This is a genomic window from Comamonas sp. MYb396 (assembly GCF_037479555.1).
Lineage (GTDB): Bacteria > Pseudomonadota > Gammaproteobacteria > Burkholderiales > Burkholderiaceae_C > Comamonas.
Window position 1 is genome coordinate 515,864 of the sequence record NZ_JBBGYU010000003.1, and the last position, 50,614, is coordinate 566,477.

Annotated in this window: 45 protein-coding genes (1 of these 45 only partly in view); 29 read left to right on the plus strand and 16 right to left on the minus strand. The window is 63.6% G+C overall.

What is annotated here, in order from left to right; translation table 11 throughout:
* The 7 genes from WH265_RS10035 to WH265_RS10065 all read left to right on the plus strand — a co-directional run.
* Positions 1 to 273, plus strand: the end of a protein-coding gene (locus WH265_RS10035; protein ID WP_021027991.1) for an ABC transporter permease. Its footprint begins 546 nt before the window's first position; only the last 273 of its 819 coding nucleotides appear in the window; the start codon falls outside the window, past its left edge; it ends in the stop codon at positions 271 to 273.
* Positions 270 to 1,946: an ABC transporter ATP-binding protein gene (locus WH265_RS10040; RefSeq protein WP_339558177.1), complete on the plus strand. Its 1,677-nt coding sequence runs from the start codon at positions 270 to 272 to the stop codon at positions 1,944 to 1,946. Before WH265_RS10035 ends, WH265_RS10040 begins: the two co-directional genes overlap by 4 nt.
* A 28-nt stretch (positions 1,947 to 1,974) precedes the next feature.
* Positions 1,975 to 2,838 carry an alpha/beta hydrolase gene (locus tag WH265_RS10045; protein ID WP_339558178.1) on the plus strand — a complete coding sequence of 288 codons (864 nt, stop codon included), beginning with the start codon at positions 1,975 to 1,977 and terminating at the stop codon, positions 2,836 to 2,838.
* A 38-nt stretch (positions 2,839 to 2,876) separates the two neighbouring features.
* Positions 2,877 to 4,439: an ABC transporter substrate-binding protein gene (locus WH265_RS10050; protein ID WP_339558179.1), complete on the plus strand. Its 1,563-nt coding sequence runs from the start codon at positions 2,877 to 2,879 to the stop codon at positions 4,437 to 4,439.
* Positions 4,440 to 4,528: 89 nt separating this feature from the next.
* Entirely contained in the window at positions 4,529 to 5,965 is a 1,437-nt protein-coding gene (locus tag WH265_RS10055; protein WP_339558180.1) for an amidase, read from the plus strand.
* Positions 5,966 to 5,977: 12 nt separating this feature from the next.
* Positions 5,978 to 6,613, plus strand: coding sequence for an FMN-binding negative transcriptional regulator (locus WH265_RS10060; RefSeq protein ID WP_339558181.1), 636 nt, complete (start codon positions 5,978 to 5,980; stop codon positions 6,611 to 6,613).
* Positions 6,610 to 7,416, plus strand: a complete 807-nt coding sequence (locus tag WH265_RS10065; protein ID WP_339558182.1) for a peptidoglycan DD-metalloendopeptidase family protein — start codon at positions 6,610 to 6,612, stop codon at positions 7,414 to 7,416. Before WH265_RS10060 ends, WH265_RS10065 begins: the two co-directional genes overlap by 4 nt.
* Positions 7,417 to 7,425: 9 nt before the next feature.
* Here WH265_RS10065 and WH265_RS10070 read toward each other — a convergent pair whose 3' ends face one another.
* Both WH265_RS10070 and WH265_RS10075 read right to left on the minus strand, forming a co-directional pair.
* Positions 7,426 to 7,725 carry a hypothetical protein gene (locus WH265_RS10070; RefSeq protein WP_339558183.1) on the minus strand — a complete coding sequence of 100 codons (300 nt, stop codon included), beginning with the start codon at positions 7,723 to 7,725 and terminating at the stop codon, positions 7,426 to 7,428.
* 68 nt (positions 7,726 to 7,793) lie between these two features.
* Positions 7,794 to 8,054 (minus strand): DUF2061 domain-containing protein, encoded by a 261-nt coding sequence (locus tag WH265_RS10075; protein WP_339558184.1) that lies wholly within the window; start codon positions 8,052 to 8,054, stop codon positions 7,794 to 7,796.
* 339 nt (positions 8,055 to 8,393) lie between these two features.
* On the opposite strand from WH265_RS10075, the gene WH265_RS10080 reads away from it, so the two are divergent.
* From WH265_RS10080 to WH265_RS10095, 4 genes are all read left to right on the plus strand, one after another.
* Positions 8,394 to 9,953 carry a DUF4178 domain-containing protein gene (locus tag WH265_RS10080; RefSeq protein WP_021027984.1) on the plus strand — a complete coding sequence of 520 codons (1,560 nt, stop codon included), beginning with the start codon at positions 8,394 to 8,396 and terminating at the stop codon, positions 9,951 to 9,953.
* A gap of 68 nt (positions 9,954 to 10,021) precedes the next feature.
* Entirely contained in the window at positions 10,022 to 10,240 is a 219-nt protein-coding gene (locus WH265_RS10085; RefSeq protein WP_021027983.1) for a DUF350 domain-containing protein, read from the plus strand.
* A 353-nt stretch (positions 10,241 to 10,593) separates the two neighbouring features.
* Positions 10,594 to 12,081 (plus strand): polyamine aminopropyltransferase, encoded by a 1,488-nt coding sequence (locus WH265_RS10090; protein WP_339558209.1) that lies wholly within the window; start codon positions 10,594 to 10,596, stop codon positions 12,079 to 12,081.
* Between the two features lie 45 nt (positions 12,082 to 12,126).
* Entirely contained in the window at positions 12,127 to 13,842 is a 1,716-nt protein-coding gene (locus tag WH265_RS10095; RefSeq protein WP_339558185.1) for an FAD-dependent oxidoreductase, read from the plus strand.
* 125 nt (positions 13,843 to 13,967) lie between these two features.
* On the opposite strand, the gene WH265_RS10100 is transcribed toward WH265_RS10095, so the two are convergent.
* Positions 13,968 to 14,570: a hypothetical protein gene (locus WH265_RS10100; protein ID WP_339558186.1), complete on the minus strand. Its 603-nt coding sequence runs from the start codon at positions 14,568 to 14,570 to the stop codon at positions 13,968 to 13,970.
* Positions 14,571 to 14,817: 247 nt separating this feature from the next.
* Between WH265_RS10100 and WH265_RS10105 the strand changes: the two genes are divergently transcribed.
* Positions 14,818 to 15,660 (plus strand): siderophore-interacting protein, encoded by an 843-nt coding sequence (locus WH265_RS10105; protein WP_339516977.1) that lies wholly within the window; start codon positions 14,818 to 14,820, stop codon positions 15,658 to 15,660.
* Positions 15,661 to 15,673: 13 nt separating this feature from the next.
* Here WH265_RS10105 and WH265_RS10110 read toward each other — a convergent pair whose 3' ends face one another.
* From WH265_RS10110 to WH265_RS10120, 3 genes are all read right to left on the minus strand, one after another.
* Positions 15,674 to 16,147: a lysozyme inhibitor LprI family protein gene (locus WH265_RS10110; protein ID WP_339558187.1), complete on the minus strand. Its 474-nt coding sequence runs from the start codon at positions 16,145 to 16,147 to the stop codon at positions 15,674 to 15,676.
* A 41-nt stretch (positions 16,148 to 16,188) separates the two neighbouring features.
* Entirely contained in the window at positions 16,189 to 18,864 is a 2,676-nt protein-coding gene (locus tag WH265_RS10115; RefSeq protein ID WP_445228514.1) for a transglycosylase domain-containing protein, read from the minus strand.
* A gap of 309 nt (positions 18,865 to 19,173) precedes the next feature.
* Entirely contained in the window at positions 19,174 to 19,962 is a 789-nt protein-coding gene (locus tag WH265_RS10120) for a 3-hydroxybutyrate dehydrogenase (protein WP_339558189.1), read from the minus strand.
* A 199-nt stretch (positions 19,963 to 20,161) separates the two neighbouring features.
* Here WH265_RS10120 and WH265_RS10125 point away from each other — a divergent pair, with 199 nt between their 5' ends.
* The 4 genes from WH265_RS10125 (at position 20,162) to WH265_RS10140 (ending at position 24,842) form a co-directional block, all read left to right on the plus strand.
* On the plus strand, positions 20,162 to 20,632 hold the full coding sequence (locus tag WH265_RS10125) for an FKBP-type peptidyl-prolyl cis-trans isomerase (protein WP_021027176.1): 471 nt from the start codon (positions 20,162 to 20,164) through the stop codon (positions 20,630 to 20,632).
* A gap of 115 nt (positions 20,633 to 20,747) precedes the next feature.
* Entirely contained in the window at positions 20,748 to 21,308 is a 561-nt protein-coding gene (locus WH265_RS10130; RefSeq protein WP_339558190.1) for a GNAT family N-acetyltransferase, read from the plus strand.
* Between the two features lie 278 nt (positions 21,309 to 21,586).
* Positions 21,587 to 21,949 carry an HPF/RaiA family ribosome-associated protein gene (locus WH265_RS10135; RefSeq protein WP_021027174.1) on the plus strand — a complete coding sequence of 121 codons (363 nt, stop codon included), beginning with the start codon at positions 21,587 to 21,589 and terminating at the stop codon, positions 21,947 to 21,949.
* Positions 21,950 to 24,368: 2,419 nt separating this feature from the next.
* A complete protein-coding gene (locus WH265_RS10140; RefSeq protein ID WP_339558191.1) occupies positions 24,369 to 24,842 on the plus strand; it encodes a hypothetical protein in 474 nt (157 codons plus the stop codon).
* Between the two features lie 541 nt (positions 24,843 to 25,383).
* On the opposite strand, the gene WH265_RS10145 is transcribed toward WH265_RS10140, so the two are convergent.
* Positions 25,384 to 25,914: an acyloxyacyl hydrolase gene (locus WH265_RS10145; protein WP_312987206.1), complete on the minus strand. Its 531-nt coding sequence runs from the start codon at positions 25,912 to 25,914 to the stop codon at positions 25,384 to 25,386.
* Positions 25,915 to 26,121: 207 nt separating this feature from the next.
* Complete coding sequence (locus WH265_RS10150; RefSeq protein ID WP_339536703.1) at positions 26,122 to 26,676, minus strand: Spy/CpxP family protein refolding chaperone; 555 nt, start codon at positions 26,674 to 26,676, stop codon at positions 26,122 to 26,124.
* 300 nt (positions 26,677 to 26,976) lie between these two features.
* On the opposite strand from WH265_RS10150, the gene WH265_RS10155 reads away from it, so the two are divergent.
* Entirely contained in the window at positions 26,977 to 28,035 is a 1,059-nt protein-coding gene (locus WH265_RS10155) for a recombination-associated protein RdgC (RefSeq protein ID WP_339558192.1), read from the plus strand.
* Positions 28,036 to 28,110: 75 nt separating this feature from the next.
* Here WH265_RS10155 and cueR read toward each other — a convergent pair whose 3' ends face one another.
* The 3 genes from cueR to gstA form a co-directional block, all read right to left on the minus strand.
* Positions 28,111 to 28,587, minus strand: a complete 477-nt coding sequence (gene cueR, locus WH265_RS10160; protein WP_339558193.1) for a Cu(I)-responsive transcriptional regulator — start codon at positions 28,585 to 28,587, stop codon at positions 28,111 to 28,113.
* Positions 28,588 to 28,589: 2 nt separating this feature from the next.
* Positions 28,590 to 28,784 carry a heavy-metal-associated domain-containing protein gene (locus WH265_RS10165; RefSeq protein ID WP_021027169.1) on the minus strand — a complete coding sequence of 65 codons (195 nt, stop codon included), beginning with the start codon at positions 28,782 to 28,784 and terminating at the stop codon, positions 28,590 to 28,592.
* Between the two features lie 154 nt (positions 28,785 to 28,938).
* Positions 28,939 to 29,541: a glutathione transferase GstA gene (gstA, locus tag WH265_RS10170; protein ID WP_339516962.1), complete on the minus strand. Its 603-nt coding sequence runs from the start codon at positions 29,539 to 29,541 to the stop codon at positions 28,939 to 28,941.
* 220 nt (positions 29,542 to 29,761) lie between these two features.
* Here gstA and mnmG point away from each other — a divergent pair, with 220 nt between their 5' ends.
* From mnmG to WH265_RS10205, 7 genes are all read left to right on the plus strand, one after another.
* Positions 29,762 to 31,741, plus strand: a complete 1,980-nt coding sequence (gene mnmG, locus WH265_RS10175) for a tRNA uridine-5-carboxymethylaminomethyl(34) synthesis enzyme MnmG (RefSeq protein ID WP_339516960.1) — start codon at positions 29,762 to 29,764, stop codon at positions 31,739 to 31,741.
* Entirely contained in the window at positions 31,738 to 32,394 is a 657-nt protein-coding gene (rsmG, locus tag WH265_RS10180) for a 16S rRNA (guanine(527)-N(7))-methyltransferase RsmG (protein WP_339558194.1), read from the plus strand. Before mnmG ends, rsmG begins: the two co-directional genes overlap by 4 nt.
* Positions 32,395 to 32,552: 158 nt before the next feature.
* Entirely contained in the window at positions 32,553 to 33,167 is a 615-nt protein-coding gene (locus WH265_RS10185) for a LysE family translocator (protein WP_021027165.1), read from the plus strand.
* Between the two features lie 22 nt (positions 33,168 to 33,189).
* A complete protein-coding gene (locus WH265_RS10190) occupies positions 33,190 to 33,963 on the plus strand; it encodes a ParA family protein (RefSeq protein ID WP_021027164.1) in 774 nt (257 codons plus the stop codon).
* Positions 33,964 to 34,138: 175 nt separating this feature from the next.
* The gene (locus tag WH265_RS10195; protein WP_339558195.1) at positions 34,139 to 34,702 is read left to right on the plus strand and encodes an RBBP9/YdeN family alpha/beta hydrolase; all 564 of its coding nucleotides are present in this window, start codon (positions 34,139 to 34,141) and stop codon (positions 34,700 to 34,702) included.
* Between the two features lie 3 nt (positions 34,703 to 34,705).
* Positions 34,706 to 35,623, plus strand: coding sequence for a ParB/RepB/Spo0J family partition protein (locus tag WH265_RS10200; protein WP_021027162.1), 918 nt, complete (start codon positions 34,706 to 34,708; stop codon positions 35,621 to 35,623).
* Positions 35,624 to 35,832: 209 nt separating this feature from the next.
* Positions 35,833 to 36,873 (plus strand): peptidoglycan-binding protein, encoded by a 1,041-nt coding sequence (locus tag WH265_RS10205; protein WP_021027161.1) that lies wholly within the window; start codon positions 35,833 to 35,835, stop codon positions 36,871 to 36,873.
* Positions 36,874 to 36,948: 75 nt separating this feature from the next.
* On the opposite strand, the gene WH265_RS10210 is transcribed toward WH265_RS10205, so the two are convergent.
* The 3 genes from WH265_RS10210 to WH265_RS10220 all read right to left on the minus strand — a co-directional run bounded on the left by WH265_RS10210 (position 36,949) and on the right by WH265_RS10220 (position 41,289).
* Complete coding sequence (locus WH265_RS10210) at positions 36,949 to 39,024, minus strand: ATP-binding response regulator (RefSeq protein ID WP_312987195.1); 2,076 nt, start codon at positions 39,022 to 39,024, stop codon at positions 36,949 to 36,951.
* A gap of 17 nt (positions 39,025 to 39,041) precedes the next feature.
* Positions 39,042 to 40,550, minus strand: coding sequence for an ABC transporter substrate-binding protein (locus tag WH265_RS10215; RefSeq protein ID WP_339558196.1), 1,509 nt, complete (start codon positions 40,548 to 40,550; stop codon positions 39,042 to 39,044).
* A gap of 85 nt (positions 40,551 to 40,635) precedes the next feature.
* Complete coding sequence (locus tag WH265_RS10220; RefSeq protein ID WP_021027159.1) at positions 40,636 to 41,289, minus strand: response regulator transcription factor; 654 nt, start codon at positions 41,287 to 41,289, stop codon at positions 40,636 to 40,638.
* Between the two features lie 368 nt (positions 41,290 to 41,657).
* On the opposite strand from WH265_RS10220, the gene WH265_RS10225 reads away from it, so the two are divergent.
* The 4 genes from WH265_RS10225 (at position 41,658) to WH265_RS10240 (ending at position 47,501) form a co-directional block, all read left to right on the plus strand.
* The gene (locus tag WH265_RS10225) at positions 41,658 to 42,233 is read left to right on the plus strand and encodes a hypothetical protein (protein WP_021027158.1); all 576 of its coding nucleotides are present in this window, start codon (positions 41,658 to 41,660) and stop codon (positions 42,231 to 42,233) included.
* Between the two features lie 19 nt (positions 42,234 to 42,252).
* Entirely contained in the window at positions 42,253 to 43,629 is a 1,377-nt protein-coding gene (locus tag WH265_RS10230; protein WP_339558197.1) for a CsgG/HfaB family protein, read from the plus strand.
* A gap of 118 nt (positions 43,630 to 43,747) precedes the next feature.
* Positions 43,748 to 46,726, plus strand: coding sequence for a beta strand repeat-containing protein (locus WH265_RS10235; RefSeq protein WP_339558198.1), 2,979 nt, complete (start codon positions 43,748 to 43,750; stop codon positions 46,724 to 46,726).
* 145 nt (positions 46,727 to 46,871) lie between these two features.
* Entirely contained in the window at positions 46,872 to 47,501 is a 630-nt protein-coding gene (locus WH265_RS10240) for a hypothetical protein (RefSeq protein WP_021027155.1), read from the plus strand.
* Positions 47,502 to 47,516: 15 nt separating this feature from the next.
* Here WH265_RS10240 and WH265_RS10245 read toward each other — a convergent pair whose 3' ends face one another.
* Positions 47,517 to 48,131 carry a flavin reductase family protein gene (locus tag WH265_RS10245; RefSeq protein ID WP_182344297.1) on the minus strand — a complete coding sequence of 205 codons (615 nt, stop codon included), beginning with the start codon at positions 48,129 to 48,131 and terminating at the stop codon, positions 47,517 to 47,519.
* A 55-nt stretch (positions 48,132 to 48,186) separates the two neighbouring features.
* Positions 48,187 to 49,098 carry an AraC family transcriptional regulator gene (locus WH265_RS10250; protein ID WP_339558199.1) on the minus strand — a complete coding sequence of 304 codons (912 nt, stop codon included), beginning with the start codon at positions 49,096 to 49,098 and terminating at the stop codon, positions 48,187 to 48,189.
* Between the two features lie 125 nt (positions 49,099 to 49,223).
* Between WH265_RS10250 and WH265_RS10255 the strand changes: the two genes are divergently transcribed.
* Complete coding sequence (locus tag WH265_RS10255; protein ID WP_339558200.1) at positions 49,224 to 50,537, plus strand: MFS transporter; 1,314 nt, start codon at positions 49,224 to 49,226, stop codon at positions 50,535 to 50,537.
* Positions 50,538 to 50,614: the final 77 nt, after the last annotated feature.

Here is a 50,614-nt window from a genome sequence, read left to right on the forward strand (position 1 = left end):
CCCAATTGCATTGCACCGGTGATCGTCATGGCCACCTCGATGTGCGGCTGGATCATCCTGGCCGAGAGCTCGCTGAGCTTTCTGGGCCTGGGCGTGGCGCCCCCCGCACCCACCTGGGGCAACATGCTGGCGGGCAGCCGCTCCTATGTCAGCCAGGCGGCCTGGCTGGCGATTTTCCCGGGGCTGGCGATCTCGCTGGCACTGCTGGGCATCAACCTGCTCGGTGACGCGCTGCGCGACCGGCTCGACCCACGCATGCGGAGGCGCGTATGACCACATCCCCTGCCTTGCTGCAGATCCAGAACCTGAGCCTCTCGGCCGGCGCCGGCAAACTGGTGGTGCGCGATGCATCCTTGCAGCTGGCCGCTGGCGAGATTGTTGGCATCGTCGGCGAATCGGGCTCGGGCAAGACCATGCTCAGCCGCGCCGTGATGCGGCTCACGCCCCATGCCATCAGCCGCAGTGGCGGCGACATCCTGCTCGACGGCCAGTCGCTCTACGCGATGAACGAGCGCCAGCTGCGCGCTGTGCGTGGCCCGCGCGTGGCCATGGTGTTCCAGGAGCCGATGACCTCGCTCACCCCCACCCTGAGCATTGGCGAGCAGCTGCTCGAAGGCCTGCGCATGCACCTGCCCCAGGCGCGCGATGAGCACATGCCGCGCATCCACGCGATGCTGGAGCGCGTCGGCCTGCGTGACACCCAGCGCATCCTGAGCGCGTTTCCGCATGAGTTCTCGGGCGGCATGCGCCAGCGCATCATGATCGCCTCGGCCATGCTGCTGCGCCCGGCGCTGCTGATTGCCGACGAGCCCACCACGGCGCTGGATGCGGTGGTGCAGCGCGAGGTGATGGAGATGATGCTGGAGCTGACGCGCGAGAACGGCACCGCCGTGCTGCTGATCAGCCATGACCTGCCGATGGTGGCCCGCTACGCCGACCGCATGGTGGTGATGAAGCAGGGCGACATTGTGGAAACCGGCCCCACTGCCCAGGTGCTGGCCGCCCCCGCGCATGACTACACGCGCCAGCTGCTGCGCACCCTGCCCCAGCGCCGCGCACCGCGCCAGATCGACCGCAGGGCGCCGCTGATGTCGGCCCGCGACCTGGTGCTGGAGTTTGGCGGCCGCCAGCGCTGGTTCCGCAAGGGGGCACCAGCGCGTGTGCTCAAGGGCATCAGCCTGGATATCTTCCCCGGCGAGGTGGTGGCCGTGGTCGGCGAATCGGGCTCGGGCAAGACCACCCTGGGCATGATCCTGTCGGGCCTGCTGCAGCCCACCAGCGGCAGCCTGCGCTACAAGGGCCAGCCCTTGCTGCCGGGCAGCCCGGGCTTCAAGGACTACCGCTACAACTGCCAGATGGTCTTCCAGGACCCCTACTCCTCACTCGACCCGCGCATGACGGTGCAGGCCCTGGTGGCCGAGGCGCTGCGCATGGCAGAGGGCCTGAGCGCCAGCGACAAGCGCGAGCGCGTGCAGCAAGCGCTGGCCGATGTGGGGCTGGGCGGCGATTTTGCGATGCGCTACCCGCATGAGCTCTCGGGCGGCCAGCGCCAGCGCGTGGCCATTGCCCGCGTGCTGGTGCGGCGCCCGGCACTGATGATTGCCGACGAGGCGGTCTCTGCGCTCGATGTGACGGTGCGCGCCCAGGTGCTGGACCTGCTGGCCGAGCTGCAGCAGCGCTATGGCTTCTCGTGCCTTTTCATCAGCCACGACCTGGGCGTGGTCGAGCAGATTGCCGACCGGGTCATCGTCGTGCAGGGCGGCCTGATTGCCGAGCAGGGCACGCGCGACGCCGTGTTTGACCAGCCGCAGAACCCCTATACGCGCCAGCTGCTCGATGCCATCCCGATGCTGCAGGCGACGCCCGATGGCGGCGTGCATCTGCGCTGGCGCCATGCCGAAGGCCGGGCCAACGCCTCTGCGGACGGCGCTGCCTGCCCTGCCTAAAAATTAAGCAACCTTTCAGGAGTCTTCTATGTCATCCCCTCCCGCCCGCCAGGGCCACGGTATCAAGCTCAGCTATTACGACTTTGGCGCCACCACCTTTTTTGCCAGCCAGTTCGACCAGCGCTTCAGCTACTGCCTCTATGTGCCCAAAAACTACAGCGAGAGCGAGGACAAGCGCTATGACCTGGCAGTGATCGTGCACGGCACGGGCCGCACCGCCAGCCAGTACCGCGACCGCTTTGCCGACTTTGCCGACCGCAATGACTGCATCGTGCTGGCGCCGCTCTTCCCCGCCGGCATTGGCGTGGCGGGCGACCTGGCCAACTACAAGCGCATTCTTTTCCATGGCATCCGCTATGACCAGGTGTTGCTGTCCATGGTCGACGAGGTGGCGGCCAAGTACCGCCTGCGCAGCCAGCGCTTTTTGATGTATGGCTTCTCGGGTGGCGGCCAGTTCTGCCAGCGCTTTTTCCTGCTGCACCCCGAGCGCCTGCAGGCCGTCTCGATCGGCGCGCCGGGCGTGGTCACCCTGCTCAACACCGACTACGACTGGTGGGTGGGCGTGCGCGACATCGAGCAGCGCTTTGGCCGCAGCCTCAACCTGGCCGCGATGCGCGAGGTAGCCGTGCAGACCATCATCGGCACGGCCGACACCGCCACCTGGGAGATCACCATTCCGCGCGACAGCGCGCTGTGGATGGATGGTGCCCAGCTGCAGGGCGACAACCGCATCGAGCGCATCACCGCGCTGGCCGACAGCTTTGCCGCGCATGGCATCCGCGTGCAGCGCGACACCGTGCCCGGCATTGCGCACGAGCCCTTCAGGGTCATCGAGCCGGTCGAGGCCTTCTTGCAGCAGTGCCTGCGCGCGCCGCAGGCCGCCCCGGTTTAAGCCCCCACGCCAACGTCCCCACCACCACAAGGAAGACCATGCCCACCAGCCGCTCTCTTTGGTCGCCCGCGCTGCTCGCCGCAGCCTGCGCGCTCAGTGCCCACAGCCAGGCCGCCGGCGCCCCCGATATGCTGCGCGTGGCGCTGCATGCCGATATCGCCAGCGTCAACCCCGGTGTCAACCGCGACGCCAACTCCGACATGGTGATGGCCCATGTGGTCGAGGGCCTGGTGGCCTATGGCGAGGACCTGAGCATCAAGCCCATGCTGGCCAGCAGCTGGAAGGCGAACGACGACAGCACCAGCTACGACTTCAAGCTGCGCCCGAATGTGCGTTTTCACAATGGCAAGACCTTGTCGGCCGCCGATGTAGTGTGGAACTTCAAGCGCTACCTCGATCCCAAGACCAACTTCCAGTGCATCAACCGCTACAACGGCAAGATCGGCCCGGCGCTGCAGGAGGTGAAGGCGGTCGACGCACAGACCGTGCGCTTTAGCTTCTCGGCGCCTGCGCCCAACTTCTTGATGACCCTGGCCACCATCCAGTGCACGCCCTGGATCATCCACCCCGACTCCGTGGCCGCCAACGGCAGCGTCAGCCAGGTGATCGGCACCGGCCCCTACAGCTTTGCCGAAAAGCAGACCGGCCGCTACACCGAGCTCAAGCGCTTTGCCGACTACAGCGCGCTGCCCGGCGCGCGCGATGGCTATGCCGGCAACAAGCAGGCCAGCATTGCCACCCTGCGCTTTGTGACCGTGCCCGATGCCAGCACCCGCTCCAACGGCGTGCTCTCGCGCGATCTCGATGTCATTGACGATGTGGATCCCGACACCATCAAGGTGCTCAAGGACAAGGGCGTACAGGTGGAAGTACAGCCCACGCCAAGCTGGGTGGTGCTGCAGCTGCAGACCGAGGCGCCCGCGCTCAAGGATGTGCGCATGCGCCAGGCGATTGCCAAGGCGCTGAGCCTGCCCGATGTGGCCGAGGCCGCCGGCAAGGGCTTGTTTACCGCCAACCCCTCGGTGATATCGCCGCTCAGCCCCTACTACGATCAGCGCAGCAAGGCCTGGCCCGGCTATGACCCGGTGGGCGCCAGCGCGCTGGCCAAGCAGGCGGGCTACAAGGGCCAGCCCATCAGCCTGCTGGTGGCCAACCGCCAGGAGCGCGTGCAGCTGGCCACCATCCTGCAGGCGCTGCTGGGCTCGGCCGGCATCAATATCGACATCAAGGTGCGCGACTGGGCCTCGCAGCTCGATCTGTACGGCAAGGGCCAGTACGAGCTGGCCATCTTTGCCTACTCGGCGCGGCTCGATCCCTTGCTGATGTACGAGTCGCTGATCGGCGACAAAAAGGCCGAGCCCACCCGCCAGTGGGACGATGCACAGGCCTCGGCCTTGCTCAAGCAGGTGGCGATGGAGCGCGACCCGGCCCGCCGCAAGGACCTGTTCAACCAGCTCCATGCGCTGATGGCCAAGGAGGTGCCCATCATCGGCCTGTACAACCTGCCCGTCGTCACCGCGATGGCGCCCAGCATCAAGGGCTACAAGGGCTGGCCCGCCGGCACGCACCGCTTCTGGGGCGTGACCCGCGCCGCGCCCTAAAGCAACCTCTGCGCGTGGCCAGAACGCTCTGGTTCGGCCACGCGCGCACCTCTTTCCCCGCATTCCGCTCTCCGCGTTTCACATCCTGTATGTCTTTTTCTGCAACCGACTACCGCCTGGCCGATGCCACGGCACTGGCCCAGGCCATCCGCGCTGGTGCGCTCACGCCCCAGGCGGCGGTGGACCATGCCTTTGACGCCATCGAACGCTGCAACCCCCAGCTCAATGCCGTGATCCTGACCATGCGCGCGCAGGCAGAAGAACAACTGCGCCAGCTGCCGGCCGACGCGCCGCTGCGCGGCGTGCCGGTGCTGCTCAAGGACGACTGCCCCAGCTATGCCGGCGCGGCGATGTCCTATGGCTCGCGCGCGGCGCTGGGCCATGTCTCGACCACCGACCACACCCTCGTGCGCCGCTACCAGCAGGCGGGCATGGTCATCGTCGGCAAGACCAATCTGCCCGAGTTCTCGGCCAATGTGGCGACCGCGCCCAGCCTGCATGGCCGCGCCCTGAACCCCTGGAGTGCTGCGCACAATGTCGGCGGCTCCTCGGGGGGCTCGGCCGCAGCAGTGGCCGCCCGCATGGTGCCGCTGGCCTATGGCAATGATGGCGCGGGCTCCATCCGCATACCGGCGGCCTGCACGGGGCTGTTTGGCCTGCGCCCCTCGCGCGGCCGTGTGGCCTGCGGCCCCGTCTCGAGCGAGAACTGGGGCGGTCTGGTGAGCCACCATGTGCTCACGCGCAGCGTGCGCGATTCGGCGCTGATGCTGGACCTCACTGATGCGCTCGAGCCCGGCTCGCTCTATGCCGCGCCCGCCAAGGCGGAAGCCTTCAGCCAGGCGCTGCTGCGCCCGCCCGGGCGGCTGCGCATTGGCGTGCTGCAGGATGCAGACCCGGCCCAGCCGCTGGATGGCAGCATCCTGCAAGGCCTGCAGGACACGCGCCGCCTGCTGCAGGAGCTAGGCCATGCGACCGAAGAGGCGCACTGGAACTTCTCGCACAGCGATCTGGCCGCTGCCTTCAGCCGCATCATTGCCGCCTATACCGCGCTGGAGGTGGATGACCTGGTGCGCAGCACCGGCAAGCCAGCGACGGCAGAGTTTTTTGAACCGGTGAACCTGGGCTTGGCCGAGCAAGGCCGGCGCCTGGGCGCTGTCGAGCTATTGGCCGCGCGCAATACCTGCAACAGCATCGCCCGGCGCCTGGGCGAGATGTTTGGCCGCTATGACCTGCTGCTCTGCCCGGTGATGCCCAGCTTGCCCCAGGGCCTGCAGGCGCTCGATGTGCGCCAGCACGATGCGCAGCGCTTTATGCAGGAGTTCATGGATGCAACGGTGTTCACCCGCCCGGCCAATGCGGCCGGCGTGCCCGCGATGAGCGTGCCGCTGTGGCAAAGCGCCAGCGGCCTGCCCATGGGCATGCAGTTCATCGCCCCCTATGGTGCAGAAAGCCGGCTGCTGCAGCTGGCCGCGCAGCTGGAGCAGGCCCTGCCCTGGGACCAGCGCCTGCCCCCCGTCCACGCTTGATTCCAGACCCCTATGCTCTACACCAAACCCTATTACCAACCCCAGCAGCCCGCACAGATCAAAGAGCTGGTCGACCGCGTAGTGCTGGGCACCTTGATTACCCCGCACAGCGAAGGCGTGGCGCTGTCCCACCCGGTGTTCCGGCTCGACACCACGCGTGGCGCGTTGGGTACCCTGGTGTCCCATGTGGCATCGGCCAGCGACCATGTGCGCTTTCTGCGCCAAGGGCTGCCGAGCATCGCCATCCTGATGGACCCGGGCAGCTATATCTCGCCGTCCTGGTACCCCAACTACCCGCATCGCGACAGCGCGCCGACCTGGGGCTTTCAGGTGGTGCACCTGCATGGCACGCCGCGCATGCTCGAAGAAGATGAACTGGTAGCCCACCTGCAGGACCTGGTGGGCCATATGGAGCGCGGCCGCCGCTGCCCCTGGGACAGCGGCGAGCTGGGCCCCGGCGGCATGGAACGGCGCCTGCCCGGCATTGTGGGTTATGAGATGCCGGTGGCGCGCTGTGAAGCCAAGTTCAAGCTGGGCCAGGACGAGCGCCCGGCCGATATGCGCGGCGCTGTCGAGCGCCTGCGCGAGCAGAACCAGCATGCGCTGGCCGATACCATAGAGCAGCACTGCCAACTCCAACAACCATGACCACCGCCCCCACCTTTAGCTCCAGCGCCGCACAGACCGACCCCATCGCCGAGGCCATTGCGCGCCACCACAGGGGCCTCAGCGCCGTGCCGGAGGCTGCCGCCTTCCATGCCTGGGTGGCGCAGCAGCGCGGCAGCTGGAGTGGTGTGATGCCGGGCCTGGCGCAAGCGCGCATGGGTCATATCGACTTTCGCAGCCCGGATATGCCCGTGGCCGCCGCCAGCGCCCGCATGGACCGCGAAGGCGCCACCCGCGCCTATGAGGCTCTGCAGCACAGCCAGGGGTTTGACATGGGTGTGGGCCACTGGATGGAGCAGCGCTGCGTCTACCAAAGCAGCAACTACGCATCCACCCGGCTGGAAGGCGCGATGCGCGACTGCCACCTGGGCCTGGACCTGTTTGCGCCCGCAGGCACCGCGCTGCGGCTGCCGCTGGCCGCGGAGGTGGTGGTGGCTGAAGTGCGTGATATCCGGCTGGACTATGGCGGCATGCTGGTGCTGCGCCACCAGGGCCCTGCGCACCCAGAGTTTTTCAGCATCTGGGGGCATCTGAGCCATGCATCGGCCCGGCGCTGGCAGCCGGGCGATCAGATTGCCGCAGGTACCGAGTTTGCCCAGCTGGGCGACTTTGCAGAAAACGGCTGGTGGCTGCCCCATCTGCACTTGCAGCTGTGCCTGCTGGCGTTGCCCGATTTCAGCGACGCACCCGGTGTCGGCGAGCAGGTATTTGCGCCGGTCTGGCAGGACATCTTCCCCAACCCGGCGCCGCTGCTGCGGGCCGATGATGAGGCGCTGCGCAGCTGAGGGCCGAACTTATTGACCAGCCGGGTCGCAGCGCACCTGGTTCATATAGATCGAGCAGTTGTACTTATTGCCCTGAAAGCTCGCCTGGTAGCGCGTCGATTCGCGCTGGCGGTCAAAGCCAAAGACCTGGACATGGGCCTCGGTGCTGCTGAAATAGTTGGCGGTTTTTTCGGCGATCACCTGGTCCGACAGCACTGCATTGCTGCCAATGGGCGCCACCACATCGCAGCCCTGCACGGCCAGCACGGCGACACAGAGGGCGGGCCAGACAGCGAAGGAAAAGCGCTTGCGCGAGATGGAGGGGGTCATCAGTGCATCCTGTGGGTAGCGGCAATGCGCTACTGTCGCACATCCGGCCGCGGCTGTCAGGGGGCCTGTCAGCTGCCTTGCACGGCCACAGGCACGGTCGCCACAGCGGCAGCCGAGCGCGCATTCCAGCGCTGCCAGGCCTTTTCATGGAAGAAGAAGGCAAAGGCCTGCACCGTGGGTTCGAGCAAGCTCAGCGTGAGCGAGGCGATCAGGTTGCCGGTGACGGCGTACGCCACCATTGCGGCCACCGTGATGTGGATCAGGTAGTAGCTGGCGGTCTTTTTGAGGGTTTGGCGGTTGTTCTGCAGGCTGCGGCGGATAGAGGACATGGCGGGTTCTTTCTTGCAATGAGGGCCACTAACACAACCCTTGATACGTCGTTGCCAAGCCTTGCCGTACTACTGTACTGTCTGCGGCTTGGCGCCTAGTCTCAACCGCAAACCTTTGGTTTGCTGGGTCGTGTTAGCGGCCCGAAATCAATGACAGTTCTGTAAATGATATTTATTAGCAATGACAAAGGCCAATGAATCCTCACTAAAAAAACCATAGGCTTGGCTAATACCGCCAGTCACAGGCTGGCGGCCCGCCCACCAAGCCCTGCGCTATGATGCGGTGCGGTTGCCGACCGGGCGCCAACAAAAACATCTTCATAACAAGCCAGACGACCTATGACGACGGACCAGCAACGCAGCTATACGGCACCCTGCCCGGGTTGCGGTGCGCCTGTGGAATTTGCCAGCGCCCAGTCCGCCTTCGCCGTCTGCCCGTATTGCCAAAGCGCCATCGTCCGCAATGGCGATATCTTGAAGCGCATCGGCAAGATGGCCGAGGTCTTCAACGACTACAGCCCGCTCAAGCTGAACCAGACCGGGCAGTTTGCCAAGGGCAGCCAGGGCAAGCCGGAGGGCTTTCGCCTGGTGGGCCGGCTGCAGTACAAGGGGGAGACCGGCAGCTGGAACGAGTGGCTGGCCCTGGGCGACAGCGGTGAGACCGCCGTCATCAGCGAGGACAACGGCCAGTTTGTGCTGAGCCGCGCGAGCCAGGCCCCCGCCAAGAACCTGCCCCCCGCCGACCGCTGGCAGCCGGGCCAGCGCATTGCAATCAGCGGCGTGCAGTACAGCGTGACCAGCGTGGTGCTGGCCCAGCTGATGGCGGCCGAGGGCGAGATGCCGCACCAGCCCGAGCTGGGCAAGCCCTTTACCGTGGTGGAGCTGCGCACCGAAGACGACAAGGTGCTGTCCATCGACTACAGCGAGCAGCCCCCTGCCGTCTACCTGGGCGCGCCGGTGCAATTGGGCGCGCTGAAAATCGCCGGGCTGCGGCCCACGTCCACCAAAAAGGACCAGGGCCGGCACTTCAACTGCCCGCGCTGCGCGGCGCGCGTCGATATCAAGCTAGACACGACCCAGAGCCTGACCTGCCCGAGCTGCGGCTCGCTCATCGATGTATCGCAAGGCATTGGCGGCGAGCTGCGCGCGGCGATGCAGAAAGACCCCGTCAAGCCCCTGGTGCCGCTGGGCAAGATAGCGACGCTGGCCGGCAGCAAATGGCAGCTGGTGGGCTTTCAGCACCGCATGGGGATCGAACCCGATGACGACGAATACTTTGGCTGGGACGAATACCTGCTCTACCACAGCCAGCAGGGCTTCCAGTTCCTGGTCAACAGCAGCGAAGGCTGGAGCCTGGTCAAGACGCTGACCGGCGCGCCCGACTACCGCGCAGGCCGCAACACGGCGACCTGGAAGCAGCAGACCTACCAGCTGCAATCGCGCTACCGCGCCGAGACCACCTATGTGCTGGGCGAGTTCTACTGGCCGGTGGCCCGGGGCGACAAGACCGACAATGTGGACTTTGCCCGAGGCAAGGATGGCGCGCAGCTGCTGAACCTGGAGCAAAGCGCACGCGAGCTGAGCTGGTCGCTGGGGCGCAAGATGACGCCCGAGTCGGTCGCAGCCGCCTTTGGCATGAGCGACCAGCTCGCGCTGTTCAAGCCCGAGACCAGCAGCTTTTCGGTGCCCAAGCTGGGCTGCATGCCCATCATCATCGGCCTGTTCCTGCTGTTCTTTTTGCTGATCTGGTTGTGGCCCAAGGGCTGCGATACTGCGCTGGAGCGGCGCAAACTGGCCGCCGACCCGACCTATGTGAGCAAGTGCAGCAGCAGCACAGGCAGCGGCCGGTCATCGAGCGGTTCCTGGGGTGGCTACAGCTCCGGCGGCAGCCACAAATAAACAATGGCTGGCAACAGCACTGCGCAGAGCCCAACCCGGGCGCGCATTTGACGAAGGAGAGAGTTGTGATGGATTTGGAATGGTTCCGCCCCGCGGCGTTTTTTGGCTCCATCCTGTTCGCCATGGTGGGCGTGGTGGTCTTCTGGCTGTGCTTTCTGATCATCGACAAGATCACCCCCGTGGACATGTGGGCCGAGATTGTGGAAAAGCAGAACCTCGCGCTGGGCGTGGTGGTGGCGGCGATGAGCCTGGGCATCAGCATCATCGTGGCAGCAGCCATCGGCTAGCACCCGTTCGTGCCACGCCAGCTGCTGCGGCTGGCATGGCCACTACCGCTGTCGCCCGTTGATGACCGCTGTTGGCCACGGATGGCCGCTGCTGCAGCGCCTGGCATCTGCGCGGGCGATTGGCCCTTTTTCCCTGTTAGCCCACGCTGCTGGTGCCCGCGCGCCTGGCACCGTCCCTGCACTGTTCGCCCGTGTCGACCTCCAGCCCTGACAACCCCTCTGCCAACGCTTCCCCCCCAGCATCGCCCAGCCCGCGCCCCGAAGGCGCTTTAGGCCGCGATGACGCGCTGGAGTTTGGCCACGCCGCCCTGCCGGAAAGCGGCGTGCGGCGCGCCAGCCCGCTGGAAGTGGCGATGCTGTTCAGCGTCTTTGTGGTGGCGGCCTGTGGCCTCTTGTACGAGCTGGCCGCAGCGGCGCTCGCGTCCTACCTGCTGGGCGATTCGGTGCTGCAGTTCTCCACCATCATCGGCACCTATCTGTTTGCGATGGGCATCGGCTCCTGGCTGTCGCGCTACCTGGTGCGCGAGCTGCCGGCGCATTTTCTGCGCATCGAGCTGATGGTGGCGCTGGTGGGCGGGGCCTTGCCTGCCGTGCTGTCCATCATCAACGCCTATGTGCCCAGCGCCTTCCACTGGATGCTGTATGGCACGGTGCTGGTGGTGGGCACGCTGGTGGGGCTGGAGATACCGCTGGTGATGCGCATCCTCAAGCGCAATGTGGTGCTGCGCGATCTGGTCTCCAAGGTGCTGACCTTTGACTACCTGGGCGCGCTGGCGGTGTCGCTGGCCTTCCCGCTGCTGCTGGTGCCGCACCTGGGCCTTATCCGCACCGGGCTGGTCTTTGGCCTGCTGAATGCCTTGGTGGCGGTGTGGGCGCTGTTTCTCTTCAAGGAAGAGCTGCGCCGCTTTGGCAGCCATGTGCTGGCCTGCGGCCTGGTGATTGCCGCCTTGCTGGGCGGCCTGGTGGGTGCCGAGCGGCTCACATCGCTGACCGAGGACCACTTCTACCAGGAGCCCATTGTGCTGACCCGCACGACGCCCTACCAGCGCATTGTGGTGACCCAGGGCAAGCGCGGCGCGCGCCTGTACCTGAACGGCAACCTGCAGTTTGCCCAGAGCGATGAATACCGCTACCACGAGGCCCTGGTACACCCGGTGATGAGCCGCTTTGGCGCACCGCGCAAGGTGGCGGTGTTTGGCGGTGGCGACGGCATGGCCGTGCGCGAGGTGCTCAAGTACCCCTCAGTCGAATCGGTGACTTTGGTGGAGCTGGACCCGCAGATGACCGATCTGTTCAAAAACGTGCCGAGCATGCAGGCGCTCAACAGCAATGCCTTGAACGACCCCAAGGTGCGCATCATCAATGCCGATGCCTTCCAGTGGCTGCAGAAGGCCGATGAGGTGTTCGATGTGATCATCGTGGACTTTCCCGATCCGACCAATTTTGCGGTGGGCAAGCTGTTCACCAACAGCTTTTACGCGATGCTGAGCCAGCACCTGGCCGCCAGCGGTTTTGCGGTGATCCAGACCACCTCGCCGCTGATTGCGCGCCAGAGTTTCTGGACCGTGGTGACCACCGTCGAATCGGTGGGCATGCAGGCCACGCCCTACCACGCCCATGTGCCCAGCTTTGGCGAATGGGGCTTTGTGATAGCCAGCCGCCGCCCTTGGAGCCTGCCGAGCACCTTGCCCGACGGCATGCGCTTTTTGAGCCTGCCCAGCCTGCCGCTGTTGTTTGACTTCCCGCCCGACATGGCGCGGGTGCCGACCGAGGTAAACCGCCTGTCCAACCAGGTGCTGGTGCACACCTATGAGCGCGAATGGGGCAAGGTGGCGCACTGATATGACGGCCTTCTTCCACCCCAGCCCCCTGCGAGCCACCCAGCCATGCAGCGCCGTTACGTCCTGAAGGGCGCCGCGGCGCTGGCAGGCAGCAGCGCGCTGGCCGGCTGCAAGCCGGCACCGCCCAGCACCAGCACCGCCCATATCCAAGGCGGCTTCATAGGCCAGGCCTGGGAGCGCGGCCATGCGATGCGCGACCGCCTGGCGCAAGGCCTGCCGCTGCCCGCGCCCAGCCGAACCCACCGCGTGCAGGTGCTGATTGCCGGCGGCGGCATTGCCGCGCTGTCGGCCGCCCGCGCGTTGCGCCTGGCAGGCGCCAGCGATGTGGCCTTGCTGGAGATGGAAGACCTGGCCGGCGGCAACAGCCGTGGCGGCACCGTGCAGGGCCTGCGCTGCCCCTTGGGCGCCCACTACCTGCCGGTGCCAGGCGACCAGGCGCCCGAGGTGCAGGACCTGCTTGAAGAACTGGGCGTGCGCCAGCGCATGGCCGGCCGCTGGCAGTACAAGGACGAGTACCTGTGCTTTAGCCCGCAGGAGCGCCTTTTTATCCATGGCGAATGGCAGGAAGGCCTGCTGCCCACGCAGGACGTGGCCGCCAGCACCATCGCCCAGTACCAGCGCTTTGCCCAGCTGGTGGACCAGGCCATGCGCGAGCAGCCCTTCAGCATGCCAACCATGCGCAGCTGGCAGGCCCAAGGCGGCCTGGCGCCCGCCCACCAGGCGCTGGATGCCATCCGTTTTGACACCTGGCTGGCCCAGCAGCAGCTGGACGACCCGCACCTGCGCTGGTACCTGGACTACACCTGCCAGGACGACTTTGGTGCCGGCTGCGCCCAGGTATCGGCCTGGGCCGGCCTGCACTACTTTGCCAGCCGCCATGGCTTTCAGGCGCCAGGCATGCCGGACGACGCGCATGACAGCGTGCTGACCTGGCCGCAGGGCAATGGCTGGCTCAGCGAGCAGCTCACGGCCCCGGTGCAGGCCGCCGGCTGGCTGCACAGCGGCCACACGGTGATGCGCATTGCCGAGACGCGCCAGGGCGTGGAGATCGACAGCTTCAACCACGCCAGCCAAAGCATGGAGCGCTGGCAGGCCGCGCATTGCATCGTGGCACTGCCGACCTTTATCGCGGCCCATGTGGTGCAAAACCCGCCCGACTTTTTGCGCGCCGCCGTGCAGGCGCTGGATTGGGCGCCTTGGCAGGTGACCAACGTCCACATTCGCGCACCGCTGCGCGACCGCCCCGGCGCCGAACTGGCCTGGGACAATGTGCTGTACGACGATGTGGCCCACGGCGGCCTGGGCTACGTCAACGCCGGCCACCAGCGCCTCAATGCCATGCAGCAACTGCCCACCGTGCTGACCTGCTACCGCGCGCTAGGCGGCAACGCGCCTGGCGCCAGCGCCCGCACCGCCCGCCAGCAACTGCTGGCCCAAACTTGGGAAACCGCCCGCGACCAAGCCCTGGCGACGCTCGCCCGCGCACACGCCGACATCTACGAAAAAACCACCCAGGTCGAGGTCATGCGCTATGGCCACGCCATGGCCATCCCCCGCCCCGGCACCCAGACCGTGCTGAGCCGCATCGGCCAACCCGCCACCAACACCAAGCGCCCAGCGCTGATCAACGGCGAGCGCCTCCAAGCCCTGCCCACCCCAAGCACCGGCCGACTGCATTTTGCGCACAGCGATTGGTCGGGGTACTCGGTGTTTGAGGAGGCGTTTACGCGGGGGTTGTATGCGGGGGTGGGAGTGGGGTGATGGGTGCTGCGCGGCACTCAGCCCTAAACTTGCAAGTGAAGCGGATGGCTGATCTGCTGTAATCTTTGAATGGTACATATCGGCCAGAAGCAGTCATCTAGATTTGCCCCAAACCGCAGCGCGGATCAAATCGAGGAGGACGTTGTCCCTCTTGGAACGCACACAAATTTGTCCCAATTAAACCGGACAAAACCAATATGGATAGCTCTTCCATTGTTTGGAAGAATGTAGTTTTCATCTCCTCCTGGCGTATGAGCAATTTCCAGGTGATGCCATTGAAGAGTAACTAACGTTCCCCAGCCGAACTTCACGACCTTGACTGCTTGGCTGTTCCTTGCAACGTCCTTGTTGGAGACTTCAGAGATGGCCGTAGTTGCGGCGTAGGTCACCAACTCTGGCACTGAAAAAATGGGGGGATTCATCTCAAAACATAGACTCGACTCCAAATAATTGGCCCAACGAGTCCTGCCCGTAATTAGCACGGAATCCTGTTGCTGGATAAGTTCTACTTGCTGTGGAGCATCGACCCAGTTTTCGCACATCCAGTCCCAGTCAGAACCATCCTCAGGGACAGATATCAATGCATGGTCAAATTCAATCCGGTAGGTTGGCAAGTAGATAGTCGGCATGTGATTTGTAAACTCAACAGCGTATTGATCACTATGACACGTTATGCCTAAGATCCGAGACTGGCTGTTAAATGTCCGTTCAGGGTCGTTTGCAGTCATCCCTTTTCCAGGATCAAGCCATTGACACCGTGAATTCACGGTGCATGTACAGGCCAGACGGTCGAACCCTTCTGTAAACCGTCCCATCACAGCCGGTGCGCTCCGCTCTTTGCGCACACCCTCCCCCATTTGACAACCCCACCCCGCCAAAGCCACACCCCAACCAGGGATTGCCACCCCGCCCTAGCCGCAGGAATGGTTCTCATTTAAGATGAAAGATATATCTTAGACACGGATTGAACACACCATGCCCTTGCAACTGAGCCTTCCCACTTCCCCTTCCCCCGAGCTGTTGGCTGCGCGTGCGCCTGAGCGGGCACGCCATGAGATCAAGCTTCGCCGTACCACCGTTGCATCGGTGGAGCAGCTGACGCCGCATATGCTGCGCATCCGTTTGCAGGGTGCCGACCTGGCGGGCTTCAGCAGCTTGGGCTTTGATGACCATGTGAAGCTGCTGTTTCCGGATGCCAATGGCGAGCTGCAACTGCCGCCGCCTGGTAGCGAAGGCCTGCCGCCGGCGATGCGCGAGGCGATGCGGGACTACACGCCCCATTCTTACGATGCGCAGGCGCAGACCTTGGCGATTGACTTTGCGGTGCATGAGGCGGGCCCGGCAACAGCCTGGGCGCTGCAGGCGGCCAGCGGCCATGCGCTGGGGATTGCGGGGCCTCGTGGCTCCTTTATCGTGCCCACGGCGTTTGATGGGCACTTGCTGATTGGTGATGATGCGGCGCTGCCAGCGATCACGCGCCGCCTGCGCGAGCTGCCTGCCGGCACCCAGGCGGTGGTGGTGGTGGAAGTGAATGACGCGGCCGACGAGCAAGCGCTGGAGAGCGCTGCGGATCTGCAGGTGCATTGGGTGCACCGCCAGGGCCAGCCGGCTGGCGACGCGCAGCGGCTGCTAGCGGCTTTGCGCCAGATTGATGCGCCCGCTGGCGATTACTACAACTGGGTGGCGCTGGAATCGACGGCCGCCAAGGCGCTGCGTGCAGCGCTGATTGCCGAGCATGGCGCCCACCCCAAATGGACCAAGGCAGCGGCCTACTGGAAGCGCGGCAGCTCCGGCGTGCATGAAGTCATTGAAGAGTGACCACACACATCCATCATTCAGGATAGGCGCGCAGATAGCCCAGCAGTTGGACGATGCGCGCCTTCGTCAGGCTGTTGCGGTACTCGCTGCGCGACAGCGCTGAGGAGCTGCCAAGGTCCTGGGCGTTCCAGGTGCCGTCGATAAAGGCGGCCTCGCTGGTCATAAAGCTCAGCCAGTTGCGCTGCGCGGCGCGCAGCTTTTGCGCGCCGGTGGCGCCCACCTTGGCCATCAGCGCGCGGTAGGTCTGGTTCAGCTCCACATCAAGCTGCTTGGCATAGGCGCTGCTGGCGCGCAGCATGTCTGCCGTCGTGTTCTGGTTGCCGATGGCGGCCTCCAGCGGCTGTATGCGCTGCTCAAACGCGGCCAGGCGGTCGGGGGCATCGGGGTTGTCCACGGCCATTGCGGCTGTCGATACCAATATGGCAGAGCCCAGACAAGCGGCGCGCATCCAAGACCAGCGGGGCTGGCGGCGGTGGTTGAAGACCATGAACATCCTCCTGATAGTTGATGAAAAAATAGGCAGCGAGGTCAGTTGATCTCGCTGGCCGCAATCCCTGCATTGCCAGACTGCGGTGCCGCCGTGCCAGACGGCGTCGCCCGGCGCCAGACCATGCCGCCATCGGCCGTGGGCACCGGTTGACCGACGGTACCGGACGACACCGGCGAGACGACCACACCGCGCTCAATCGGCGGTGGGTTGCCCGAGGGCTGGCCCTGCGGCGCGCTGGCGCTACCGGGGAAGGCCGGGGTAGGAGAGGCACTGGCCGGTGCCGGGTTGGAGGGCGCAGGGTTGGAGGGCACACCAGGCACCACAACACCCGGTTGCGGCTGGCTCGGATCGGCCGGGCGCTGCGCGGGCATCTGCGGCTGCTGGGTGGCAGGGGGGATGTTCTGAAATCCGGGGAAGTCGCCGTCGCCACTCGGGCCGCGCGGGCCTGCGCCGCCCTGGCCGATGGGCCGGGCTTCGGGGTCGTCGATGACGGGCGCATCACCGGGGTTGCCGCGATCGGGCAGCGGCTGCATCGCAGGCGGTTGCTCAAACGGATCAACCGGTTGCTTGTTGTCGCCAAAGCCCAGCATCCAGCTGCGCAGGCGCTGCACAAAGGTGTTGTTCTCGGCGGGCATCTCAAAGCGGGCCTGTGCCTGCACCAGCTTGGCGCGCTGCGATGCGGCGGCCACCTCGGCCACAACAGGCAGTGCACTGTGGGCGCCCTGGCCCCAGTAGTCGTTCAGCTGCACGCGGCTGTCGTTGAAGCCGACCCAGGCGCCGCCCACCCAGTCCGGGTGCGCCAGCATGAACCAGCCGTCGGCATTGTCTTGCGTAGTGCCGGTCTTGCCCACCCAGTCGCCGCTGACACCATAGCGCGCCACACCCCGGCCCGTGCCCTTGGTGATGACGCCGCGCATCATGTCGATCAAGGCGTAGGTCACGCCGCTGTCCAGCGCCAGCTCGGTGGCGGGTGGCTCAAACTCGGCCAGCACCTTGCCCTCGCGGTCGGTAATGCGGGTGACCATGACCGGCGCGCGGTAGCCGCCGCCATTGGCCAGGGTGGAATAGGCGGTCACCATCTCCTGCAAGGTGACCGGGCTGGTGCCCAGCGCCAGCGACATCACATCTTCAAGCTTGCTGTCGCGCACGCCCAGCGCCCGTGCCAGCTTGGCCACCTTGGCGGGGCCCACCTTGGCCATCACCTGGGCGGTGATGGTGTTCTTGGAGTAGGCCAGACCATCGGCCAGGGTCATCGGTTGGTCAGATGGCGGGCCGCCATCGGTCGGCCGCCAGAACTGCCCGCCGCCCAGCGGAATGCGCACGGCCTCGTCCATCAGCTGGTCAGTGGGCAGCGCGCCATCCTGCAGCGCTGCGCCATAGACAAAGGGCTTGAAGGTGGAGCCGGGCTGGCGGCGCGCTTGCGAGACATGGTCAAACGGGTCGATGGCAAAGTCGCGGCTACCGACCCAGGCCAGCACATGGGCGTTGCGCGGGTCCATGGCCATAAAGCCCACTTGCACGCGCACCTTGTCCTGGCGCAGGTTGGCCATAAAGTCGGCATCGGCCAGCAGGCGCTGCAGCGCTTCGTCCTTGTCCTGGCCATCGGCCACGGCCTGGCGGTAGACGGCGCTTTCGCGCACAAAGCTTTGCACCAGCGGGTTCTTGGCGGTCCATTGGTTGCGGTTGCTCCACAGGCCATTGGCGGTCACCTGCAGCTGCCGGCCCTGGCGCACCACGGCCTGGTTGGCCCATTGCTGCACGCGCGAGTCGATGGTGGTCTGCACCACCAGGCCATCGGCATAGATGTTGTAGTCGTTGGCGTCGGCCCATTCGATCAGCCACTTGCGCAGCGCCTGCGCAAAATGCGGTGCCATGCCCACGGCCTCGTCCTGGCGCTCAAAATCCAGCTTGATGCCGCGTTTTTTGAGGGTCTCAAAATCCTGGTCGCTGAGCTTGCTGTGCTTGTTCATCTGCGCCAGCACGGTGTTGCGGCGCTGCTGGGCCCGCTCGGGGTTTTGCACGGGGTTGTAGTAGCTGGTGCCCTTGAGCATGCCGACCAGCGTCGCGGCTTCCAGCACGCTCAGCTTCTGGGCAGGCTTGTCAAAATAGGTGCGCGCTGCCATCTCGATGCCAAAGGCGTTGTAGAGAAAGGGCACGGTGTTGAGGTAGGTCTCCAGGATCTCGTCCTTGGTGTAGGCCGATTCGATCTTGTAGGCGGTCACGGCCTCCTTGAGCTTGCGGTTGAGCGAGCGGGCGCGGCCGATTTCCTCGGGAAACATATTGCGCGCCAACTGCTGGGTGATGGTGGAGCCGCCCTGGGGCCGGCCCATGGCCGTGTGCAGCACCGAGCCAAAGGTGCGGCGCCAGTCGAGCGCGCCATGCTCATAAAAGCGGTGGTCTTCGGTCGCGATCAGCGCATTGATGACGTTGGGCGAAATGTCCTTGAGCGCCACCCATTCGCGGTTGGAGCGTTTGTACTGCGCCAGCACCTTGCCATCGGCCGACAGCAGCTGGGTGGGAGCCTCAACCTTGTTTTTCTGGATATCGCCGATCGAGGGGGTGAGCGGAATCAGCAGCAGCACATAGAGCAGCAGCAGCACCGGCAAGGCCGCGACTGCCAGCAGCCATTGCTTTTTGCTGCGCGCGGCCAGCCAGGGGCGCAGCCGCCGCGCCAGCCCGGGCAAGGCGCCCGCTGCGCGGCGCAAGGTGTTCATCAAACCGGAGAGAAGGGGGATCGCCATGGAAGAAGTCTGCAAAGCCTGGGCCGGCAGCGCGCTGTCCGCACCGCTGCCTTGGCCAAGGCGCCATTGTCGGGCAGCAGCAGTTTCCCCGCCTGTCGGCTGTGCAAAGCAGACTGCAAACCATGTAACAAATGTAGGGGGCGGCCAAAAGCTATAGAAATTGGATAAACCGAATTTCGAGCGTTTTGGCAGCATTAAACGGCAAGTTGCAGAAGCATATTGCCTGCATGTCTTGTCACCCCAGCAATACGCCCCCGTAGGCAGGCGCGGGGCAGGCGGGCATCACTCCATAAACCAGCCGTGGCTCACAATCATCGATTGCCCCGTCAGCGCATTGGTCGGGAACGCCGCAAAGAACAGTGCCACACGTGCCACATCGTCCACCGTGGTGAATTCGCCGTCGACGGTATCCTTAAGCATCACGTTCTTGATCACATCGGCCTCGCTGATGCCCAGCTCCTTGGCCTGCTCGGGGATCTGCTTGTCCACCAGCGGCGTGCGCACATAACCGGGGCAGATCACATTGGCGCGCACACCTTGCGGGCCGCCTTCCTTGGCCACGACCTTGGCCAGGCCTTCGAGGCCATGCTTGGCCGTCACATAGGGCGCCTTGAGCTTGGATGCCTCCTTGGAATGCACCGAGCCGGTGTAGATGATGCTGCCGCCACGGCCCTGCGCATACATGTACTTGATGCAGGCGCGGGTCGTGAGAAAGGCGCCATCGAGCTGGATGGCCAGCATTTTTTGCCACTCCTGCAACGTAAAGTCCTGCACCGGCTTGACGATCTGGATGCCGGCATTGCTCACCAGGATATCGATGCCGCCATAGGCCTTGACAGCAGCTTCGACGGAGGCGTCGACCTGGTCTTCCTGCGTCACATCGACCGCCAGGCCCATCGCTGTGCCGCCCTTGCTGGCAATATCCTGGGCCGCCGCCTCGGCTGCTTCCTGCTTCAGATCGGCGATCACCACCTTGGCGCCCTGCTGCGCATACAGATCGGCAATGGCCTTGCCAATGCCACTGGCGGCGCCCGTTACATAGGCCACCTTGCCTGCGAGTTGCTGAACCATTTCTTCGTCCTTTCGACCGGAAAAGCGGTCACAAATAGCCAGTCTCGCGCTGCGCTGCAGCATGCTGCCGTAGGAGAGCAAGCCGTTTGCATGACAATCACCAAACCCTTGGCGCTGCCCCTGCCATCCACGTGCGCCAGGCGGCCCCCCGGTGCGAACCTCTACACTTGCGTTTTTGGCAGACTCTTCGAACAAGACCATGAACATCACCAAAGACTGCGCCGTCACCATCCAATACAAGGTGACCGATGCGCAAGGCAAACCGCTGGACAGCGGCAACCTCGCCTACCTGCATGGCGGCTATGAAAACATCTTCCCCAAGGTGGAAGCTGCGTTTGAAGGCCAGGCCGTGGGCTTTAGCACCAGCGTGGATCTGGCGGTGGAAGATGCCTTTGGCGTGCGCGACGAGAGCCTCGTGCGCGTGATCCCCAAGAGCGAATTCCCACCGGGCGTGAAGGTGGGCGGCCAGCTGCGCGGCGCCAATGACCGCGGCGAGCCCCAGGCCTTCTACGTCAAGAAGATCAAGGGCCCGGAAGTGCACCTGGATGGCAACCACCCGCTCGCCGGCCTGGCGCTGCGCTTTAGCGGCAAGGTCGTCGATGTGCGCGCGGCCAGTGAAGAAGAGATTGCCCACCGCCATGTGCATGGCGCGCACGGCCACCACCATTGATACTGCCGCGCAGCGGGCCGGTGCAGTGCACGGCCCTCTTGGCGTTGTTGATCACCCCAGCGGCTCACGCAAAGGCCTTGCGTGCAGGCCGCTTTTTCATTGGAGCTGCTACCCCATGACTACCCTGATCGAGCCCCGAACCGCCCGCCTGCAGCTGCGCCAATGGCAGCAGCAGGACAGGGAGGCCTTTGCCGCGATGACGGCGGACCCCGAGGTGATGCGCTACTTCCCCGCGCCGCTGACGCGGGCGCAGAGCGACGCGATGGCCGACCGCTGCGAAGCGCTGATGGCCGAGCGCGGCTGGGGCGTCTGGGCGGTGGAGCGGCTGGAGGACCAGCAATTTATCGGCATCGTCGGTCTGCATGTGCCCCAGGCCGAGCTGCCTTTTTCTCCCTGCGTCGAAATCATGTGGCGCCTGGCGCGCCATGCCTGGCACCAGGGCCTGGCCACCGAGGCCGCGCGGGCGGCACTGGCCGTCGGATTTGACCATGTAAAGCTGGCTGACATCGTGGCCTTCACGACCACCAGCAACCTGCCATCGCAGGCACTCATGCAGCGCCTGGGCATGGAGCGCGACCTGGCAGGCGATTTTGCGCACCCTGCCTTGCCTGAGGGCCACCCGCTGCAAGCCCATGTGCTGTATCGCTTGTCCGCTGCAAAATTTGCAGCAACCTAGGCCTCGCACTGCGCGGCTGCGATGACCGGCTGATGGGGATGGCTCGCCGCGTTTCAAGCCAACCGCCGCCCTGCCCCGCCGTCCGAGTGCGCACCCAGCCGGCTGTAGGACGCTTGATCTTTCTCAGGGCTTTTACGCATATTGACCATGTCGCAGGCTTTGTTGCAGTTTTGCGAGTTAGGATGTGATCAACAAGGTGCCGCAAGGCGATGGCCTTCGCTGCATCCGGTTGCTATAGCTGGGCTGCCGCCCAGCATGTTCGAGAAAGGAGCACATCCATGCAAGTTCAAGTGCACGCTGGTGACAATGTTCAAGGCGGAGAATCCCTCTCCCAATGGGCACAAACCGAGGTACAAAACAAGCTTTCGCGCTTCCGCGAATATGTGACCCGGGTGGAGGTTTACCTCACCGATGTGGACGCCCTGAAAAACGGCGGCAAAGGCAAGCGCTGTGTGATGGAAACACGTGCCACCGGCCGCCAACCTTTGGCCGTCAACGCCGAGGCCGAAAAGGTCGCCGAAGCCTTCAACGCAGCACTGGAAAAACTGCACCGTGCTTTGGACACCGACATCGCCAAGATGCGCGACAAGAGCAACCGCGAAACCATTCGCACGGGCACCGACGAGGATGTCGAAGCCTAAGCGCTAAGACGGGCCAGCACCGCCCATCCTCCTGAGCAAAGCACCGCCTGGCGGTGCTTTTTTGCGTCTGAGGCTTGCTGTTTTCACGGCCTTTGTCCCAGCAGCTGCGTGGTTTGCAGCGCGGTAGACGCGCTGTAGGCAGCTGCAGCGCACCCGCTAGCGAGAGGCAGCCGCAAACCAGACGGACACGCAGTCAGCGCCGGGCTGGCTGGGTAAGCGCCCGTGCTGCGCATGCCTCGCAATCTGCATCTAGCGCCCAGCCGCCAGGGCAGGGGCACTTATCACGCTTCAGCGCGCATCGCTGCGCTTGCACAAAACCCAGGGCAGAACGCAAGGCAGACATAGAACAGCGCCTGCGTCCCCCGCTGCTGGTACCCGCCCTCCTCCAACGGCCCTCCGCCGTTCCACACCGCCCACAGAGCTGCAACAAGCTTGAACGCCCGGCCGCGCACAAGCCAATGCGGAATGGCGGGCATTCAAATCCGCTGAATGCCCCGCGCAGACCGGACGATCAGGTGTTCAAAAACCAGTGGATATCTTCATGCGTTCAATCGATGGATTTGTGCACAAGTTATGCACATGTGACAAATTTCTCTGCCTTTTTCCGTTGGCAGAAAGATATCCACAGATCCATGCACTTTTTCCAACCGTCATTCTCAAGGGACTTCATCGCGTCAACCTAGCGATATCTGCTTCATATATCACCAAATAGCTAGCAATTTTCAGCAATCATTCCGCATTGCTGGCACGAGAGGTCTCAACATCCATAGAGACTTATGCACAAATTTTTCCACAAACCTCTAGCTATTCTCGCCTATTTTTTAAGCAAGTCTATGGCTGAGTGTTATTCGTGCTTCCCTGTGCATAAATATGCAAATGACTTGTTTCAAACAACAAACAGCCTTTTTTTTGTGAATAACCAGACGATGCACGAGCCAGCTTATCCACAATGCATGCCGCAGATCTCCAATTAGGTGGAATTGTGGATAAGTTCAGCACAAGCAGGTGTCTGTCGTTTTACCGCATAAGTCCTTTACTTATCCACAAATTTGCGCCATCGTAGAGGGAGGCTGTTTATGCCGCAATGTGCATAACTCTCAAGACACGAACTCTCATATCGTGGAATTTATCATGATATGAAAAATTATGCACAAGTGCATAAAGGATAACTTGTTGAAAAGACATGGTGGCTCTTCATCCATTTTGCATAAAAAATCAGCATTTAGCCATACAGCTCTACACTCTTTCATTGCTATTGATTTGAATTGAGTCGCTTCTAATTTCAGTTTATTTGAATTATTCAAATTTGAATTTTGGCTTTATCGATGGCGGGCCGAAGCGGTCGCTCCATTTCGTTTGAAATGCCGCAGATCCCCATCGCCACACCAGAAGCCAGGCACTGGGCCGATCGCAGAAATTGGCCCAGCACCCATCTGTCGCTCCGCTCTGATGTCGGAAAGCCCGCCCCGGATTTGCTTATTGGCTACCCACGGCGTTCGCCATAGCCGGTCGAGCCAGGGCATTGCATCAACAGCCCAGGGACCTACGGCCACCACCCTATTGCGCAGAAAGCGCGCCGGCCGCGCCAAGCCTCGTGGGCCTGGCAAGACCGTTGACTGCATCGTTGGACCGACTGGAACAACCCGAGCGAAAAGACCCGCTGGGCCAGAGATCGGAGTGCAACCATGCTGACAACCAGCGAGCGCGGCAAGTTTTAACGCTGGATAGCGAACCCAGCGCGAGGCCTCAACGCCCATGCAAGCGAGATGTCCACAGGCAAGAACAGCTCGGGCGGCTGCGGCCGGCATGGTGGGGTGTGGGTCGCACAGATGCCAACGCAGATGACGCTGCAGCGCTGGTTTTGCACATGCAGATTTTTTGGCCTGGCGAACGTGGGTTTTGTTTAAAAGCCGGCGCCTGGCAGATGGCTATGCATGCCCAGCCTGTCCTTTAGGCATCTACAAGACATTGTTTTTATTCAACATTGTCCTGAATAGACACCCACCCCTCTCGTCCTCTTATCCAGACACTACGGAGCACGCTCCAAAAGATCTGTGGATAAGGTGCGGGGCAAGCCTACAACAACCCCTTTGTTATCCACAGACAAACGCCAAATGCAGAACTTGCACTACTAGCATGCACCGGAAATAGCGCCCCGTGTACACAGCGCAATAGCAAGGCAGCTATTTGTTTTATAAGCACAAAAAACTTATCCACAGCTTTGATGGCAAATATTTCAGACTGCTAAAGAAGCGGATTCCTGCCTAGGCCCTGTGGGCAATATTTGCGTGGCAGGCTTTCCTACGCACAGCAACGCAATCCGCGCGGCCATTTTGTGCCGATGGCTTGGCATTTGTGGATAATTCATTATTTATCAATAGCTTGATTCAAATTCAAGCCTGCAGAATGACTGTGGATAATGAAGACGCACAAATCAACTTATCCACAGAAATATCCCACGAATGCTACTTATCCACTTTGCAGTGACAACCATGGAGGGGTACCATCAACATGGTTAGAAAAATTTCAAGCAATTGAATGTTCTGGGCTTAATGCACTTATCCACAGATGGTGGCGCCCTTCTACTACTATCTACTATTCTTTTAAAGAAAATAAAAGAAAAACCAAAGGCAAGCTCGGCAAAGTTTCATATGTTGAAATTTTTCAGACTGTGAAATGTCAAGTCGCTTTGCAAGAAGGGAGCGGGGCAGAGCAGCTCTCAAAATACGCAGCAGACACCTCAGAATCCCTCTCCCATTTGGACGAGGGCATCTCAGACCTTGGAGTACTTGGTGGCAGCGCTGTTGCTCTGACCCAGAGCTCGATCACACAGAGAGAGTCCCTGTGCGCAAATGCACAGCCTTGCATAGGTGTTTGCTATACTTTTGGATAGGCGTGGCGAGTGCGGATGCCGCTTTGCAGGCATATGGCCGGATGAGAAGGCGGCATTGATTGGTGCCGCTGCCATCTCGGTGTCGCTGCGCAGTAGGGAACGCATCACAGCGGATTGCCAGGCCGGCCCTGCAGATCCGTCCACCAGGCTGCTGGAGGCTGCCCAGGCTTTGACTGGAGCTGGGTAGAGAGGGCGGAGGAGGGTTGGGAGTGGTTGGGGCCAAGGATGGCTTAAACCGTCTCTGCGGGCCGTGCATGGCGGTGTGAGCTTTCTACAGCCATGGTGTCTTCAGCACGCTTTGGTTGCGCAATGGATCAAGGACCTGGGCCCTCATTTGCCATAGCTGTGTTTTTATACAGTCTCTAGCATGGTTCCTTGCCGCAGCACCTCTGGCCTGTACCTCATTCCACTCTGCCAGCCTCTCAAGCGCCGCTATGGCTGCCTAGAGCCCCGAACGGCGCATCCAGCCCATAACCCCTCAGACAGGCAAAAAAATACCGCCAGACGGCGGTATGAAGGGGAAGAGGGGGTTATGGGGCGATCAGAAGTGGCGCGCGTAGCGCAGCTGCACAAAGTTCTCGCCGGGGTTGGGGCGCTTGATCGAGGCGTTGGACAGATGCTCCAGACGAACCGACCATTCATTCTCGCGGCGCATGCCGGTGAAGTAGCCCACACCGATATGGGTGCCAAAATTGAAAGCGGTCGAGAAGCGCTTGTCGCGGCTTTCGTAGAGCTTGCTGGAGACATAACCGCCCAGGCCCGCTTCAACAAACCAGGGGTACTGGCTCTTGCTGTGAAAGCGCATCGTGGGCACGAGGCCGACCACCGCAATGGTGCGGCTGCCTTCTTGCTCCATGCGGTCGGAGTTCCAGGCGGACAGGCTCATGTCCCAGTGGGCGGTGACCGCATGGCCCCACCAATAGGTCTTCCAGTCCATCGGGATCGTGGAGCCAATGGTGACGCTGCGTGCGTCACGCTCGGCAACCCCTGCTTGCAAGTACAGGGTGGGGCTGTTGCGCTTGTCGGCAAACTGCGCTTGGGCAGAGGCACTCCAGACAGTCAGCGCGCACAAGCCGAGAGCGGAGAGGAGAGGGCGGTATTGCATTAAATAATGTTACACCTGGACTACAGGCACTTCTGTCAGCAAAAGCAGGATGTTGTCTGTATGCAACCGCTGACGCCGCCAAGGACATTGGAACGGACACAAAAAAGCGCAGCGTGTGAGGCTGCGCAGGAGGGGATGGAGAGGGCGATCCAAGGGCGCAGGAGCGCTCCGGCCTTATTTACTGTCCATCGGCGGAACAGTCTGTTTCGGATTTGGGCCTTGATGGCGCTGGCCATGCGGGCCCTTGCCGTCCGGGCCGCGTCCGCGGCGCTCATGCATCTTCAAGGTTTCTGCATCAAAGGTCTTTTGCTGCTCAGGCGTCAAGCTGGCATAGAAAGCCTTGGTGGCCTGGTTGCGCTGGTCCATTGCCGCCTGGTGTTTGGCATGCATGGCGGCCATCGCGTCAATGCGCTCCGGCGTGGTCATCTTGGCAAAGTCGGGGCGCTCAGGGCGGTCGCCCGGCGCTGGGCGCTGGGGCTTGACCGCTGCCATGTAGCTGGTCCAGCCGGCTTCCTGGCTGGCATTGAGCTTGAGCGAGGCCTTGAGTGCCTGCATGCGTTTGGCCATGTGGGCCTCGCGTGCTTCGGGGCCATGGGCCTTCTTGGCAGGGGCGGGGGCGCTTTGTGTGGTGGGGGCTGCTGCGGGGGCAGCCGGGGTTTGGGCGAAGCTGGAAACCGACAGGCTGGCCAGCATGGCGGTCACGATGGCGCTGCGTTGCAAGAGAGACATGGTGGTTCCTTTCCGGGTTGTGATGTCTTGTGCGATGTCTGCAGTGTCCGCCTGCCATGTAATAGCCCCGTCACTGGCCGGTATGGCTGTGTAAAGAATTAGCAATTTTGGTTGTTGGGCTTGGGGGTTGGCTCCGTGGGTCAACAAGTCCAAACCCCGGCTTTTTGCCCGCTGCATCGATCTGGGGCGGGCCGGATTCGCGGCACAATGGACAGCAGATCAGTGCGGCACACCAGGGCCGCTTGTGTTTTTTAAAGGGCTGCTGCGCATGACTGCAGCCCCCCAGAACAAAGGAATGGCATGTTCAAGAACATGATTTTTTACCGCATCTCCGAAACCTGGCAGCCGGATTTGGTCGCGCTGGATACGGCCTTGGCCAAGCAGCAGTTTGAGCAGTGCGGTGCCACCCAGGAAAAGTCCACCGGTTGGGTGCCTCCGCGCGGCGAGGAGCACGGCGCGATGGTCGAGTCGGTGGGCGGCCAGTGGATCTTGCGGCTGATGAGCGAGAGCAAGATGCTGCCCGCCAGCGTGCTCAACCGCAAGGTGGATGAAAAGCTCGCCCATATCGAAGCCCAGGAAGGCCGCAAGCCCGGCAAGAAGGAAAAGCAGGAGCTCAAGGACGAGTGCAAGCTCGATCTGCTGCCGATGGCCTTTACCAAGCAGGGCGGGCTGTGGATCTGGATCGATCCGCAGGCGCGCCTCCTGGTGCTGGACACCAGCAGCCAGGGCCGTGCCGACGAAGTGATCACGATGCTGGTGGAGGCATCGCCCGGCTTTGCCGTGGCACTGATCGACACCCAGAACAGCCCCCAGGGGGCGATGTCCGCCTGGCTGCACAGCTACGACGCGCCGGCCGGCTTTAGCATTGACCAGGAGTGCGAGCTCAAGAGCGCCGATGAATCCAAGGCCGTGGTGCGCTATGCCCGCCATCCGCTGGGCATCGACGAGATCCGCGAGCATATCGACCAGGGCAAGCTGCCCACCAAGCTGGCGCTGACCTGGGACGACCGGGTCAGCTTTGTGCTGACTGAGGGCCTGCAGCTCAAGAAGGTGGCCTTGCTCGATGTGGTGATGGAAGGGGCCAGTGAGGATGGCGGCTTTGATGCCGATGTGGCCATTGCCACCGGGGAGTTCAGCCAGCTGATTCCGGATCTGATCCAGGCGCTGGGCGGCGAAGGCCGCACCGAACTGGGCCAGCTGCCCGACCGGGGCGACAAACCCGCCGCAGCGGCCTTGGAAGGGGCTGCTGCGCCCGCCAAGCCGATCAGCCAGGGGGTAGGCGCTGCCAAGCCTGGCGGCATGCAGACCGGGCCCAAATCGGCACCGGTGGACCAGGATCCGGACTCCAGCCCTTTCTGATCTGGGCCAACCACAGAAACGACAACGCGCTCCAGGAGCGCGTTTTTTATGCCTGTGCAATGCTTGGACAGGGCTTTAGTGCTTGCAGCAGCTGGCTGCGTCAGGGTCAGCATGCGGGTCGGACAGGCTGTCCAGAATAGGGCAGTCCGGGCGCTGGTCGCCGTGGCAGCTGTGCACCAGCGCCTGCAGCGAGCGCTCCATCGCCTTCATCGCGGCAATGCGCTCGCGCAAGGTGCCAATATGCTTTTGCGCAATCTCCTTGACCGAGCTGCTGGCGCGCTGCTTGTCGTGCCAGAGATTGAGCAGGTTCTCGATCTCCTCCATCGAGAAGCCCAGATCGCGGCTGCGGCGGATGAAGGAGAGCGTATGCACATCCGACTGGGTATACAGCCGGTAGCCGCTGTCGGTGCGGTGCACATGGGGCAGCAGGTTCAGCGACTCATAGTGGCGCGCCATGCGCGCAGAAATACCCGCCAGCTGGGCTGCCTGGCTGATGGACACCGGCCAGGCGATGGACTGCTCAGCGGCAGGCTTGCGTGACGGGCTGGCCATGCTTACTGGACCTGGTAGCCTTCGGCCGCAATGGCCGCTGCGATTTTGTCAGCGGGCTGGCTGGACTCGACCACCACCTTGCCTTGGGCGCGGTCGATCGCTACCTTGGCCTGGGCGTCGAGCTGCTGCACAGCCTGGGTGACGGCACGCTCGCAGTGGCCGCAGGTCATGCCTTGGACTTGGAAGGTGTTTTGCATCAGAGTTTCCTTTTCCTGTGGTTGATGGCCTGATCTTGAAAGCTGACACGGTGTGAAGGTCAAGAGCAGGGTCTTTCGCCAGGAACAAGCCATCAGAACTGCACCGGCCCGGATGTGTTTCACGTGAAACAGCATTCCTGGGCCGAAGCTGCGCTTACTGCTTTTCGTCCGCGATGGCCTTCTGCACCGAAGGACGGGCGCCCACGCGCTGCAGGAAACCAGCCAGGTTCTGCAGGCCGCTGATGTCGACTCCGACAAACTTGCTCCAGCCGCAGACGGTGAACAGGTAGGCGTCCGCCACGCTAAAGTCCGCGCCCATCAGGAATTCCTTGCCGGCCAGCTGCGCATCCACCCAGGTCAGGCGCTTGAGCACTTGTCCACGGGCCATGTCCTTGACGGTGTCGGGCATATTGGGGTTGAACAGCGGCGAGAAGCCCTTGTGGATCTCGGTGCCGATAAAGCCCAGCCACTCTTGCAGCTGGTAGCGCTCGAAGGTGCCGTTGGCGGGAGCCAGCTTGGAGGCTGGCGCCTGGTCGGCGATGTACTGCACGATGGCCGGGCCTTCACGCAGGCGCTGGCCATTGTCCAGCTCCAGCACCGGCACATAGCCCAGCGGGTTGATCGTGTAGAAGTCGGTGCCGTCCTTGAGCTGGTGGGTCTTGGTGCTGGCCATCTCCAGGGTGAAAGGCAGACCGGCTTCCAGCAGGGCGATATGGGGCGACAGCGAACAGGCGCCGGGAGAGAAATACAGCTTCATCAACAAATCTCCAGTGAAAGGTGAAAGCCAAACCATGCTATCGCTTTTGACAAAGCTTTGCAGCCAGGTGGCTGCGGCGCAATAACACGGCTGACCGCGTGTAAACCCCCAAGTCATTAAAATAGCGGGCAAAACCGACTATTTGCCATTTCTGCCAAAGGGCGGCAGAAGGCATGCTGACTGCAAGGCGCCTGCCTTGCGAGCCCTGGAACGAGGCCGTATGAGCCAAACCCCCTATACCTATCCGCAAGAATTTGATGTCATCGTTGTCGGTGGCGGCCATGCCGGCACCGAGGCAGCGCTGGCCGCTGCCCGCATGGGCAGCAAGACGCTGCTGCTGACCCACAATATTGAAACCCTGGGCCAGATGAGCTGCAACCCCAGCATTGGCGGCATTGGCAAAGGCCATCTCGTCAAGGAAGTGGATGCGCTCGGCGGCGCCATGGCGCTGGCCACCGACAAGGGTGGCATCCAGTTCCGCATCCTCAACAGCTCCAAGGGCCCGGCCGTGCGTGCCACCCGTGCCCAGGCCGACCGCATCCTGTACAAGGCAGCGATCCGCGAGACCTTGGAGAACCAGCCCAACCTCTGGTTGTTCCAGCAAGCGGTCGATGACCTGATGGTCGAGGGCGACCGCGTGGTGGGCGCCGTCACCCAGGTGGGTATCCGTTTTCGCAGCCGCACCGTGGTGCTGACTGCAGGCACCTTTTTGGACGGCAAGATCCATGTGGGCCTGAACCACTATGCCGCCGGCCGTGCTGGCGATCCGCCAGCGGTCAGCCTGTCCGCGCGCCTGAAGGAGCTGAAGCTGCCCCAGGGGCGCCTGAAGACCGGCACCCCGCCGCGCATCGATGGCCGCTCGATCGACTTCAGCCAGTGCGAAACCCAGCCTGGCGACGGCATGCCCGGCGGCGTCAACGAAGGCCAGCTGCCGGTGTTCAGCTTCATGGGCAATGCAGAGATGCACCCGGCGCAGATGCCTTGCTACATCACCCACACCAATGCGCGCACGCACGAGATCATCCGCAGCGGCTTTGACCGCAGCCCGATGTTCACCGGCAAGATCGAAGGGGTAGGGCCGCGCTACTGCCCAAGCGTGGAAGACAAGATCAACCGCTTTGCCGACAAGGAAAGCCACCAGATCTTTCTGGAGCCCGAAGGCCTGACCACCCACGAGTACTATCCCAACGGCATCTCGACCAGCCTGCCGTTCGATGTGCAGTACGAACTGGTGCGCAGCATGAAGGGCCTGGAGAACGCCCACATCCTGCGCCCGGGCTATGCGATCGAGTACGACTACTTCGACCCACGCTCCTTGAAGAACAGCTTTGAGACCAAACAGATCCAGGGCCTGTTCTTTGCCGGCCAGATCAATGGCACGACCGGCTACGAAGAAGCGGCAGCCCAAGGCCTGTTTGCCGGCCTGAACGCTGCACTGCAATGCCGGGGCGAAGGCCCCTGGACGCCGCGCCGCGATGAAGCCTACCTGGGCGTGCTGGTCGACGACCTGATCACCAAGGGGGTGACCGAGCCCTACCGCATGTTCACCAGCCGGGCAGAGTTCCGCCTGCAGCTGCGTGAAGACAATGCCGACATGCGCCTGACCGAAGAGGGGCGCAAGATGGGCCTGGTTGACGATGCACGCTGGGATGCCTTCAGCCGCAAGCGCGATGCTGTTTCACGTGAAACAGAACGCCTGAAGGCCACCTGGGTGAACCCACGCATCGTCGCTGCGCAAGAGGCCGAACGTGTACTGGGTAAGGCCATGGAGCGGGAGTACAACCTGTTCGATCTGCTGCGCCGCCCTGGCGTGGACTACGCCACCTTGATGAGCATGAACGAAGGCGCCTACCAAACCAGCGACGTTTCACGTGAAACACTGGGTGCACTGAGCGAGTCCGTGGTCGAGCAGGTGGAGATCGGTGCCAAGTACTCGGGCTATATCGACCGCCAAAAGGACGAAGTGGAGCGCGCAGCCCATTACGAGAAACTGCGCCTGCCCGCCGAGCTGGACTATATGCAGGTAACGGCACTGTCGTTTGAGGTGCGCCAGAAACTGCAGACCCACCGCCCCGAAACCCTGGGCCAGGCATCGCGTATTTCCGGTGTCACGCCCGCTGCCATTTCCTTGCTGATGGTCCACCTGAAAAAAGGTGGCTTCAAAGGCTTCAGCACTGCACAAGAGGTAACGACTGCATGAGCGCACCATTGGAATCCCCACTGCGTGACGGCGTACAACAACTGGGCCTGTCGCTGAGCGATGAGCAAATTGCCCAGTTGATGGCGTTTCTGGATCTGCTGCAGAAGTGGAACAAGGTCTACAACCTGACCTCGGTGCGTGACCCGCAGGAAATGCTGACCCACCATCTGCTCGACAGCCTGGCGGCGGTGCCGCCGCTGGTGCGCCATCTGGAGGGGGCCGGTCTGCCAGCGCCCAAGCTGCTCGATGTCGGCTCGGGTGGCGGTCTGCCCGCTGTGGTGTTTGCCATCTGCCTGCCGCAGCTGGATGTGAGCTGCGTGGATACCGTGGGCAAGAAAGTCGCCTTTATCCAGCAGGCGGCTGCCGCGCTGCGCCTGCGCAACCTGCATGGCATCCAGTCGCGCGTCGAGCAACTGAGCCAGCAGTACGACGTGGTCAGCTGCCGTGCCTTTGCTGCCTTGCAAGACTTCACGGCTTGGTCGGCCCAGACCTTGAAGGCCGATGGCATCTGGCTGGCGATGAAGGCCAAGCGCCCTGACGATGAGCTGGCGCTGTTGCCCGCCTCGGTGCAGGTGCTGAACATCGAGCCGCTTCAGGTGCCCGGGCTCGATGCCGAGCGCTGCCTTGTCTGGATGCGGCAGCAGGCGGCATAGCGCTGCATTGCGGATCGCAGGCCGCGTCACCTCGACCATCTACCAGCCCCGATTTTTCGGGGCTTTTTGCTGACACTTGCGCCGGTAACAACGCGCTTTTGCTGGCTTGCAAGCAGGGCCGTCGTTTACACTCAAAGTTTCCATCGCAGAGGCGGCACATGTTTGGCATTTCTGACTATGGTGCATTTGTCTTCGCCGTGCTCCTGTTCTTGATGATTCCCGGGCCCGGTAACCTGGCGCTGATCACCTCCACGGGCAAGGGCGGCATCCAGGCTGGTCTGGCCGTATGCGCGGGCTGCATGGCCGCTGACCAGGTGCTGATGTGGCTGGCCGTTGCCGGCGTGGCCGCGGTGATGAGCGCGTACCCGGCAGCCTTTCAGGCGGTGCAGTGGCTGGGCGCGGCCTACCTGGCCTGGATTGGCTACAAGCTGATAACAGCCCGACCTGGCGACCAGCCGGTCATCAAGATTGCGCCCCGGCATTATTTCAGGCAAGGCTTTCTCATCACCATGATGAATCCCAAGGCCATCGTGTTCTACATGGCGTTCTTCCCGCTGTTTGTTGATCCGGCCACCCACCGGGGCCTGCCCACTTTTGCAGTGATGGCAGCGACCGTTGCGGTGATCAGCCTGGCCTATTGCACGGTCGTGGTGCTGCTCACCAGGATGCTGGCCGAGCGCCTGCGCGCCAATCCGGCCCTGGTCAAATGGCTGGAGAAAACGGCGGGTGTGTTTTTGATTGGTTTTGGCCTTAAGCTGGCCCTGACCAAATAAGTTAGTGGACAAGCGAGTTCTCATGGCAAAAATTTTCTGTATCGCCAACCAAAAAGGCGGCGTCGGCAAGACCACCACCGCAGTCAATCTGGCTGCGGGTCTGGCCAAGATCAAGCAGCGTGTGCTGCTGGTTGACCTGGATCCCCAGGGCAATGCCACCATGGGCTCGGGCATCGACAAGCGCGCGCTGGAGACCTCGGTCTACGACGTGCTGCTCGAATCGAGCACCATCAAGGAGGCGGCTGTCCATTCCGAGCGCTGCGGCTACTGGGTGCTGGGCGCCAACCGCGAGCTGTCGGGCGCCGAGGTCGAGCTGGTCGAGCTCGAGCGCCGTGAAAAGCGCCTCAAGGCTGCGCTGGAGGCGAGCGACGCCGACTTTGACTTTGTGCTCATCGACTGCCCGCCAAGTCTCTCCATGCTCACCTTGAACGGCCTGTGCTCGGCCCATGGCGTGATCGTGCCGATGCAGTGCGAGTACTTTGCGCTCGAAGGCCTGACCGACCTGGTCAACACCATCAAGCAGGTGCATGCCAACCTGAACCGCGATCTGGAGATCATCGGGCTGCTGCGGGTCATGTTCGACCCGCGCATCACCTTGCAGCAGCAGGTGAGCGACCAGCTGCGCGAGCATTTCGGCGACAAGGTGTTCGACACCGTGATTCCCCGCAATGTGCGCCTGGCCGAAGCCCCCAGCTACGGCCTGCCCGGCGTCGTGTTCGACCCGGCCGCCAAGGGCAGCAAGGCCTTTGTCGAGTTCGCCAAAGAGATGGTCAAGCGCATCAAACGCATGAAGTGACAGCCGGCCCCGCCGCTGCCCGACCGACCTCCGCTGCCTGGCATGCGGAGGTCTTTTTCATGGTGGCCTGCGCGCTGCAGGCGCCCGCGTTGCGTATGGCAAGCATTCGGGCACAATAAGGGTTTGCATTTCTTTGAAACAGCGCAGTATGGTGGCGCTTTTTTGCTATTAAAAAATGAGCATTGAATCCTCGTCCATCAAGCTGCTGCCAGGGTGGAAAAACAGCGGGCCAGGCCATTGGCAAACGGTGTGGGAGCAGCAACTGGGGTATGAGCGCGTGCAGCAGCACGACTGGATGCACCCCAAACGCGGTGACTGGACGGCGCGCCTGCAGGATGTGGTGCTGGATGCGCCCCAGCCCGTGGTGCTGGTCGCCCACAGCCTGGGCTGCATTCTGACGGCCTGGTGGGCCGCGCATTCGCCCCAGGCGGCCAGCAAGGTGCGCGGCGCGCTGCTGGTGGCACCGGGCGATGTCGAGCGCGCCGACCTGGCCGAACAGATCCCTGGCTGGTCGCCGATCGCGCTGCAAAAACTGCCCTTTCCCACCATCTTGGTGGGCAGCCAAAACGACCCCTATTGCAGCGCCGAGCGCGCGCAGTGGCTGGCCAGCCACTGGGGCGCGCGCTGGGTGGACCAGGGCGCCTGCGGCCATATCAATGCCGAATCGGGGCTGGGCGACTGGCCGCTGGGCCAGGCGCTGCTGGCCGAGCTGATGGCCGAACCAACAAAGGTGAATTAAGACATGGTTACCAAGAAACCCAAGGGTCTGGGACGCGGCCTCGAAGCACTGCTGGGCCCCAAGGTCGAGGACGCTGCGCCCGCCAGCGACGACAAGGGCCAGCTGCCCCACCAGTTGCGGCTCGATGACATGGTGCCCGGCGTCTACCAGCCGCGCACGCGCATGGACGAGGGCGCGCTGTACGAGCTGGCCGAAAGCATCAAGGCCCAGGGCATCATGCAGCCCATCCTGGTGCGCAAACTGGCCTCGGGCGACCACGCCGGCAAGTACGAAATCATTGCCGGCGAACGGCGCTTTCGCGCCGCGCGTATCGCCGGCCTGGCCGAGGTGCCGGTGCTGGTCCGTGATGTGCCGGACGAGTCGGCTGCGGCGATGGCGCTGATCGAGAACATCCAGCGCGAAGACCTCAACCCGCTGGAAGAGGCCCAGGGCCTCTCGCGCCTGGTGGGCGAGTTCCAGATGACGCATGAGCAGGCCGCGCAGGCAGTGGGCCGCTCGCGCTCGGCCGCGTCCAACCTGCTGCGCCTGCTGAACCTGGCCGAACCCGTGCAAACCATGCTGATGGCAGGGGATCTGGACATGGGCCACGCGCGTGCCTTGCTGGCGCTGGACCGCGCCGCGCAGATCACCGCCGCCAACCAGATCAATGCCCGCAAACTGAGCGTGCGCGAGGCCGAGAGCCTGGTCAAAAAGGTCAGTGCCGAGTTCTCGGGCGAAACCCCGGTCAAGGCCAAACCAGCGAAATCGCGCGATTTGAAGCGCGTCGAAGAAGAGCTGTCGGACCTGTTGATGGCTGAAGTGGAAGTGCGCGTGAAAAAGCGCGTCAAACGCGCCGGCAAACTCGAAGAGATGGGGGAATTGGTAATCCAGTTTGGTTCACTGGATGCCCTGAATGGATTGATTGATAAATTACGTGGATAATGCACCGGCCATGTGCTGCACGTCGTGATTTGGGTGACATTTACTAACAACTTCGCTTAAGAGCAGACAACGCTCCGCCGAGGTTCCTGGAAGCAGGTGATTCCCGTGTCAGCAGCGCAAAGCAAAAATACGAAATCGAAGTAATCGAGCCTGGGAGGAATTCCGGGCTCGCTTTGAATGAACAACTGAATGATTTGCGGGAGAGCGACATGAAAAAGGCAGCATTGGCGGCACTGGCCGTCTTGGCATTGGCAGGCTGCGAAAGCACCGGTATGAAGCTGGGCGGCGGCACCAACAACATGGTGACCGGTGGCGCAGCAGGGGGCAGCAGCCAGGGCGAAAACAGCCAACTCGAAAAATGTGATTCGCCCGTGGGTACCGTGTCCCTGGTCGAGAACCAGCAAGCGGGCTGGTACACCATTTTGCGCAACGAATACCGCCTGCCACCAACCGCCAATCTGCTGCGCGTGCTGATCCAGCAATCGAACTGCTTTGTGGTGGTGGAGCGCAGCGCTGCCGGCATGAACGCGATGAACCGCGAGCGCGCGATGATGGACAACGGCGAAATGCGCAAGGGCAGCAATTTCGGCAAGGGCCAGGTCGTCGCATCGGACTACGGCCTGACGCCTGAGGTGACCTTCAGCGAAGACAATGCCGGCGGCTTTGGCGCGGCGCTGGGCGGCATCCTGGGCGGCCGTGGTGGCAGCGCAGTGGCTGGTGTGGCTGCCAGCAGCAAGACCCGTGAAGCCTCGGCCATGCTGACCCTGGTGGACAACCGCTCGGGCGTGCAGGTGTCCTCGTCGACCGGTAACGCCAGCAAGACCGACTGGGGTGGCTTTGGCACCTTGTTCGGTGGCGCAGCCGGTGCCGGCATGGGTGGCTACTCCAACACCTCGCAAGGCAAGGTCGTGTCGGCCGCTTTCGTCGATGCCTACAACCAGATGGTGCAGGCGCTGCGCAACTACAGCGCGCAATCCGTCAAGGGCCAGGGCCTGGGCGGTGGCGGTCGCCTGGGTGTGGATGGCGCCGCAGCGCCCAGCCAGACCTCGGCACCTGGCGCCAAGACCAATGTGCGCCTGAGCATGAAGCAAGCGCAGCAGCGCCTCAACGAGCTGGGCTACGATGTGGGCACCCCCGATGGCGCCTCCGGCCCACGCACGCAGAACGCGCTGCGCTCCTTCCAGCAGGACCAGGGCCTGTCGGTGACGGGGCGCCTGGACCAGGCCACGATGCGCCAGCTGGCGGAATAAACCTTCGGCGTTGATCGCAGCCTCGCCAGGCCACCGATCCGTCGCATGACCCGCCGCTCACCCCGGCGGGTTTTTTCATGCCCTGTCGATGGCCTCGTCGATATCGGCAGGCGGCTGGGTTTCCATGAACTCCTCGATATCGCAGCGCAGCTGCAGCTCCCGGGCCAGCAGCTTGTGCAGCTGGCGCGGATCGATGGGCTTGTGCATCAAGGTCGCCCCCAGGCTGTTGGCCATCTGCAGCCGTTTGGGGGCCGTGTCGCCGGTCAGGATCACGTAGTGGGGCGGCATCTGCTGCCAGGGCAGATGCTCGGCCGTGGCATCGCGCACGGCCATGACGACCATGCTGCCGTCCTCGGTGGCCGACAGGCGCAGGTCGGTCAGCACCACATCGAAGGGCTTGCTGTTGCTCTCCTGCATGTGGTCGATCAGGCGCCGCACCTGGTCCACATTGGCCGCGCTCATCACCTGGCAATGCCATTGCTCGAGCATGCTGGCCAGCCCCACGCGCACCAGTGGCTCGTCATCGACCACCAGCACCTTGAGGCCGTGCAGCGACGAGTAGTCGCCATCGTCGGGCTGCTCCCACAGGCCGGTGACCAGGCCATAGCCGCCGGCAGGCACGGCCTCGGCCATCAGGCTGACGCGGAACACGCTGCCGCGCCCCGGGATCGATGACAGCGCGACCTTCACATTCAGGATATCGGCCAGCTCGCGCACGATCGCCAGACCCAGCCCCAGGCCCTTGGTGCCCATGTGCTGGTCTTCGGCCACCTGGCGGAACTTCTGAAAGATCAGGTCGTGGTGTTCGTCATCGATGCCCACGCCGGTATCCCAGACCTCGATCACGCGCTGCAGGCCGCGTTTGCGCACCCCCAGCAGCACGCCACCGTGGTCGGTGTAGCGCAGCGCGTTGGACACCAGGTTGCGCAGCAGCATAAAGAGCAGCGATTGGTCGGTGTAGATCCAGTCTTCGCTGTCGCGCACGCGGAAGACCAGGTTCTTAGCATCGGCCTGCGGGCCAAACTCCTTCTCCAGCCGGCGCAAGAAGCCGGCAATGGCCACCGGCTGGAACTTGGGGTCCAGCACCCCGGCCTCGATGCGCGAGTAATCCATCAGGGTGTCGAGCATCTCGCGGCTGGCCGACAGCGCAGCGCGCGCGTGCTCGAGCACCACCGCCTGCTGGCTGTTGAGGCCCGAGCCGCGCAAGGTCTCCAGAAACAGGTTGAGCGCCTGCACCGGCTGGCGCAGGTCATGGCTGGCGCCGGCCAGAAAGCGGTTCTTGGCCCGCACCGCGTTCTGGGCCGAGCGGGCATGGTCGCTCAGGTGTTTCTTGTACGACGCAATGGCCCGGCCCAGCTGGTCGATCTCGTCGCCCCACTGCTGGGGCACGGCGTAGATGCCGCCAAACTCGTCATTGCTGACCTCGCGGCGCAGCGCCACCAGGCGGCGCGAGACCGAGGCATGCATGTAGATGCCCGCCATCGCCACGCACAGGATCAGCACAGCCACCAGCCAGTTCAGGTTGGTCTGCTGCGCGGCCACATCGCGCGAGAGCTGCACGCTGCGTTCATTGAGCTGGCGCCGCAGGTCGGCCGCAGCGCGGCTGGCCAGCAAGGACATGTCGGTGGCCAGCATCTGGTTCTCTGCCACCAGGTGGAAGACGGCGCGGTCATCGAGGCCATGCTGCGCGGGCTGAAAGATCGCCTGGCTCAGCTGCTGCACATTGGCGTTGAGCGCATTGCGCTTGGACTGCATCAGCGGGTCGATCGCGCCATCGAGCCGCGTCTGCGTCATCTCGCCGAGCAGCTTGTCGAGCCAGCCCATGCGGTCGGTCAGCTCCACCATGTTCAGCCGCCGCTCGCCGATGTCATTGGTGATGGCGACCAGGCGCGCATAGCTGCCGATCATCTCGCTTTGCTGCATCACGCGCGTGCTGGCAATGAGCTGCTCCATCTCCACGCTGGACAGCTGCTGCAGGGCCTGGTTGGTGCGGCGCAGGCCCTGCAAGGTCAAGGCAAACACCACGGCAATGCCCACGGCCAGAATCACCAGCATCAGCAAGATGCGCGAGGTCACCGACATCGGAAAGCTGCGCTTGTCCGGTGCGGCCTGCGCGGCAGGCGCTGCTGGTGGTGATGGGCTGTTTGCCATAGGGTCTGCCATCGCTCTCAGTTCTGCCAGCGCAGGTCTTCCAGCGCAAAGGTCGGGATCGGGCACTGGGACCACATGCCCACCAGGCCCTTGCGCATGAAGTTGCGCTCGGGCCGCACGACGATAAAGGCGTTGACCGCATCTTCGGCCAGCTGCCTTTGCGCCTGGCCCAGCCAGTCATCGAGCTCCTGGGGCGATGCGGAGGCGCGCAGCTTTTCCCAGATCTTCTTGAACACGCGGTTGTTGTACTGGAAGTAGTAGTCATCGCGCGCATAGATGCCGATGTCCATCGGCTCCACATGCATGATCAGGCTCAGGTCATAGTCCTTGCGCTTCATCACCTGGTCCAGCCAGGTGGGCCAGTCCATGCGGATGATCTCGACCAGCAGGCCAATGGCTTCGAGCTGTGCGGCCACGATCAGGCTGCCGTAGCGCCCGTAGTCGGTGGGCGGCACGGCCAGGCGCAGGCTGGTGCCCGGGGCCACCTGGGCCTGGGCGAGCAGGGCCTTGGCCTGGGCCGGGTCGTAGGGGTAGCGCTGTACCAGGTCGACATAGGCCCGGTGGTGGGGCGAGAAGTGGCTGCCAATGGGCAGCACCTCGATGGAGCCGCCATAGATGTCCTGGTAGCGGCTGCGGTCGAGCGCATGGTTGATGGCGCGCCGCACGCGGATATCGTTCAGCGGCGCGCGCGCATTGTTCATCGCGATCAGCAGCTTGCCTTCCACCCCGCGCTGGCCCATCACATAGTCGGTGCGCGCCATGAACGAGGCCGTCAGCCGCGTGACCGAGCTGAGCGCATCGATGCGGCCTTCGGCCAGCATGTTCTCGGTCTCCGCTGCGCTCGACATGAAGAGGAAATCGGCCATGCGGATGGCGGGCTTCTTGCTGTCCCACCACTGCTCGTTGCGCAGCAAGGTGATCGATTTGCCCTTGGTCCATTTTTCGACCTGGTAGGGGCCGGTGCCCACCGGCGCGCTGGCATTGCTCGCGGCGCTGTCGGGGTGCACCATCACCGCGCCGGGCATGGCCAGCGCATAGCTGAGCAGTGCGTCGGGCTCGCTCAGGCGGATGCGCAGCAGGTACTCGTCCACGGCCTCGACGGAGACGAGCTTGTCGAACCATTCGAGGTAGGCATTGGTGTTCTTCATCTGCAGCAGACGCTGCAGGCTGAAGGCAGCCGTGGCGGCATTGAAGGGCTTGCCATCGTGGTAGCGCACTTGGCGGCGCAGCACCATATCGACCTGCTTGCCGTCCTGGCTCACGGTCCAGCTCTGCGCCAGGCGCGGCTTGATCTGGCCTTGCCCGTCGATGATGGTCAGGCCCTCGAACACATTGGCGTAGGTGATCTCGCTGGCGGTGGCCGCCGACGTGCTGGTGATGTCGAACGAGGCGGGCTCCAGCGGTATGCCGATGCGCAGGCGCTCGGACGCGGCCTTGGCGGGGGCCAGGCCCACCAGGCAGCAGAGCAGCAAAACGGCCAATGCCCAGCGCATCCACTGGGGCTTGTCTTGGGGGCCTGTGTCCATCATGGCTTCCTCGTTGTGCACCTGCCTGGCATTGGGCCGGCAGGTGGCATGGCGCTGGCGCTTGGGCGGCGACAGCAACAGCTTTTTATTTGATGGCCGTGGCGGGCAGGATACCGTTGCGCTGCGCCACCAGCACCGCCTGGGTACGGGTATCGGCCCCCAGGTGCTTGAGGATGGACGCCACCTGGTTGCGGATCGTATGTTCGCTCAGCCCGAAATGCTTGGCAATGGCCTTGTTGCTAAAGCCCTTGGCCAGCATCTTGAGCACCTCGTACTGGCGCAGCGGCAGCACCTCGGCGCTGGGCTTGGCAGCGGGCTCCAGGCTGCGGCCGCTGGCCTTGTGGATGTTGTGCTCCATGCCCAGGCTGCGCAGCAACCAGTGCTGCACCTGCGCGCAGATGGCCTCGGGCTCCAGCGCCTTGGAGATAAAGCCCGAGGCGCCCTGGCGCACCGCATCGCGCATCAGCTCGGGGTGGTCATGGCCCGAGAGCATCACCACATAGGCGCCAGGCCAGCGTTTGCGGATCTGGCCAATGCCTTCGAGCCCATCGCAGCCGGGCATGCTGATGTCGAGCATGACCAGGTTGACCCAGTGCTCCTGCGCCACCGCATCGGTGACCGAACCCGCTTCGTGGATATCGGCCTGCAGCATGTTGCTGCTCAGCAGCATCATGCGCAGGCCCTGGCGGAAGAGGGGATGGTCATCCACCAGCATGACCGATGGCAGGGGCAGTGTCATATCCGCAGGCTCCTTCTTGCGGCATAGGGGGCGCAGTTCTTCATGGCCCGTACCTTACATCTATTTACCGAAGCAACCAATAGTCCATATGAACTAGTGCGCCTCACCGCCGCTTTGATAGTTTCGAAGTATCCGCATTCATTGCAAAAAGTCCAATGATTTTTATGGATTTATTTGAAATTCAAGGCTCTGTTTTTCAGAGTGCTTGCGCCGCAAAACGGTCTCTAGGCTAGTACATCTGGTCTATTTACAATTACTTACCGCCAGCCGAACATGCCTTCCATGCGATGGCTGGCCGCCATGGGATGCCTGTCGTCGCTCCATCTGTTTTGCCCATGAACAGCACAACACCCAACTGTGAGGACGACATGAAACACAGCGCCATCTACCTCGCCGCAGCCCTGCTGACGGCAGCCGCTTCCAGCCACGCACAAGGCTGGCTCGGCGAATCGGTGCCCTGGCAGTTCCAGACCAGCGCCGACCGGGCCAATCGGGCTCTCGTCAATGACCTGGTCGAAAAGAAAAAAGGCGGCTACTACGACGCCTTCAAAAGCACCTACATCACCAATATCGAGCGCCAGGTGAACTGCAACTTCCAGCCCACCGCCGCCGGCAACAGCAGCTCGGCCGACCAGGCCAACCAGGTCGCCTCTCCGCAGACCAATGCATCGGCAGGCAACAGCGCATCGAGCACCGGCAGCGCCAGCGAAAGCAGCGACAACCTGGGCCGTGGTGGCGTGGCCAACAACAACCAGAGCAACAGCGGCGCCATCAGCAGTGGCGTGCAGGGCAGCCCATCGACGACCACGATGGCGCCGATCAACAGCGAAAACGCCCATGGCCAGCAGGACATGCAGGTCGCGCAAAACAACAGCGGCAACCAAAGCACCAACGTGAGCGGCAGCTCGGCCTGCCAGTTCGGCGCCAGCGGTGCCATCAACTAAAGCGCGGACGGAGGATACCATGCACGCCCTGAACCTTTCCCCCCTGTCCGCGCGCGGCCCGCTGCCCCGCCGCACGATGACCCTGTCGGCCCTGGCCGCCACCTTGCTGCTGAGCGGCTGCGCGCTGCCCACCTACCAGCAGGTACGTATGGCCGATGACGAAGCGCCCGTGATGCAAGGCCCCGGCCCGCGCCACAACGGCACCCCGCTGGACAACAGCTTTGCCTGCCTGTCGCACCGCATCGTCGAGCAGCGCAATGGCCGCGCCCCGCTGTCGATTGCCGTGGGCGACATCAAGGACTACACCGGCAAGTACTCCCAGGGCGATGGCAATGTCGTCACCCAGGGCGGATCGCTGATGGTCTATTCGGCGCTGGGCAAGCTCGGCGGCGCCATCGATGTGCGCGAGCGCTTTGACACCCGCGTGGCCGAGCTGGAGCTGGCCTACACCGACCGGCGCCAGCTGGGCGATGGCAACCAGCATGCGCTAGCCGATGAAAAGGGCCAGCGTGCGGTGCCCTGGCTGCCGTACTACGGCGGCTCCATCCTGCGCTCGGACTACTACATCATCGGTGGCCTCACCGAGGTGAACTACAACATCCAGTCCGGCGGCATCGAAGCCCAGGTCAACCAGATCGGCCCGCGCTACCGCGTCTTCACGATGAACGTGGGCGCCGACCTGCGCATCGTCGAGACCAAGACCTTGCGCGTGGTGCGTGCCGTCAGCCTGCAAAAGCAGATCGTGGGCCGCGAGATTGGTGCGGGTATCTTCCGCTTCTTTGGCAGCAACCTGTTTGACATCAACGCCGGCAGCAAGGACCTGGAGCCCGTGCAACTGGGCGTGCGTACCACCTTGGAGCAGGGCGTGCTCGAGCTGATCAGCACGGTGACGCAGACCCCAGCCGGCCCTTGCATGGAAGGCGCCAAGACGGCAGCAGGCGAGCCCGCTGCCGTACCGCCAACGCCTGCTCCCGCCGAACCTGCAGCACCGGTCCCTGCGCCTGTACCGTCAGCTGCTCCTGTCGCTGCAGCCAACGAGCCGATGCCCGAAAAAACCAAGGCCGCGATGACCTCGCTGGACGTGGTATTTGAAGAGAACAACACCCGTATCGCGCAGCAATCGGCCACCGCCGCAGAGACCGTGGCGACGCGCCTGCGCGCCGGCCAGGGCGTGCGCATGGCGCTGCTGGCACGCGAGAACGAGAACGACCAAAACCCCGCCCGCCGCGATGCGCTGACCGACGAGCGCCTGCAGGCGCTGCGCGCTGAACTGGCCCAGCACGGCATCCCGCCTGGCCAGGTGCAGGTGCTGTGGCGCCCCACGCCCGGCGACACCACGGTGCACCGCTACGGCGCGGGCTACCGCCTGCTGGCGCGGCTGCAGGTCAAGCCTTGACCGGCATCGTTCCAAAGCTACCAATTTCATAGCTTATAGCGCTTTATAGACGGGCACTAAGAGCATAAAACACCCAAATCACGTCTAGTTTTTCTCCCTGTACGACTAGGAGACAGTCATGTCCCACAAGCACCCAACCTTTCTTCGCCGGGCACGCCTGGCTCCGCTGGCCGCTGCGGCTGCGCTGATCGCTGCCACCTCTGGTGTGGCGCTGGCGCAAACCACGGTGGTGAATGTAGACCAGGTCAGCAATGGCACAGTCACTGCCCCCAATATCACCAGTGGGCAGATCAATAGTTTTCCCGGCAGCGGTGTGGTGACCGTTGCGCCCATCACTGCGCAGGCCATCGGCAATGAGCATGAGATCGCTAACGGTGCGCAGGCTGCCCTGACCATCAACACCCAGCCACTGGCGCAGCCTACGGTGACCGTTGTTCAGCAGGTCACTGGCGTGGTCAGCGGTACCACGAGCACCAACATTGGCATCAATGCCAATAACGTGCAAGGCAACCACGACGGCGATAGCGCCAGTGTGAGTGGCAACCAGGCCAGCTCTGAGGCCATTGGCAGCACGTCGGTGGGTACCATGTTGATCACCGGCACAGCGGTGGATGTGAACTCAGCCACAACGACCTCCGTCACTCAGGAGGTTGCGGCCAATGCACCGATCTCCGCCTTAACCGACTTGACGCGTGTCGGTATTCGCCTGAACCAGACCGGCGGTAACGCCATGAACAATCTGAGCCTGAGTGTTGCAGGTAATCAGGTGGACAGCAGCGCCCAAGCCAACGCCACCCAGGCCGGTATCCGGGTGGACGCCAGCAGCGTGAACATCGGGGCCGACACCAGCAGCACGGTGAACCAGCAAGCTGCCGGAAATGTGACTGCGGATAGCAATGTGAACCTGGTCGGCATCCGTGTGCTGGGTACCCCTGCTCTGGCGGTGACCGACAGCCAATTGGGCGTCAGCAGCAACAGCGTGCAAGCCGCTGCCGGTGGCAACCAGCAAACCAGCGTGCTGCAGATCAATGCAGCTGGCGATGTGGTGCAGACTGGAGTCACGGGTTTGACCAACAGCGCAACCCAGACCTCCACGGGCCTCATCGATGCCAGCAGCACTGTGACCACCCTGGGCATTGACAACCAGAAGCCAGGTTCTGCGAACAATCGCTACAGCGTCAGCGGCAACGATGTAGGTGCGCAGGCCAACGGCAATAGCGGAAGCAACCGCACTGCCATTGCTGCTACAGGCGCCATCACGGGTGCGCAACTGGAGACCAGCAACACCCAGACCATTGGCGGCTCGGTGAGTGCCAACGCCCAGGTGACGAGCCATCTGGGTGTGCAGACCGAGGACAGTACCAACGACGCGCTGACGGTGAGCGCCAACCGGGTAGATGCCCAGGCCCAGGGATCGAGCGCCAGCAACCAGACCCGTGCCGGTGCCAGCGACATCAGCGGCAGCCTGGCCAGCACCAGCAACACGCAAACGCACGCAGGTGGCGCGGTATCGGCTAATGCCAGTGCCCTGGGCATCGGGAGCAGCTCGACCAGCCTGTCGGGCGGCAGCTTGACGGTGAGCGGCAACCAGCTGAGCGCTGAGGCGACGGCAGCTTCCGTAAGCAACGACGCCCTGCTTGGTGCCGACAATGCGGTGACGCAATCGGTCGCCACGGTCAGCAATACGCAGTTCCATTTGGCTGGCGATGTGCAGGCCAATGCCCGCTCCAGTGTGGTGGGAGCCAACACCGACAGCGCCAGCAATGCGGCGCTGGTGGTCAGCGGTAACCAGTTCAGCGCCACGGCTGCTAGCCAAAAGGCCGATAACCTGGCTCGCGTCAATGCGACCAATGGCGTGTCGGATTCGGGTGCCGTTATCTTCAGCGTGCAAGGCCATGTGGCTGGCGATGTGAACGCAACCGTCGCTGGCAGTGCCAGCACCAGTCCTGCGCCCAACCCGGATCCCATGCTGATCGGTCTGCGTTCGGCGGCGGCTTCTGGCGGCAATCTCACGGTCTCCGGCAACCAAGGTGGTTCGGATGCGACCATCAACCAGGTGGACAACCAGGTCGCTCTCTCGGGCAGCCGCATCGATGGCAACTCGGCCGCCTATCTGATCAATGTGCAGGCAGTGCAATCTGGCAATGCGCAGGCATTGACTAAGGTCAACCTGGGTGTTGATGGTACGAGCACATTGACACCGGTCACCACGCGTTCTGGTGGCCATGAACTGGTGGTGAGCGACAACAAATTCAGTTCCAATGCAAGCCAGAACCAGGCCACCAATGCGCTGGATATCAGTGCGACGAGCACCCTGAGTGCGAACACTGCCCAACCCAACCTGCTGGGCAACCTGCAGCTGTCGGCGGGCAACACCACGGCGACCACCGAGATGCAAATTCTCAGCGGCAGCAGCCAAGCCAGCGATCCCAGCGGTAACACCACGATCACCGGCAACCAGGCCAGCAGCCTCGCCCGCGCCAATGTGGCCAACAACCAGCTGAATATCACGGCAGGCACCATGGCCAGCGACCAGCTCGCGGTGCTGGGTAATGTGCAGGGCAACACCGGGGCGGTCAACTCCACTGCCAGCTTGCAGATGCAGGGCAGCGCCGCAAACCGCCTTGATGGCAACATCAGCAGCTCGGGCAACCAGGTGCTGGCCGTGGCTGCGGGCAATACCTCGCTCAACAGCGTGCGGGTGAGTGCGGGTACGGCACTGAATAGCGGTACGGGAGTTGTCTTGCTCAATGAGCAAAATAACGGTGGCAATGTGGTGGCTACGGCATCCCTGAACGCCGACGCCTTCACCCGGGGTGGTTCGCTCAACCTGAGTGGCAACACCGTCAGCGCTACCGCTGTCGGCAACAATGCCGAAAACGTGGTGAATGTGTCTGCTCTGCCTGGTCAGCAAATGGCCAGTGCGGTGCTGACCTCCAACCAGGTCAACAGCGGCAATGTGACGGCGGCGGTGAACGGCAGCTTCAACGCTTCGGGCACGGCAAGCACCAGCGGCATCAACGTATCGGGCAACCGCTCGTCTGCTGTGGCGATTGGCAACCGTGCCACCTCGTCGATGACATTGGGTGTGCAATAAGCCGTAAGGCCTTGCACTTTGACAGCCCGCCTGGCTCCCCAGGCGGGCTTTTTTGTGTCTGCCAGCAGCGGGGCATATCGCACCCTTTGCGTGCGAAATGCTGCCGGGGCTAACCTGCCGGGTTTTCAACTGCAGGAGTTTTGGTATGAACCTCGCGATACCCCCCTTCTGGGCATCCTGGCTGTACCGGCCGGTGGAGTTGCGCATCGATGTGAGCCCGATTCCACCCCATCAACTCGAAGGCGAATGCGCCTCCATCCACGATCGCATCCACACCCCCGGCGACCGGCTCCATGGCCTGCCCGAGATCCCTTTGTCCGACCCCCGTTTTGCCATCCGCTACCGCAGCGCCGATGGCGAGTTCTATGTCTATGTCGAAGACCAGCTGGAGCACCGCATTGCGGGCTTTACCGTCTTCAACCGCCTGATCGAGCTGGACAAGCGCGCCGACCGCTACATACGCGGCCCGCACAGCCGCTTTGACCCCGCCTACCAGCGCAAGGGCCTGGCCTCTTGCATCTACCGCTGGGCGCTCGATGCAGGCCTGTGCCTGGTCACAGGCGCGCGCCAGTCACCGGGCGCGCATGCGCTGTGGCACAAGCTCGCTGCCAGCCACCGCCTGGGCTATGTCGATATCCACAACAAGAAAATGCACTACCTGGGCGAGCGCATGGCGCCCGAGCGGCTCGATCCGCTCAGCACCCGCATGTTTCTGCTGGGGCAGGGCTGGTCGCTGGGCAGCTTTGCCGCAGCCACCGGCATGCGCTGCGATTGACGATGCCGCGCGGCATCACGCGGGCCGGCGCATCACGAACTTGCCCGCCTCGCTGATCGTGAAATAGTCGCCTGGCCCGCCGCCGCGTAGCAGCGGCTTGCCCGCTGCCGTCTGGTACACGCCGCCTTGCAGCAGCTGCTCGTCGATATGCACCATCACCACCTCGCCCAGCACCAGCCAGGTGGGCACCTGCGTGCCTTGCGCGGTCTGCAGCTGCACGATCTGGGTGCAGCGGCATTCCATCGTCACCAGGCTGGCCTGCACGCGCGGCGGGCGCACCAGTGTCGAGGGCTCGGTGGCCAGGCCGGCCAGCTCGAATTCATTGACTTCGGGGCCCACGGCCGCGCAGCTCTGGTTCATCGCCTCGGCCAGCGATTCGCTCGCCAGGTTCCAGACAAACTCGCCCGTCGCCTCGATGTTGTTCAGGCTGTCCTTGCGCCCCACGCTGGCAAAGCCGACGATGGGTGGCACATAGTTGAAGGCGTTGAAAAAGCTGTAGGGCGCCAGGTTCAGCACGCCGCTGCTGCTGGTGCTGGAGATCCAGCCAATCGGGCGCGGGCCGACGATGGCATTGAAGGGGTCATGGGGCAGGCGGTGGCCTTGGCGGGGTTCGTAGCTGTGCAGGGGCATGGTGGGGCAATGACTGAGTGGGAAAGCGGTAGACGGCGGCAGATTGCGCAGATTTCTAGCGGGTCTGCATGCCCAGAAAACGCACCGGTGATAGGCCGCAGGCACGCTGCACCATGGCGCTGAAGGCGCTGGGCGTATAGCCCAGCTCGGCAGCTATCTGGCCAATGGCCAGGCCGCTGGCACCCAGCTCCACCGCCTTGGCCAGAATGACCTGCTGGCGCCACTGCAGGTAGGTGCAGCCCAGCTCCTGGCGGAACAGGCGCGCAATGGTGCGTGGGCTGGCGCCGCTGTTGTGGGCAAAGGCCTGCAGGCTGTCATGGGCCAGCGGGTCGTCCAGGACGGCCTGGCACAGGCTGTGCAGGCGCTTGTCGCGCGGCATGTCCACCCGCAGATCGAGCTGGGTCGCCTGGCGCAGCTCATCGAGCAGCAGCGCGCTGACATGGCGCTCGCGCGCCAGTTGCGCGGCGCTGGGCGCGGGTGCATCGTCGGGCAGGGTGGGCAGATCGCAGACAAGCGCGCGCATCAGCTCGGAGACCTCCAGCACGCGGCAGCGCCGCCAGAGGTTGGCAGCGCTGTCGCCCTGGCCCGGGCCGCACTGGCCCTCGGCCTGGTAGATGTAGAGGGTGCGCAGCTCCGCCGTCTCCACCAGGGTCACCGCATGCTCGACACCGGGCGGAATCCAGAGCGCGCGCCGGGGCGGCACCACAAAGGTGGCCGATGGCACGCGCAGGTGCACGGTGCCGGTGACCGAGATGGCCAGCTGCGCCCAGGCATGCTGGTGGGGCAGCACGCGGGTGTCGCCACTGAGCTCGCGCAGCTTGGCGCGCACCGGCCGCTCGGCGGTGGGCACAAACAGGTGCGGGGTGAGCGAGTCGACATACTGCCAGGCACGGCGGGCGCTGGCAGCCTCGCTGCTGGCGGCAGCGCGTGCCGCGTGGGGCGGTGGGGCAGTCCGGGCAGAAGTCATGGCAGCAGGGCGGTTGGCGGTGGTGGTGATGGGGCAGGGCCAGGTGCAGCAGCTTGGCACATTGGCGATAGTAATCGTCTCTCTGTCGCATACATGCCGACAGGGCTTTGGCTAACATCGCTGCCATGACAACCAGCACAACAACATCGACTGCCGCACCGGACCCTGGCGCACCCGACCCGAAAGCGTTGGGCAGCCTGCGGCAGGATTCACGCACCATCGGCCTGGTGGGCCTGGCCCATGGCTCCTCGCACTTCTTCCACCTGCTGCTGCCGCCGCTGTTTCCCTGGCTGATCGCGGACTTCGGCTTCAGCTACTCCGAGCTCAGCGTGCTGGTGTCGGCCTTTTTCATCGTCTCGGGCGTGGGCCAGGCGCTGGCCGGCTTTGTGGTCGACCGCTTTGGCGCCCGCCCCATCATGTTTGCCGCGCTCAGCAGCTTTGCGGTGGCCGGTGTCATTGCCGGCACGGCCAACAGCTATGCGCAGCTGATGCTGGCCGCCATCTTTGCTGGCCTGGGCAACGCACCCTTCCACCCGGTGGATTTCACCATCCTCAACAAGCGCCTCTCGCCGCAGCGCCTGGGCCATGGCTTCTCGGTGCATGGGCTCTCGGGCAACCTGGGCTGGGCGGCGGCGCCGGTGTTCATGGCTGGCATCACCTCGGCCACCGGCTCCTGGCGCATGGCCTGCCTGTGCGGCGCCGCGCTGGCGGCCATCATCCTGGCCATCATGGTCATCAACCGCGATGCGCTCGATGACCGTGTCAGCCTGCCTGGCGCGGCCCCTGCCAAGGCGGCGGCGGCGGCGGCGGCCGGCAAGCAGGAGCACCCGATGGCCTTCCTGAAGCTGCCCTCGGTCTGGCTGTGCTTCTCGTTCTTTTTCTGGACCACCTGCGCGATGAGCGCCATCCAGTCGTTCTCCAGCCCGGCGCTGCAGCAGCTCTACGGGCTGCCGGCCAGCATCACCGCCTATGTGGTCACCGGCTATATGCTGTTTGGCGCCGCCGGTATGGTGCTGGGCGGCTTTCTGGTGGGCCGGGTGGAGCGGCTGGAGAAAGTCATCTCCGCCTGCCTGCTGTTCTCCGGTGTGCTGCTGGCGCTGGTGGGCACCGGCTGGTTGCCCGGCTATGTGGCCTTGGGTGTGGCGGCGCTTGCCGGTATCGGCACCGGCCTGGCCGGCCCCTCGCGCGACATGCTGGTCAAGCGCGCCGCGCCGCCGGGCGCCACCGGCCGGGTCTATGGCACCGTCTACTCGGGGCTGGACCTGGGCTTTTGCCTGGCAGCCCCGGTGTTTGGCTACATGCTGGACCACCACATGAACGCCGGTGTGTTCTTTGGTGCGGCCGTGGGCATGGTGCTGAGCGTGGTGTCGGCCGGCTTTGTCGGCGCCGGGGTTGCCGCGCGCAAGCAAAAGGAAAAGGCCGCTGTGGTGCCTGCCTGAGCAAGAGGCTGCCCTACCTCTGGGCACCCGCAGAAAACCCGCCACAAGGCGTAAAAAGGCCCGCGCAACCGCTTGGT

Bases quoted from the DNA above. Each gene is read 5' to 3' on its own strand.
- WH265_RS10120 (WP_339558189.1), bottom strand. From the start codon at position 19,962: ATGGTTCAGCAACTCGCAGGCAAGGTGGCCTATGTAACGGGCGCCGCC.
- WH265_RS10150 (WP_339536703.1), bottom strand. From the start codon at position 26,676: ATGTCTCTCTTGCAACGCAGCGCCATCGTGACCGCCATGCTGGCCAGC.
- WH265_RS10095 (WP_339558185.1), top strand. From the start codon at position 12,127: ATGCAGCGCCGTTACGTCCTGAAGGGCGCCGCGGCGCTGGCAGGCAGC.
- WH265_RS10240 (WP_021027155.1), top strand. From the start codon at position 46,872: ATGAACCTCGCGATACCCCCCTTCTGGGCATCCTGGCTGTACCGGCCG.
- cueR (WP_339558193.1), bottom strand. From the start codon at position 28,587: ATGGCCAGCCCGTCACGCAAGCCTGCCGCTGAGCAGTCCATCGCCTGG.
- WH265_RS10255 (WP_339558200.1), top strand. From the start codon at position 49,224: ATGACAACCAGCACAACAACATCGACTGCCGCACCGGACCCTGGCGCA.
- WH265_RS10055 (WP_339558180.1), top strand. From the start codon at position 4,529: ATGTCTTTTTCTGCAACCGACTACCGCCTGGCCGATGCCACGGCACTG.
- WH265_RS10185 (WP_021027165.1), top strand. From the start codon at position 32,553: ATGTTTGGCATTTCTGACTATGGTGCATTTGTCTTCGCCGTGCTCCTG.
- WH265_RS10155 (WP_339558192.1), top strand. From the start codon at position 26,977: ATGTTCAAGAACATGATTTTTTACCGCATCTCCGAAACCTGGCAGCCG.
- WH265_RS10135 (WP_021027174.1), top strand. From the start codon at position 21,587: ATGCAAGTTCAAGTGCACGCTGGTGACAATGTTCAAGGCGGAGAATCC.
- WH265_RS10195 (WP_339558195.1), top strand. From the start codon at position 34,139: ATGAGCATTGAATCCTCGTCCATCAAGCTGCTGCCAGGGTGGAAAAAC.
- WH265_RS10140 (WP_339558191.1), top strand. From the start codon at position 24,369: ATGAAGACGCACAAATCAACTTATCCACAGAAATATCCCACGAATGCT.
- gstA (WP_339516962.1), bottom strand. From the start codon at position 29,541: ATGAAGCTGTATTTCTCTCCCGGCGCCTGTTCGCTGTCGCCCCATATC.
- WH265_RS10130 (WP_339558190.1), top strand. From the start codon at position 20,748: ATGACTACCCTGATCGAGCCCCGAACCGCCCGCCTGCAGCTGCGCCAA.
- WH265_RS10100 (WP_339558186.1), bottom strand. From the start codon at position 14,570: ATGACTGCAAACGACCCTGAACGGACATTTAACAGCCAGTCTCGGATC.
- WH265_RS10220 (WP_021027159.1), bottom strand. From the start codon at position 41,289: ATGACACTGCCCCTGCCATCGGTCATGCTGGTGGATGACCATCCCCTC.
- WH265_RS10085 (WP_021027983.1), top strand. From the start codon at position 10,022: ATGGATTTGGAATGGTTCCGCCCCGCGGCGTTTTTTGGCTCCATCCTG.
- WH265_RS10065 (WP_339558182.1), top strand. From the start codon at position 6,610: ATGACCACCGCCCCCACCTTTAGCTCCAGCGCCGCACAGACCGACCCC.
- WH265_RS10110 (WP_339558187.1), bottom strand. From the start codon at position 16,147: ATGGTCTTCAACCACCGCCGCCAGCCCCGCTGGTCTTGGATGCGCGCC.
- WH265_RS10225 (WP_021027158.1), top strand. From the start codon at position 41,658: ATGAAACACAGCGCCATCTACCTCGCCGCAGCCCTGCTGACGGCAGCC.
- WH265_RS10115 (WP_445228514.1), bottom strand. From the start codon at position 18,864: ATGAACACCTTGCGCCGCGCAGCGGGCGCCTTGCCCGGGCTGGCGCGG.
- WH265_RS10080 (WP_021027984.1), top strand. From the start codon at position 8,394: ATGACGACGGACCAGCAACGCAGCTATACGGCACCCTGCCCGGGTTGC.
- WH265_RS10190 (WP_021027164.1), top strand. From the start codon at position 33,190: ATGGCAAAAATTTTCTGTATCGCCAACCAAAAAGGCGGCGTCGGCAAG.
- WH265_RS10210 (WP_312987195.1), bottom strand. From the start codon at position 39,024: ATGGCAAACAGCCCATCACCACCAGCAGCGCCTGCCGCGCAGGCCGCA.
- WH265_RS10060 (WP_339558181.1), top strand. From the start codon at position 5,978: ATGCTCTACACCAAACCCTATTACCAACCCCAGCAGCCCGCACAGATC.
- WH265_RS10040 (WP_339558177.1), top strand. From the start codon at position 270: ATGACCACATCCCCTGCCTTGCTGCAGATCCAGAACCTGAGCCTCTCG.
- WH265_RS10250 (WP_339558199.1), bottom strand. From the start codon at position 49,098: ATGACTTCTGCCCGGACTGCCCCACCGCCCCACGCGGCACGCGCTGCC.
- WH265_RS10215 (WP_339558196.1), bottom strand. From the start codon at position 40,550: ATGGACACAGGCCCCCAAGACAAGCCCCAGTGGATGCGCTGGGCATTG.
- WH265_RS10200 (WP_021027162.1), top strand. From the start codon at position 34,706: ATGGTTACCAAGAAACCCAAGGGTCTGGGACGCGGCCTCGAAGCACTG.
- WH265_RS10070 (WP_339558183.1), bottom strand. From the start codon at position 7,725: ATGACCCCCTCCATCTCGCGCAAGCGCTTTTCCTTCGCTGTCTGGCCC.
- WH265_RS10105 (WP_339516977.1), top strand. From the start codon at position 14,818: ATGCCCTTGCAACTGAGCCTTCCCACTTCCCCTTCCCCCGAGCTGTTG.
- WH265_RS10205 (WP_021027161.1), top strand. From the start codon at position 35,833: ATGAAAAAGGCAGCATTGGCGGCACTGGCCGTCTTGGCATTGGCAGGC.
- WH265_RS10230 (WP_339558197.1), top strand. From the start codon at position 42,253: ATGCACGCCCTGAACCTTTCCCCCCTGTCCGCGCGCGGCCCGCTGCCC.
- WH265_RS10050 (WP_339558179.1), top strand. From the start codon at position 2,877: ATGCCCACCAGCCGCTCTCTTTGGTCGCCCGCGCTGCTCGCCGCAGCC.
- WH265_RS10235 (WP_339558198.1), top strand. From the start codon at position 43,748: ATGTCCCACAAGCACCCAACCTTTCTTCGCCGGGCACGCCTGGCTCCG.
- WH265_RS10245 (WP_182344297.1), bottom strand. From the start codon at position 48,131: ATGCCCCTGCACAGCTACGAACCCCGCCAAGGCCACCGCCTGCCCCAT.
- WH265_RS10125 (WP_021027176.1), top strand. From the start codon at position 20,162: ATGAACATCACCAAAGACTGCGCCGTCACCATCCAATACAAGGTGACC.
- rsmG (WP_339558194.1), top strand. From the start codon at position 31,738: ATGAGCGCACCATTGGAATCCCCACTGCGTGACGGCGTACAACAACTG.
- WH265_RS10165 (WP_021027169.1), bottom strand. From the start codon at position 28,784: ATGCAAAACACCTTCCAAGTCCAAGGCATGACCTGCGGCCACTGCGAG.
- WH265_RS10075 (WP_339558184.1), bottom strand. From the start codon at position 8,054: ATGTCCTCTATCCGCCGCAGCCTGCAGAACAACCGCCAAACCCTCAAA.
- WH265_RS10090 (WP_339558209.1), top strand. From the start codon at position 10,594: ATGCTGTTCAGCGTCTTTGTGGTGGCGGCCTGTGGCCTCTTGTACGAG.
- mnmG (WP_339516960.1), top strand. From the start codon at position 29,762: ATGAGCCAAACCCCCTATACCTATCCGCAAGAATTTGATGTCATCGTT.
- WH265_RS10045 (WP_339558178.1), top strand. From the start codon at position 1,975: ATGTCATCCCCTCCCGCCCGCCAGGGCCACGGTATCAAGCTCAGCTAT.